A 57,671-nucleotide genomic window follows, 5' to 3' on the forward strand; every position below is an offset into this window, starting at 1 on the left:
GCTTTGGGTATCTCCACGATGGCTTTCAACTTGAACGGTTTCAACTTCAACCAATCGATTATCGACTCTCAAGGTCGTGTCATCAATACTTGGGCTGATGTCATCAACCGCGCTAACTTGGGTATGGAAGTAATGCACGAGCGCAACGCTCACAACTTCCCGCTTGATTTGGCTGCTGGTGAAACCACTCCCGTAGCTTTGGTTGCTCCTTCTATCAATGGCTAAGTTTTAGCTGTTGATTGATGACAAAAAGCGCTCCTAGTAATAGGGGCGCTTTTTGTTTGGGAAAAAATATTTTTAGAGACTTTATTGTGATATCTAGTCCGGTAGCATGGGGAGCATCCCAATTTGGGTTTTAGAGGAGTGTTGGCTGTGAGAGTACGAAGCGAGATATATAAACTTTTCTGTGCGGGACGCTCGCAGGATCTAAGCATACTTGCACATAAGCTAAGGCATATATCAGCAGCGGATAAGCAGCAACAGTTCAAATGATTCGCTGCCGGAGATTCCTAGGAATGGAAGGATTTTGGTTTTTTATTTAATAGTTAATTTGGCTTCGCTAGTGCGATCGCCCATTCCCCCAGTAATAGTAACAGTTCCAGGTCGCAGCGCTTGAAATGTGCCCGCTGATTGCGTTTGAGCGAGCAACGGCTCCGCATTCGGAGATTTGCTGGATGCACCAGGTATCGGTTGCTGATAGTAGGGAGTCGAAAATCGAAAATAAGTCACTGGCGGAAGCAATCTCCCCTTTGAATCGGAGAGAATTATTTTAAAGGTAATACGATCGCCCACGCGCACGGTTGCAACTTCTGGTAGAATCCGAAGTGTCCAATCAGGCGGGTAAACAATACCGGACATAGAGAGTGTTTCTCCACCTTTCTTGGCAAACACGGCAAACTTTCCCGGCGCAATACCCGTCACAGTTCCATCTGGGGAAACTTTGACCACTTCTTCATAATCGGACGACCACACCCACTGTTTCTCGGACTGCGTAGAATCTCCTGGAATACACCCTGAAGCGGCGTCGGTACTCCCGATTTTTAGCTTAGTCGTTTGACCCACAATTAAAGGCTCTACTTCCCAAGAATTGTAGTTAAGGCAAGGGGGATTATATATACCTAGAAATTCTCTCAACTCCCATACCGTAATACCTATGAATCCGAATAACAGGATGATCGCAGTTACGCAGCCGAACCCGATAAATTCCTTCTGTTTGTTATTCATATTTAATATTGATTTTTTTTCTATCTATAACTTTATGAACCAGTGCGCCCAGCGCTCTAGCTTTGTAGGCCACCGAGAAAAGTGGCACAGAGATAAATAAAATACTATTATTTTTTCACACTGGGAATACTGCGCTAAAGTATCTCGGAATAAATTTGTGATTTTATAGCAGATAAAATAGCATTCATTTACTCACTTTTATTAAAAAAAATCCGTTAATTTGTGTTAAAGCTGCCTTAAATCAGCGATTGACATATCAAAATTTTATGCAATAGGTATTGTAAAGTTGAATCGCTAAGTATAACATTACGGTCAGCCAAGGGTAATATAATAGATGCAAAAAAACATCAAATAATATAGGTAAGTTATCCTAAAAAAATAACGGACATGATACTTAAAACTCAGAGATTGGTTTTGAAACAGATTTTGGAGAGCGACCTCAACACGCTCCACCGAATTTTCACTGATTCCTATGTCAGGAGATATCTGTGTGACGGCGAAATCTGGTCGCTGCAACAAGTAGAAGAAATGCTTGCCGAGAATCAAAAGCTTTTTTCAGAAAAGAAATTCGGTCTTTGGTCGATCGAGACAAACACCGAGCAAGAAGTCATTGGATTTGTGGGTTTGTGGTATTTTTTTGAAGAAGAACAGCCACAGTTAGTTTACGCATTGCTGCCAACAGCCACTAAAAAAGGCTACGCTAGTGAAGCTGCAACCAAAATATTGGAGTATGGTTTTCATGAACTTGGCTTTGAGTATGTTGTCGCAAGCTGCGATCGCCCAAACATCGAGTCGCAAAAAGTCGCAGAAAGACTGGGAATGAAACAAGTAGAAGAAAGAATTATAAATGGAAATCCGATATTATTCTTTAGAATCGATAAGTAGTAATTAGCAGTAAGGGCGCAATGCACAAATGGCTTTCGGTGGTGGGGATTGGCGAAGACGGACTTTCGGGATTAAGTGCGATCGCCTCTACCCTCCTCTCTCGATCTCAAATCATTGTTGGTGGCGCCCGTCACCTAGCAATGCTACCAACCGACGACACCCGCGAAAAATTGGTTTGGGCGTCGCCTTTGCAGACAACAGTTGACGAGATCCTCCGCCGCCGGGGACAGTCTCTGTGCGTGCTCGCAAGTGGCGATCCGATGTGTCACGGTATCGGCGTCACGCTGTCGCGCCAGATTCCCATTTCGGAAATGACTGTGATTCCGGCGGTATCGGCTTTTAGTCTTGCTTGCGCCCGTTTGGGTTGGCCGCTGGCCCAAGTTGAGACTTTCAGTTTGACAAATCGCCCGATCGCATCGATCGCCCTTGCTTTGTCCCCCGGCGCGCGCCTGCTGGTGTTGAGCGCTGACAGGCACACCCCTGGTCTTGTGGCGCTAATGTTAACACAGCGGGGGTTTGGCAGCAGTTTGATGACCGTGTTCGAGCGGATGGGGTCGGAATCGGAACGGCGGATCGAAGGGGTAGCAGCAGCCTGGAATGAATCGGATTTGGCGGATTTGAATACGATCGCGATCGCAGTTGCAGCCGATCGACAAACTCTGATCCTCCCTCGTACCTCGGGTTTGCCGGATGCTGCTTATCGCCACGACGGACAACTTACCAAGCGGGAGGTTAGAGCCGTTACTCTGTCAACGTTAGCACCGATTCCCGGAGAGTTGCTTTGGGATGTGGGGGCGGGCTGCGGCTCGATCGCGATCGAATGGATGCGGAGTCATCCTCGGTGCAGGGCGATCGCGATCGAATGCCATCCGAATCGATTGCAATACATCGCTGAAAATGCCTCGACTTTCGGCGTTCCCGAACTCGAAATCGTGGCGGGAGAAGCGCCGGAAGCCCTGACAAATTTGCCTCAACCGAATGCTATTTTCATCGGCGGCGGTGTCACCGCAGAAGCTGTGCTGGAAACTTGCTGGAATGCTTTAGGTGAAGGCGGCCGATTAGTTGTTAATGCGGTGACTGTTGAGAGCGAGTTTAAAGTTTTGCAATGGCAAGATCGTTATGGCGGGGAACTAATTAGAATTGGGATTCAGCGAGTAGGGGCGATCGGTTCTTTTCAGGGTTGGAAACCGCTTGCACCGGTGACTCAGTGGGCGGTAGTTAAAAGATAAAAAGGTAATAAAACCGAGATTCAACATCAAGAATATTATCCCGCAATTGCGATAAAATTGTATGTCACCTTAGCCCAAACAGTAGCAGAAAATCCTGGTTGGATGTTGGAGTTAGTGATGACTAACCCGGAGGATGCAGTCTATTTTCCCAAAGCTGAGGGTTCTCTTCAAGAGCCTGAAATAGAAGCGCGCTTGCAAGTAGCAAAGCAACTTGTAGCACAACAACATCTAGAGTCAGCTATGCTATATTCCTGGTCTTTAGTTGAGGCGACTTTGAAAATTTCTCGGAAAAATAATATCTAAGTTTGACAAGATTAGATCCACTTTTTTTAGTAAAACAACTGGCAACTGAGGGGGTAATTTCCCAATCAGAGTATCAGTTACTAATGAATGCACTTCCATTGCGTAACACAAGTGCTCATGGCTTCAAAACTACACAAATTACGCAAAACTCTGTATGCGAACTGATTGAGATTGCAGAGCAACTATTGAAATCTCTGCATACTCGCGAAGGAGCAAGCTAACATTTTAAAAAGCATAAGAGTTACGCACTGAACAGGAAAAAGTCAGGTTTGAGATTGCTCTCCCGTTGCGAAATGACAGAAAATCGTAGTGGTGCGTAAGTCCTGTCCTGTAAAAAAAATAGGTTGGGTTTAACACAAGTAAACCCAACCTACCAATTCAATTAAAATTCAGAATTTAGCCTTGATTCACCACAGTCGGTTTTAAACTTTCCTGTGACTTCGATCGATCTAAACCATTTTGCACTTCCACAGATTCCTTAATCGGTTTCCGGGCTTCAATTAAAGTCAAAGCTTTGTTGACACTTTCAGGTAAAATCACTACCAAACTGCCGGCCGGCGCCTCATCTAAAGCCTTGTTAACAGCCGTTGTTTCGTCGAGAATCAACTCGTATTCAACTTGAGATTTGTTGGCGGTTCCTGCAGAAATCGCCTCTGCAATTCCCTGGCAAATTAAGTTGGCCACAACACCGGGTTCTCGCCCGCGCCTGTCAATATCTTCCTTGACAATAATGCGATCGAACATCTCGGCCGAAAGTTTGCCCAGCGTGACAAAATCTTCATCTCGCCGGTCTCCAGGGGCGCCGACTACCCCGATCCGCTGTCCCGGCCAATTCAGCACGAAACTGCCCAAAGCTTTGTAGCTGTGCGGGTTGTGGGCGTAGTCGAGCAAAGCGTGATAGTTGCCCAATTTAAACAAATTCATCCGTCCGGGAGTTTGACCCACCGATGCTTGGAAGCTTGACAAAGCCGATCGAATATCTTCTATTTTGAATCCTTGGGCAAAAGCCGCCAAACAAGCTGCTAAAGCATTAGCAATCATAAACGGCGCCCGCCCGCCCATCGTCAGCGGCACGTTCACAGCCTGCTCAATTCTCAGCGTCCAATCGCCTTTCAAAATCGACAAATACCCATTTTCGTAAATCGCTGCCAGCCCGCCCGCAGCGGTATGTTTGGCAACCAGTTCGTTGTCCGGGTTCATCGAAAAATATGCAATTTGAGCCTTGACGCGCTGCGCCATTTGTGCTACCAAGGGGTCATCGGCATTCAAAACTGCATAGCCTTTGGGCATTACCGACTCGACGAGAACGCTCTTGAGTTTGGCAAGTTGTTCCACGGTGTCGATGTCGCCAATTCCCAAGTGATCTGCCGCGACGTTCAAGACGACCCCGACATCGCACTGATCGAAGCCGAGGCCCGATCGCAAAATTCCGCCTCTAGCCGTTTCCAGCACCGCTACTTCCACCGTTGGGTCAGACAAAATCAATTGAGCACTCTGCGGCCCGGTATTGTCTCCGCTTTCTACCAAATAATCGCCGATGTAAGTGCCGTCGGTAGTCGTGTAGCCGGTAATCTGACCGGTCTGCTTGACAATGTGGGCAAGCAGGCGAGTGGTTGTAGTTTTGCCGTTGGTTCCCGTTACCGCTAAAATCGGCACCCGGCTTGGTTGAGGCGAGGGGAAAAGCATATCGAAGACGGCGCCGGCGACGTTGCGGGGTAAACCCTGACTCGGGGCGACGTGCATTCGGAAACCCGGTGCTGCGTTGACTTCGACAATGACGCCGTTGACATCGCGCAGGGGTTGGGAGATGTCGGGAGTTACTACGTCAATGCCGGCAATGTCCAAACCGATAATTTTGGCGACTCTGGAAAACAGCCAGACGTTTTCCGGGTGGATTTCGTCGGTGCGATCGACTGCAATTCCACCGGTACTCAAGTTTGCTGTCGCACGCAAAAATACTCTTTCGCCTGCGGGCACTACGGAGTCCATCGCGTATCCTTGTTTTTGCAGCAAATCCAGGGACAATTTGTCGATCGTGATCCGGGTGAGCACGTTGTCGTGTCCATCTCCTCGCTGCGGATCGCGGTTTACTTCTTCAATAAGCTGTTCTACTGTAGACCTGCCGTTACCTACGACGTTAGCGGGGACTCGTTCTGCAACTGCTATGACTTGCCCGTTGACTACCAATACTCTGTGGTCACGGCCCACGTAATAGCGCTCGACTATCACACTTTTTGTTTTTGATGCCGCGCTGGCTAAGTCGTAGGCTTCTTCTGCTGCTTCCCAGGAATTGATGTCGATCGTAATGCCGCGGCCGTGGTTGCCGTCTAGGGGTTTGAGGACGATCGGATAACCGCCGACATCTTCGATCGCCCCGCGCAGTTCATCCAAATAATGAATCACCGTTCCTCTGGGAACCGGCACACCGGCGCTGGCGAGGATATTTTTGGTACCTTCCTTGTCACAGGCAAGTTCTACTCCCAAAACTCCCGTGCGGTTGCTCAGAGTGGCCTGAATCCGCTTTTGGTGAACCCCGTAGCCGAGTTGAATCATAAACCGGGCGCTCAAAGGTATCCAAGGAATGCCGCGCGCTTCTGCTTCCTTGATCAGTGTTTCCGTGCTCGGCCCCAGGGCCGCCGAAGCAGCAAACTCTCTCAGGTCTCTCAAATCTTGGACTAATTCTGCTGCTGGATAAGTGCCTGTCTCGGCAATGCTTTGGCACATCCGCACGCCTGCCCGGGCTGCATAGCGACCGGCTTGTTCGTGTTGATACTCGATTACTACTTGGTAAATGCCTGGGGTCGCAGTCTCGCGGGTGCGACCGAACCCGACCGGCATTCCTGCCATTTCCTGAAGTTCTAGGGCGACGTGTTCGATTACGTGTCCCATCATTGTGCCTTCTCTGACCCGTTGCAGGAATCCTCCCTGATGGCCTGGAGAACAGTGATGGTCGTTCAAACTCGGAAGTGCGGCGATCAACCCTTCGTAGAATCCAGGAATTTCCGCTGTGGTTTTATCTGCCCACTCCTCTAAATCCAGACGCATCAGGACGAGTTTTTGGCGTCGGATGCTCCAGTAGTTGGGGCCGCGTAACGTCTGGATTTTAAGTATTTTCATGGCAGTTAGAAGGGTATGGGGCGCGAAATCTTATAGATAATTGGAGCATTTATTCAATTTCGATCTAGATTGCTCGATCGACTGTTCGCAGCGAACAGTTTGGGAGTGAATTTCCAGTTATGGGCTACCCAATAGAAAATTCATGCCCTTGCGATCGGCTAAAAACAAGTACAGGTACATGGCTAGCAAAAACTCAAAGCCCGAAGTTAGAATTTTCTGTGATTCTGCCTCCTGGGGTCAGCCCGTGGCTGCTTCGGAATCTATTCTATTGTTGTATCCATGATTCGGCCGGAATGCCGCCTAATTTCTGCCGAATCAATGACAAGAGATGTTCTGTGTTAGTTGGCTGTGCGGCATTCGGGAGGCCAGCCAGACTCGGAACAGGCTCCCGATGGCATTGGTTTGCCTAGGGGCATATTGTAGCAATCTCCGTGACACAGAACGTGCAAGCGCATATTGAACAGACTTAAGGGTTCTGTCGCTCCTACCATAGACTCATTGGTATAAAAATTTTCCCTAGAATCAACAATAGTCACAGTGCCTTTACCGAGAATTTTCATAGTATCGTCTCCCTCAAACAAGGCGCAGGTGTCTTCGTCAATACCAATAGCGAGGCGATCGGGATGGCAAGCCACAGCCGACAGCAAGCGAGCCATGCGGTTGCGGTTGTGAAAATGCTGGTCTACGATGATCTCAGGAATAATGTTAAGTCCGTTTGCCATGTCTACTAAAGATCGGTTTGGTGACGCGCCACTCCCACCGCCTGCAATCATGTGATATCCCATCACCGCAGCACCCGCGCTGGTGCCAGCGAGGGTAATCTTGCCTTCGAGAGTTTCTTTGCGAATTTTCTCCATCAGCGGGGTGTCCGCCAGCAGTCCACAGAGCCGCAGTTGGTCGCCGCCTGTAATGAATACGCCCGTACAGTCTTCTAAGTAATCTTTCCAAACGGGGTTTTCCCCTTGTTCGCGTTCGCGGATGTCCACTACTTTGACTGCGTTAACGCCCATTTCGTCAAATATTGTGCGGTAGCGGTTGCTAATTCCTTCGGGATCTCTCGAAGCGCAGGGAACGATCGCCAGCCGAGCGTTTGCACCCCCAGCACGGCAAAAAAAAGTGTTCAGAATCTCTCGCCCGTGAACTTTGTCTTCGGCTCCCCCGATGACCATAATCGAGGTTTTTGTGCGCTGGGGAATATTGTGTTCAAGGGCTTGAGATGTCAACTGCTGCATGGTGTGTCTTCCTCTGTTGGATGTGAAATTCAATTTTGCCGTTGCTGTGGGTACAATAGGGCTTTTTAAGAATAAATTTTTGTTTGTGCCAGTGAGGTGCGATCGCCGATCGCACTATCCCGCAGTTGTTTGGGGGCGAGTTTACTTGCAGTCGCTGTCATGAAAAACAGATTATTTTTGTACAAAACCTGCCCGCCGACACAGGAAGAGAATTTAACTTGCCAAAATTTTCAGAAATTATAAGAAATTATAAAGAATAAAGCAATTACTGAAAACTGAACTCCCTCTAAAGGTCAAACTAGAGGTGATGTATCAATGAAATTCCAATAATCGTGCGATTTGACGTTGTTACCCTATTTCCAGAATTTTTCCGGGCTCCCCTAGAGTCGGGACTGATGGGCAAAGCCTTAGCTAAAAAGATTGCTGAGGTGAATTTTGTCAATCCCCGCGATTTTACCACAGACAAACACCAGCGAGTCGATGACGAGCCTTACGGGGGCGGAGTAGGGATGCTGATGAAACCGGAACCGATTTTTGCTGCGGTGGAGTCGCTGCCGATTTTGCCGCGGCGAGAGGTGATTTTGCTGACTCCCCAGGGGGAACCGATGCAGCAGGCGATGTTTCGGGAGTTGGCGGCCGATCGCGATCAGTTGGTGTTGATTTGTGGCCATTATGAAGGTGTGGACGATCGAGTCCTGCATTTGGTAACTCGCGAGGTGTCTTTGGGGGATTTTGTGCTCACGGGGGGCGAAATTCCGGCTTTGGCTTTGATTAATGGGGTTTTGCGATTGCTGCGGGGAACTGTGGGCAAAGAAGATTCCCTAAAGTTTGAGAGTTTTGAGGACGGACTTTTGGATTATCCGCAGTACACTCGACCGGCGGATTTTCGGGGATTGAAGGTGCCCGACGTGTTGCTGTCTGGTAATCACGCAGAAATTGCTCGCTGGCGCAAGCAACAGCAAATTGAAAGAACTCGATCGCGCCGGCTGGATTTGTACGATCGGTGGTTGCAGCAGAGGGGAGAATAAGATTTGAGGATGTAGCCGTTATTAGTTGGAGCTTCAGGGATGATTAGCAATTTAAAGCTAATAGAACTCCCCAGGCAGCACTAAGTTACAGTTTTGGTTATTGAAGCTTTCAAGCCTTCAGCAGCTAAAAGATGTCTTAGTCGCTCGATCTCAGCTTTAGTTCCGACAAAAACAGAACCAGGCATCTTCTTTTTTAAGTTCATCGCTTCAGCTAATGACAATTCCATAGCCTGACGCAGGATTTTTGTTACAACTGTTGCAGGTTGTTCTTCTTCCAATACAATCAAGTTCCAATTCCCTTCTTTTGCTAAAATTTCTTTTTTCATTTCGTTAGGTATAGCATGAGTATTATCTAACGCGATTGCCTGAGAGCAATAAGGACAGCTAGAAGATAGATGCCAGACAACTTTTTTGTCGAAGACAGACTGACCAACCGACATCTGTATGTCTTTGCTACAATTACCGCAAAGTCCGTAAATCAAGACCATTCTTTTTCAGCTATCTCCCCGCAAATATGAAATAATTGTTTTTTGCTATACTTCCCAAACCTCAATTTTACATGAACATCCGCATCGGCAACGGCTACGACATTCACTGCTTAGTTCCTGAACGCCCCCTCATCCTTGGCGGCGTCCACATTCCCCACGAATTAGGCTTATTAGGACACAGCGACGCAGACGTACTTACCCACGCTATCATGGACGCTATGCTCGGAGCTCTCAGCTTAGGAGATATCGGTCTTTATTTCCCGCCAACTGACCCGAAATGGAAAGGTGCTGATAGTTTAGTATTGCTCGCACAAGTCAATCAGTTAATATTAGATAAAGGCTGGGAAATCGGTAATATAGATTCGGTGGTCGTAGCCGAACGTCCAAAGCTGAAACCGCATATTGAGCAAATGCGCGATCGGCTTTCTGCTGTCCTACAATTAAAACCCGACCAAATCGGCATCAAAGCTACCACCAACGAAAAGTTAGGACCCGTGGGGAGAGAAGAAGGAATTGCAGCCTATGCTGTAGTTTTAGTCTCCAAAAAATGAAAAACTGGTTTGATAGTAGAAGTTGAATTTACTTAAACTTATACGCTAGGAAGGCTGAAACCATGCAAACTGAAACCTTGGAAGTAGAATTACCCATAGAGGCGGATATTATCGCGTTGGATAAGGACGATCGCATAGTCGTGCTAATCGAGGTCAAAATTAATCAAGCTAAAGAAAAGGCCGCCAAACAGAGGATTACCGATCGCGCGCTCGAACAAATAAAACATTTCCTCTCAAAGCTCTCCGAAAAAAAGGTGGTAATTCCTTATGCTATGATTGTCACTCTCGAAAATATAATCGTTTTTAAATGGGACGGAACTGTTTTGTCTGAAGCTGTTTTATCGTTAAAAACGGCTGAAATCCTTCACTATTATGACTCAAAATTAGGCGATCAGCGGATATTTGAGCCATACCTAACTAGGCTGATTGAAGCATGGTTGCGTGACTTAGCTTATAATTGGAAGTCTGAGATTCCGCCAGCAGCGGAACAGATAGCAGCAATCGGTTTGCTGCCGTTGCTAGCAGGTGGAACAACAAAGTTAAGGGTAAAATTTGGTGGCGATTTTATATATAGAAACTAACTTTTTGATGAGTATTGCTACAGGTCGCGATCCAGATGCCAATAACTTGTTACTGAGTGTACCAACATCAGTCCGCATTGCCATACCTGCTATTTGCTGCATGGAAGCTCTCTCGGCTTTAGAAGACGATATCAAGCGCCGCAACCGTTTTGCAGATGAACAGAAAAAACAAATTAGCCAGCTAAAGCGCGATCTTACTTCGCCTTATGCTAAGTCTCTTTTATTCCATGTAGAAGAGTCTTTGAATGAAAATGAAGGATTGCTCAATAATATTAAAGTACGTCTTTTTGAGGCTCTTGAATTATTGGCTGACAATGTGGAGATGATGGAACTAAAAGCAGATACACTGCGAGAAAGCTTGAATACAGTTTTTATTGAAGAAGACCCGACAGACAATTTGATTCTTCACTGCATCTTGAATCACGCACACTTACACGCTCATGAAGTCAAGGTATTTTTGAGCAATAATACAAAAGAATTTAGTGTACCGGAAGTTCAAGATGTTTTGCGAGAAGCCGGGATTACAAAGTATTTCGCTGTCACTAAAAACTTTCTAGGTTGGCTACAATCTCAGTCATAGTTGCACGCAGGTGGTAAACTAAAAAATTATGAAAATTTCTATGATCCTATATTCAAGACTGCGCTGGCTGGCGATTTTACTGGTGGCGATTGCCACTATAACTCTGTCTGCGTGCACTCCAGCCCGATCGAACTTAGCAAACAGACTCATCGTTCCCACCCCCAGCGGCCCAGCTACCTTTAACTACCCCCTAAATCAATCTGCATACAGCGTTTTTGGCTATATGTACGAGGGACTGATCAACGAAAACGGCTTGACCTCTGAGTTAGAACCCGGTTTAGCTGAGTCGTGGGAAGTTTCTAAAGATGGCAAAAAGATTGTCTTCACCCTGCGAGAGGGGTTGAAATGGTCGGACGGCGAACCGATGACTACTGATGACATTATCTTTAGCTATGAAAAGATTTATTTCAATGACAAAATTCCTAGCGGTTTGAAAGATATTCTGAGGGTTGGCATCAGCGGCAAATTTCCAAAAGTCAAAAAACTAGACAGTCGCCGCGTAGAATTTTCCGTTGCAGAACCATTTGCTCCTTTTATTAGATATGCTGGGGGCATCCCAATTTTACCAGCTCATATTTTACAGGAATCTATCGATAATACAGATGGAGACGGCAAGCCTCAATTCTTGACTACTTGGGGCACGGATACTGACCCTAAAAAAATTGTGGGGAATGGTCAATATCGAATGCTGAGCTACACTCCCAATCAGCGCGTTGTGTTGGAACGAAATCCGTATTATTGGAGGAAAGATGCTGAGGGAAATGTCCAGCCTTACATCCAGCAAATTGTTTGGCAAATTATCGAAAATACTGATAATCAACTGCTGAATTTTCGGTCGGGCGATTTGGATACTCTGAACGTGGAGCCGGAAGTGTTTCCGCTGCTGAAACGGGAGGAAAAACGCGGCAAATATACGGTCTTCAACGGCGGCCCGGATACTGGCAGCGTCTTTGTGTGTTTCAATCTGAATAAGGGGCGCAATGCTCAAAATCAGCCGTTTGTAGACCCAATTAAGTCTCGGTGGTTCGCGACTAAGGAATTTCGGCAGGCGATCGCCTACGGCATCAATCGCGAGGCGATGACTAACAATATCTATCGCGGACTTGGCGCGCCGCTGCATTCCCCAATTCCGGCGCAAAGCCCGTTCTACCTGTCCCCAGAACAGGGATTGAAAACTTACAGTTACGATCGACAAAAAGCCAAAGAGTTACTGTTAAGTGCTGGTTTCAAGTATAATAGTAACGACGAATTGTTGGATGCTGAAGGCAACAAGGTACGATTTACTTTGTTGATGGCGGCCGGTAAAAAAGTTCGGGAACAAATGGGAACGCAAATTAAGCAAGATTTAGGCAAACTGGGGATGCAAATTGATACGCAGTTTCTCAGTTTTAACACTTATGTGGAAAAACTGCGATTGACGCGGAATTGGGATACTTACCTCGGTGGTTTTACGGGAGGTACTGAACCGCACAGCGGCTACAATATTTGGTCAGTCAATGGCACTTTGCACAGTTTCAACCAGGGCCCGCAATCCGGAGAACCCCCGATTAAAGGTTGGGAAGTGTACGACTGGGAGCAGAAAATCGATGACCTTTATGTGAAAGCTTCCCAGGAGCTTGATGAGGCGAAGCGCAAGGAGCTTTATGCTGAAACGCAGCGGATCATAGCGGAACAACTGCCTTTCATTTATATGGTGAATCCGCTGACTTTTGAGGCGGTGCGCGATCGCGTTTCGGGAATTCGCTACAGTGCCCTCGGTGGTGCTTTCTGGAATTTGTACGATCTGAAAATTGCCGAATAGTCAGCAGTCAGCAGTCAGCAATCATTAGTCAGTCATTAATTAATGGAACCTGAAATTTTACAGAAGTTACTCGAATCTGTGGCTGCCGGCGATGTGAGCCCGATCGCAGCTTTGGATAAATTAAAGCATTTTGACTTTGAACAAGTCGGCGATTTTGCCAAAATTGACCACCACCGCACTTTAAGAACGGGTTTTCCTGAAGTAATTTGGGGCCCAGGGAAAACGCCCGACCAAATTATTGAGATTATCGAGGCGATGCGCGGGCGAAATTCTGCGGTGATGGCCACGCGAATCGAACCGGAAGTTTTCGAGCAATTGCAACAAAAAATACCCGATTTGTGCTACTACCAAAAGGCCCGAATTTGTGCAATTTCTCCTAATTCCCCAACTCCACAGCATCCGGGTACTGTGACTATTATCAGTGCGGGAACGGCGGATTTGCCTGTAGCGGAAGAGGCGGCAATTACTGCGGAACTTTGCGGTTTTCAGGTGCGACGTTTGTGGGATGTCGGAGTTGCCGGCATTCACCGCTTGCTGAGTAACCGGCACGTCATTGCCGATGCTGATGTGTTGATTGCGGTGGCGGGCATGGAAGGTGCTTTGGCGAGTGTGGTTGCGGGTTTAGCAGATTGTCCGGTGATTGCTGTGCCGACGAGTGTGGGTTATGGCGCGAGTTTTGGCGGGATTGCTCCTCTTTTAACTATGCTCAATTCTTGTGCGGCTGGTGTGGGTGTGGTGAATATTGATAATGGATTTGGGGCGGCGATTTTGGCTTGTCAAATTCTCAGAAGTGCTGGCCGAGTGGGAAGAAGAGGAGAGGGGGTGAATGGGAGAGAGGGGGAATAGTTAGAAACCCCCTCGATTAGATCAAACTAAGGCTAACTGTCACAGGACGATCAATTTTTAGGGTGCATCTTGCACCATTCTCAAGAACAGGCAAGATGCGTGTTCCACAAAGAGTGAGTTTTCTGGTGGGGTGGGCATCCTGCCCGCCAGTAAAAAACCTAATTGAAAATGGTGCCACATCTCAGGTGCGTCAGACTTCGTTATTGAAGGATTATTGAAGATTACCGGTAGTAGAGCACCTTACCATATATGCCAGTTGCGTCCAGGACTGCCAGACTCGGCGGTTGAAACCGCGTCTACACTTGCTTCTCGTCCCAGCAGAGGAGGACTAAAGAATACAGGAGGTATTATTGCCGGATTTGATATTACTTGCTGCCCAGCCAAATCGGATAAGCAGAAGAATCCTCAGCTTTCAACTTTTGGGCCTGATAACTCTTGCTAGTCCAACTAGCAACTGTTTGCAGGCTTTCTGTTAAACAACTTTCGCTGCCAAACGCTTCAAATCCCAAAGTCCACCACGCGCTGCCGTTAATGTTCAACTGAGTAAGTTCCACGCTGCAACCTTGGGGAATTGGGGCTTCGACAGGCACAGATATCAGGACACCAGGGGCCGAAACTTGATAAAGACGTTGCGCTCGCTTTTTCTTGACTCCCACCCACTTTCCTGTCGCCACAATATCCGCTGGTATCGGCGCCATGGTGTCCGCACAAACCCACTTCAGCCACTTTTCGGCTTTGCCTTCCCAGCGATTGGCGAACTGCATCGTCCCTAACTCTGCCTGACGCCACTTTACCTCCAAGGTTTTCCCACGCAGCTTCACTCCCAAGTAATCGCAGTTAGGTACTAGCAAATATATGTCTTCCCGCTCTTCAGGAGGCGAAAGATACGCGCCGAGACTCTCGCTTCCAAACCATTGATTGAGCGATTTTGGCAGTGCACCGCTATAAAACCACCGCATTTCCAGACTGGCCCGCATAAATTTTTCCTCCGTTCCACAATTTTCGTCAAACCCAGACTGGATTTGCCATACACCATCGACTTTTGTGCCTCTCCACTCTATCCTCCCCCCTCCGGGGCCCAGAGTCTACCCACAGTCATACCATTGTTAGATTTTAGATTTTAGATTTTAGACTTGGGAAAGACTGACTATATAAGGGTTTAGAGCTTGCCTACAGTTGCATTTTTTTTAAAACTGGTGTCAGAGCGAGGTCTTTTAAAAAAATTTCTCACAATCCTTTACATATCTTCACAAGTCTGTTACATTTATTTACAGTACACTAAAAACCATTTAGGAAAAAAAAGATGACTAACCGAGGCTTAATGCTGGACGACCAAGGCAAAATGAACAATTTTGCGATCGAGCCGACAGTATACATCGATGACGAACCCCGCACGGGCTTTACCCCCTACGCAGAACGCTTAAACGGCCGCCTTGCCATGATTGGCTTTGTTTCTCTCTTGGCTTTAGAAGTTTCGACCAAGCACGGGCTGATTAGCTGGCTGACTCACCTGTAATGATTTTGTTAACAATTAAACTATATGGCTATGGATCGCTGGCGTTACACAAACAGCGATCCATAGCTTAACTATTTTTAGGGGCAAGGTTTGGTGAGACAATTAAAATTAAATATTTTTGTTTTACCCAACCCGTAAAAAGAATGCTCAAACGAATTGCGGCAATACTTCTGGTGGTTCTAAGCCTCACATTAACCGGTTGTGTGTCTAAAGTCACCGGACTCAAAAGCTACGTTGATACTGGCGACGGCTATCAATTTCTCTATCCTAACGGCTGGCTGCCGATCGCGGTTTCTAACGGGCCCGATGTGGTGTTCCGCGATTTGATTCAGCAAACCGAGAACGTCAGCGTGGTAATCAGTCCAGTCGCCAAGGACAAAACTCTGGCGGATTTGGGAACGCCGACGGATGTGGGATACAAGCTCAGCAAAAGTGCGATCGCCCCGAGTGATTCTAGCCGCGAAGCTGAATTAGTCAATGCAGAAGCTCGTGAATCGCGATCAAAAAACTATTACATTTTAGAATACGCCGTTAAGTTGCCAAACCAAGAACGCCACAACTTAGCGAGTGTAGCCGTCAGCCGCGGCAAACTTTTTACCCTTAACGTTTCCACTACCGAAGAACGCTGGCCCAAGGTAAAAGAAGCTTTTGAGAAAGTTGTTAAATCTTTCTCTGTTTATTAGGGAATTGGGAATTGGGCATGGGGCATGGGGCATTGTTGACTGTTGACTGTTGACTGTTCGCTGGAAACCTCACCACAGTTGACTGACAACTGACAACTGTCAACTGTCAACTGTCAACTGTCAACTGAACTTCTTAACTTATGAAAATTCCAACTTTTGTATTAGCTTCAGCTTCTCCAGCGCGCCGCCGTCTGCTAGAAAATGCCGGCATTCAAGCTGTAATTTGCCCCAGCGACTTTGATGAAGGGCAAATACAAATGAAAGATGCCACTAATTTAGTGCAGGTTTTAGCAGAGGGAAAAGCTGAGGCTGTAGCTAAGTTTTTACTGGCTAATTCTCACCCGCAAATCTCCAATCCCAAATCGTGTTTGGTGTTGGGATGTGATTCAATTTTGCTCATAGATGGCGAAATTCACGGCAAACCCAAGGATGCGGAAGAAGCAATCTCGCGCTGGCAGAAAATGCGCGGTAAGGTGGGCGAACTCTATACGGGTCATGCTTTAATTGATACTAGATTCGATGACTTTGATCGGGCCCGGTCGCGATCGGTCATTCGCTGCCAAGTTACAAAAGTTCATTTTGCGGAAGTTACCTCGCGCCAAATAGCGGCTTACGTCGCTACCGGAGAGCCCCTCGCCTGTGCAGGCTGTTTTGCACTGGAAGGTAAAGGCGGCTTTTTTGTGGAACAAATCGAAGGATGTCACACAAATGTGATCGGTTTGAGCTTACCTCTGCTGCGGCAAATGCTCACCGAAATGGGATATGATGTGGCGGATTTCTGGCAATCTTAAAATTTGGTGGACAGGGGACAATTTACATAGCCCATAATCTCAGAAATCGGGAGGCACAGCAACAGTGAAATGCGTTCCCAGGCATAGCCTAGGAAGAGTATGAATTTTGCCTTTCCCCTTGTGGAATGGCCGTTTCGCCCGTCCGTGCTATGCAAATTAGCCTTGCCCACCAGTTGGTAATTATCCTAGAGCGATCGCCCCCTCCGATACAGATATAAACTGAAGTTGATCCGGCGAAACATCCTTCACCAAACCCAATATATTGCCGGTGCTAGCTTCTCTAATCACCGTCGCCTTAGTATTCAACAGTCTAAACTCCAGAGTTTGAGGGGTTCCCGGAGGATAAGGCCCGCTACTGTCGTAGGCTCTGGCATCACCAATTGTTAAAAACCTTTCGCTCAAAGCAATATCATTTCCCTTCAATCCTCCTGCCAATCCAATTACATCACCTTCAGCCGGATTGTAATCGAGAATAAAATCTGCAGGCACTTCCTCTACATCAAAATTTCCACTAGGAGGCGGTTGAAGCGAACCAATTTCCCCCGAAGTTGCTCCCACTTCTGTGCGGAGGACAAACAAATCTACGCCTTCACTTCCCCAAAGTCTATCAATTCCAGCATCACCGATTAGAGTATCATTTCCACTCTCTCCTATTAAAGCATCATTTCCTTTACCGCCGCGAATAAAGTCATTGGCTGTGCCTCCATAAACGTAGTCATCACCTTGATCTCCGCTGACAAAATCGCTGCCACATTCTCCATAAACAATGTCAAAATCTTGGCCACCGCGAATAGTATCGCTGCCGCAACCTCCGATTAAAGTATCTGTGCCGCTGTTACCGTTCATCAGTTCCGCACCACCGGAACCTCTGACAAAATCGTTGCCAGCTAATGCCCGCAAACCTCCGGGAGTATTCCGCAGAATTCCATTTGCTAATTGAAATGCGTCGTCATTGGAAGTTAAGTCAACAAAGTTGGGATCGCTGCCTGGATTTGGCAATTGCCCTGTGAGTAATTTGATGTTTGGGGGATCAGTAATAATTGGGTCTGAATTTTCAGCTAATGCTCTAATTTCTCCGAAAGTTGTTTCTAACATCCTAATTTTGTCCTTTTTTGATTGACTTTGTTGATATTCTGATTTTAACAAAGGTTGCAATTAAGAAATATGCGGGAACCAGGGGTTAAAACAATCCAATTATTGTCAAAGTTGCCGGAGGTCTTTATTCAACAAGCCTAGGTTATTGACACCAATCTGCGCGTCCAAATCCGCAAATATTTTGAACTGTATACCAATAATTCTGGGGATCGCGTACTCTATTACCCGTCAGCAGTCAGCGTGGGAAAACCCAGAGACTGCTAATTGTCATGAAACCTTGAGTTAAGTTCGGAATAATTAATATGCTAGACACTGCGATCGAATCTATTCAAGCCAGAGAAATCCTCGACTCCCGCGGCCGCCCCACCATTGAAGCTGAAGTTTACCTAGCCAACGGTGTTGTGGGGCTCGCCCAAGTCCCCAGCGGCGCCTCTACAGGCTCTTTTGAAGCCCACGAACTCCGCGATGGCGACAACAAACGTTACGGCGGCAAAGGAGTCCTAAAAGCCGTCGATAACGTGGAACACAAAATTGCCCCCGCTTTGGCTAATCTAGATGCGATCGACCAAGCGCTGGTAGACAAAACCATGATTGACTTGGACGGTTCCCCCAACAAATCCCACCTCGGCGCAAATGCCATTCTCGGAGTCTCCTTAGCCACAGCAAAGGCGGCCGCCGAGACTTTAGGACTCCCCCTTTACCGCTACTTGGGCGGGCCCTTGGCGAACGTTTTGCCAGTACCACTGATGAACGTGATCAACGGGGGATCTCACGCTAACAATAATGTGGACATTCAAGAATTTATGATTGTCCCTGTGGGCGCGCCTTCTTTTAAAGAAGCTTTACGCTGGGGTGCAGAGGTATTTGAATCCTTGAGTAAAGTCTTAAAAGCTGAGGGTTTGCTGACTGGTGTGGGTGATGAAGGCGGTTTCGCCCCTAATCTTAAATCCAATCAAGCAGCTTTGGATTTATTGATTGCAGCTATTGAAAAAGCTGGCTATAAACCGGGTGAACAAGTTGCTTTGGCTTTGGATGTTGCTGCTAGCGAATTTTACAAAGATGGGCAGTACACTTACGACGGTGTGGCTCATTCGCCGGCAGAATTAATCGATTATTTGGATGGTTTGGTGAGTCAATATCCCATTGTTTCCATTGAAGATGGTTTGCATGAAGACGATTGGGACAGTTGGGTAGCGCTGACCCAGAAAATGGGCAGCAAAGTTCAATTGGTTGGTGACGATTTGTTTGTTACTAATCGCACGCGGTTGCAAAAAGGAATTGATTTGAAAGCTAGCAATTCGATTTTGATTAAGCTGAATCAAATTGGTTCTTTGACAGAAACTTTGGATACGATTGACCTGGGCAAACGGAACAGCTATCGAGCGGTCATCAGCCACCGTTCCGGTGAAACTGAAGATACCACAATTGCAGATTTAGCGGTAGCGACTCGCGCCGGTCAAATTAAGACTGGTTCTTTGTGTCGCAGCGAACGGGTGGCTAAATACAACCGTTTGTTACGGATTGAGGACCAATTGGGCGATCGGGCAATTTATGCTGGGTCGATCGGTTACGGGCCAAAATAACACTTGGTAATCGGTAATTGGGAATGGGTAATTGGTAATCGGTAATTGGGAATGGGTAATTGGTAATCGGTAATCGGTTAGTTTTTAATTTTCATCACCAATGCCCAATGCCCAATGCCCAATTACCAATTAAGGATAGAAAGCCAATTGTGGCAAACCTAAAGTTTCTTCCCAACCCATCATCAAGTTCATGCACTGGATGCCTTGACCGGCTTGTCCCTTAATTAAATTGTCGATCGCCGACAGCACAATCACTCTGTCAGTACGCGGATCGACTTCGATGCCGATATAACAAAGGTTTGTCCCGCAAGCCCATTTTGTTTGCGGGTAAACTCCCGCCGGTAACACTTTTACCCAAGGACAATTGCGGTAAAAAGCGCTGAAAATCGTGATTAAATCTTCCCGCACCAAACCCGGATCGCGCAAAGTTGCGTACACAGTCGCCAGAATTCCCCGCACCATCGGAATGAGGTGGGGAGTAAACTGAACTTTAATATCGTGTCCCGCTAAATCGCTGCAAATTTGCTCGATTTCTGGCGTGTGGCGGTGGCGGCCAACGCCGTAAGCGCCCAGAGAACCCTCTGCTTCAGCCAACAAGAGATTAACTTCGGCTTTGCGGCCCCCTCCCGAAGCACCGGATTTGGCGTCGATAATTGCTGTTTCTGGCACAATGAGGCCTTGTTTGAGCAAAGGTGCCAAAGCTAACAAACTAGCAGTGACGTAGCAGCCGGCACAGCCTACTAACTGAGCATCTTTAATTCGATCGCGATACAATTCTGGCAAACCGTAAACAGCCGTTGCAGCCAGTTCAGCGTCTGATCGATCTCCGCCGTACCAAGCTTTGTAAGTTTCCAGATTTTCAAATCTGTAGTCAGCCGACAAATCCAAGACTTTGCAGCCTTTTTCTATCAGCGTCGGTGCCATTTTGCAAGCTAAACCGTTCGGCAGGGACAGAAACACAACTTCACATTTTGCCGCTATTTTGTCTAGGTCGATCGCCTCCACTGTCAAGTCAATGCAGTTAGTCAAATGCGGATAAAGGCTGGAAAAAGGTTTTCCCGCACTGCTATCCCCGCCCAAATAGACTACTTCAGCCGCTGGGTGATCCGCCAGCAGTCGCACAAGTTGCACGCCGCCGTACCCTGAAGCGCCGATAATTCCTACAGGCACACGTCCAACATCTCCCATTTTCCTTTATCCCCTCAGCCTTTGAAGTCAAAAACGCTTGAACTTTTGCTGCATTGTAGTACCAAACGCCAACTTTGGTGGCAAAGAATTGTGTTGTTTTGTTGTGGAGGTGCATTTTTATTAATTTTCGGCTGTTTGATCGATCGCCAAAACCCTAAAATTAACAAACTGATGTGCGATCGTGCTATAAAAAACTTACTTTAACCCATCCCCAAACCGGAGATTAACATTTTTCCCTCGAAGCTCGAACCTCGAAGCTCAACATCCATCCGTTAAATCTGTTAAATCTTGTACACGGCTTCGTTGCCGAACTTCCTATGGGCATAGTTGTAGAAAACGTATCAAAACAGTTTGGCAGTTTCCAAGCACTCGATCGAGTCAGCTTAGAAATTGAATCTGGTTCCCTAGTCGCATTGCTTGGCCCGTCTGGTTCCGGCAAGTCTACACTGCTGCGACTGATTGCGGGTTTAGAAATGCCCGACTCCGGCAAAATCTGGCTGACAGGCCAAGATGCGACCAATACTAGCGTCCAAGACCGCAAAATTGGGTTCGTGTTTCAGCACTACGCGCTATTCAAGCACATGACAGTGCGAAAAAACATCGCTTTCGGGATGCAAATTCAGAAAACACCACCCGCGAAAGTCAAATCCCGGGTAGAAGAATTGTTGAATTTAGTGCAATTGGCAGGATTGGGCGATAGATACCCGTCGCAACTTTCAGGAGGCCAGCGGCAGCGGGTCGCCCTCGCCAGAGCCCTGGCTGTGGAACCGAAAGTGTTACTGCTAGACGAACCTTTTGGAGCTCTCGATGCCAAAGTTCGCAAAGACTTGCGTGCTTGGTTGCGGCGACTGCACGACGAAGTACACGTTACCACAGTCTTTGTGACGCATGATCAAGAAGAAGCGATGGAAGTTGCCGATCAAATTACAGTAATGAATAAAGGTAAAATCGAACAAGTCGGCACACCCGCAGAAATTTACGACCATCCCGCTAGTGCTTTCGTAATGAGTTTTATCGGTCCAGTCAATGTATTGCCCAGCAGTTCAAGAATGTTTCAAGACAACGGCTTTGACTCAGCCAACCCAGAGATTTTCTTGCGCCCTCACGACGTAGTAATTGAAACTACAGAAAATAGCGCAACAGTGCCTGCAAGAATCAGTCGCTTGATTCATTTGGGATGGGAAATTCAGGTAGAATTAACCTTAGATGACGGTCAAGTAGTAAACGCTAATTTGACTAGAGAAAGATTCGATAGCTTGAACTTGCAGCCCCAGCAAAGAGTGTTCGTAAAGCCGAAAGATGCCAAGTCCTTTCCACTTTTTTATTCCATCTAAAAGCAATTCTGAAAACTTAAGCTAAATTTAGATTGGATACTGCCTTTCCAAAAATGTGGCGCGGTGCGGTGTCTCTACAAAAAAAATTCTAGGGACACGGCACCGCGCCGTGTCCCTAATCTTTTATACTGACAACTGTCCGCTGACTACTGCGCGCTGAGTTAGTCTTTAATTTTGTTGACAGCTTTTTTGACTTGTTGCTCAAAGGATGTAGCTTGTGTATTGGAAGGATTTTTCATTTTTTCAATGTCAGCGTCTCCCTGAACTTCGTTGGGTCCTTTGCTGGCTTTTTCTTGAGTTTCTTCCAAGGACATCGGTTTTTTCAGGACAACTTCTTGAGATTCTTTTTCAATTCCTAAAAGTTGGTCTTCACCTTTGGTGGGGCTGCTAGTAACTGCAAAAGCGGGGAAAGCATTAGAAACAAACATCAAGGCACAAAAACAAACAGCTATTAAAGTGCGGACTAAACGCTTGGCAGGGAAGTTAAAGCTGATAAAAGACATACAAAATTTCTCCGTTTTTAGAATTTTTGATCGCTAAGATTGTTAACAGGCTGAAGCTCACTCATATTCTGCACAATCTTTAACTCAAGTTTGAGAAAAGCAACCGTTGCTTTCTTTCAAATTAAGCTAATATATAATATTTAGCTGAAAAAGCTGGTATTTGAAATCCTTCTCAGGGAATATTTCTAGATGACTGGCGTCGGTCGCCCCAAGACCTTTATGTAGAAGGCACTTGTGTAGAATCAAAAAAATTCTCTATAAGTGCCTTCGGAGGCGCCTCACATAGCGGTATCAATCTCAGTAACTGGTTTTATCGTGGGGTGGGGGCGGGTTTATTTAGCCTGTTTGCAATGTGAGAGGGGGCTTGAGTGAACCCGCAGAGCGGTTTGTTGAAAATATTGCAAGATACAAGATATGAGATCCGCCCGACTATCCACTGACTAATGACTAATAACCAATGGCTGCTGCTGTCGCACGGGAACGTGAAATTTTGCTAGATAAGTTTTAATTTCTCCTACACTGAGTTGCCCGTAATGCAGCAGGGAAGCCAGCAGGGCTGCTTCTGCTTTGCCCTCAGTCACAGCTTCGTAGATGTGGTGACAGTTGCCGGCGCCGCCGGAAGCAATGACGGGAATTTCGACAATTTCGGCAATGCTTCGAGTTAATTCCAAATCGTAACCGGCTTGAGTGCCGTCCGAGTCCATGCTTGTCACCAGAATTTCGCCGGCGCCGCGCTGTTCGGCTTCCTTTGCCCAGGCGATCGCATCTTTGCCGGTATTTTCTCGCCCTCCGCGCACGTAAACGTCCCAACCAGGATTATCTGCATCTTGCCGTTTGCGGGCGTCGATCGCCACTACAATGCACTGATTACCAAATCGATCGCTGGCTTTGTCAATTAAACTCGGATCGCGCACCGCCGCCGAATTAATACTCACCTTGTCTGCGCCCGCCCTCAATAAACTTTTAATGGTGTCTAAGGATTGGATACCGCCGCCCACCGTCAAAGGGATAAATACTCGATCGGCCGTTCGGTACACCACATCGATCATAATATTCCGGTCTTCGTGAGTCGCTGTAATGTCCAGAAACACCAACTCGTCAGCACCCGCATCATTGTAAACCTGAGCCATTTCTACCGGATCGCCAGCATCCTGAAGATTGACAAAATTGACACCTTTGACCACGCGACCGGCTTTCACATCCAGACAAGGTAAAATTCTTTTCGACAACATACAATTCTCTTCCAATTTAACTTACTCGGCGGGAAGTCCCCCGCTATAACTGTACTCATCTTAGCGGTGGGATGAAAGCCAAGGTAGTTTTTTCCCGTCCTGTTTGTGTTCTGGACTCCTAGCTGGAAAACGAGTTAAACAGGCAAGAATTAACCAATCTCTCAGCTATCACAAGACGGTAACAATCAATAAAATTCGTTTTAAAAATTTGATAAATCCTCATAACTTTCGCAACGATTGCCACGACCAAGCAGTCAAAAGCGAGATCTATGGCATTTAGCAGCTTACTCTAGCATAGAGGATTTTTACTCTTAGTGGTTCCCTACGCTCCCCACCAAAAGTTAATTTCAGAACAACAGACCTTAATCAGTCCGATTCGGGGCCTGCTAAAAAATTCTTCAAATTATTCAAAACGTTTCTGCGGGAATGGACTTTGACACGCCACAGCTTATTAGACATCTCCGAAAAATAAAATAAAGAGTAGGGAGATATGGTAAAATAGCTTTTTTTTCGGGGCTGAGTATGAGTTCGCTACTAGAATACATCACTAAAAACCCACTCTTAGGCTAAACGGCTAATAGGAGTTGACTACGAACAACTGCAACAGCTAATAACCCAAGCAGCCGCTTTAGAGGAAAAAAAGCAGGCTGTGCATGAAGACACCAAAATTAGGATAATTAACAAAGGCGGTGGCAGAAAGCCAAAGCTTTCCGTGAGGGAGCAAATCTTGCTAACTTTAGTCTACCTCCATCATCTGCCAACGTTTCAAATGTTGGGTGTGCAATTCTGGGTGAGTGAATCGACAGCGCACAGTCAGTTTCATTACTGGTCAGAACTCTTACAAAAATTGTTACCAGCGAGTTTATTATAACAAGTAAAAAAAAACGAAAGAGACTGGGAATGGGTCAAGGAAATGCTGGAAGAATGGGAGTTAGTGGTAGATAGCTCAGAACAAGTCAGGGAAAGACCTAAAGACTATCATGAGCAGAAAAAGTGCTACTCAGGAAAGAAGAAAAATCCTAGGCAGAAAAATCAGTTGATTGTCCTACCAAATAGAAGAGAGATAGTCGATGTTATAGTGGGGAAACCGGAACCCAATAGCGATATTAATCTCTTTAGAGAGCGACGGTCAGAATTGGCGGTTGGGCAAAGGTGTCTCGGGGACAAAGGTTATGTAGGAGAGGAGCAGATTGAGACTCCCCACAAAAAACCGAAGAAGCAGGAATTAACCGCTGACATGAAAGAAGAAAATAAAAAATTATCAAAGCAACAAATTGTTGTTGAACATATGATTAGATTACTCAAAGTATTCCGAGTATCCGCTGAGAGGTTTCGGCTAAGCTCCTCCCGATATGAGCAGGTAATTCTGACAATTTGCGGGTTACTCAGGTTGCGAGTGGGAGCCTTAATACTGCCACAATTAAAACCCGAAGACAGTGGGGTCTAAATTGCAGTGCTACCCTATCTAGATTTTGGTTTTAAATTAACTGAAACTAGCTCAAACCCTGATTAACCCGTGTTAGAAAGCAGAGATTTTTGAGAAGAGTTATAATTAGCAAAGGATTTGCCAGATAAGCTTTGCGAGTTTTGGGAGATGTCTATTGCTGTTTTGCCAAATTTCTTAAAAATCGCTGAGGGTCATAAGAATGGGGGGAGGTAAAATAGGCACTTTTCTAAAAATTGTTTTTTACAGAGCAATTATGATCACTGGTTCATTGGTGACAGGTTAAGACTTAATTGCATTTGTCAATCAGTAATATTACTCAAAAAAAAATTAGGAATGGAAAATTCACGATTTGAGAGGGAGTAAGTATAAATATCATGGGAGGCATGATTCCTCGATCGCCCAAATCTCAGTTTTCTGCCCAAAATCCGAGTAAATGTTGAGCATAATTGCTGATTGACAAATGCTTTCTTAGCTTAACTTGTTACCAATGATGCACAATAAAAGATATCAGCTCAGAGACGGTTCCCTTAAACTATTGCCTGCTAAGTTTTACAGCTTGCTTGTTACCCCGCTAGCTCAGTTTGGTTTCAGAAAGTGCTATTTACCAGATGCGATCGCCCTGTCACCCATAATTGCATGAGTTGAGTTCACTAAACCTATGCAGAGCATTCATCAACTTCTTTGAAGGACGGGCATCTTTCCCGAAGTTCTAGTCAACGCCTGAGAACTAATCAATTCAGTACCCCCAAAAAATACAAATTGTTGGTGATAAATTCCTCAATTTCCCTGGTAAGGTGGGGATTATTTTTGCTAGTATAAACCACAAAATTTCTAACAAAATATAAACAGTAATCAGCATCAATATTCTCGCAAACATCAAGGTTAAAATCATCGTCTTCAAGCCTGTGGAGTGCCATGAATTACGAAAAAATGGCAAAGGCTAGAGAGAATTTTCAGGGCAAAATCTCTATAAAAGTGGTGCAGGAAAACCAAGTCATCGTTGTTGAAAATATGGCAGTCAATAAGTTGGTAAAAACTCACTTCCCAGCTAAAGTAATTAGCGATTGCGGATGGTCAAAATTGACCCTACTGCTGAAATACAAGGCTGAAAGAGACGGTAAAACTTACTTAGACATTGGTCGGTGTTTTGCACCATCAAGTAAGAGTTTCCACGTAGGTCTGAATCAGGTGGCTCGCCTTCTGTTGGAAGTGCGTAGCTGGACTTGTTGCAATTGCCCAACAAAGCACGATAGAGATGTGAACTCTGCTATCATTATTGGCGATGAAGGGCTTGGATTATTAGCGTTAGGAACTAGCACTACTGTCCATGGACGCAATGTAAGTTCGACGTTTGGAAGGAAATGTTCGATATGAGCGGCTGTTCCGGTTGAAATTGGAAGCTTACACCATAGGGAGTAGTGGACAGAACTCTGGATCTGCATACCAGCCCACGCCCCCTACCCCCCGCCTAGCTCTACTGTGTACAGACAAGTTGATCGCTGACCCATATTGTAGAAACCCTGTTTCCTGGATTCTTGATTTCTCGTTTTGCCGAATCAATAACTTAAAATTCATGAAAATAAGCTTCCTTTCTGAGATTCATGCGAAACTTGGGTTTCAGGAATGGTGTTGAAAGATTTCGGACTTGTGTGTACACGCTAGCCCCCTAGCCAGAGAACCATTTTCCCACTTTTTTCTGGCCCATCAAAATAAATAAAAGTTGTCTCCCCTTCGGGGCACGCAGTATGATCAGGTACAATCTTGGTAGACAGTCTGTTTTTACTGCCTGCTTTGGTAGATCGAATCATAAATACCTTCGCTAGCTCGATCGAATTTATGGTTCACAAATCCTGCAGAGGCTAGGTGCATCGACGATGGACTAAAAAATCTAAAATCTGAAGTCTCAAATCTCAATTCGGTTAATTTTGTGTCGTTTCTAGGACTGTTGTGACGAGTGCAACCCAATCCACATATGGTACTTCGCACAGAAGGCGGCAATCGCTACTTGCCGCTCTCCGGCAGCAATTGCTGGACAGTAGGGCGGAGCGATGACAATAATTTTGTACTGACAGATCGCTGGATTTCCCGTAATCACGCGATGTTACAGCAAATGGAGACAGGAGAGTTCTACCTGATCGACTTGGGCAGCCGCAATGGTTCCTTTGTCAACGGGCGGCGGGTCAGTATTCCTGTCACTCTCAGAAATGGCGATCGGATTATTTTCGGTCAAACCGAATTGGACTTCTACAACCCAACCGCCGGCCATCGGCACGATCCACCAATACACGAGACAGACTCTGAAGATTTTACGGCGACTTTGACGGTGCGTAGCCTGATTAGCGTCATGGTAATGGACATCCGAGACTTTACAGTTTTGACTAGGCAGCTAGACGAAACCCTCCTCTCGGAAGTCATCGGCAATTGGTTCCGCAAAGCAGGACAGATCATTCGCGAACACGGCAGTTGGGTGGACAAATACATCGGTGATGCCATCATGGCCGTCTGGTTCCACAAAACCAGCGGTGTCAGCAGCGAGGAAATGATGCGGATTTGCCAAGCTTTGAGCGAACTGCACAAGGCAACAGACGAACTCAGCAGCCGTTACCCCCTGCCTTTTCCTTTGCGAGTCGGGGCAGGCATCAATACTGGTTATGCAATGGTGGGAAATTCTGGCAGCAGCGACCGATCGGACTATACCGCCTTGGGAGATACTGTAAACGCAGCATTTCGCCTGGAATCTTGCACCAAGCAACTGGGCAAGGATATCGCTGTGGGAGAAACTACCTACAAATACCTGACGCAATTGGGGGCCCAGGGCGCTTTCGAGCAGCACACCGTTGCTTTAAAGGGTTACGACACTCCCACCGTGACTTACGGCGGTACTTATGCTGATTTGAATGCTTTTCTCAAAACGAAAGGAAAAAGTTCTTGATAGCGAGAAAATTGGGTGCGGGGCAAAAATTAACCCCTTAAAATAGCAGTCCGAGTTTTTCATTTGCAGGGCCTTCTATAAACTTGTCTGCGATGCTCAAAAGTCGGCTAATATCATATATTGTCCGCTTTGTCAATAGTCAAATGTAAATTTTATAACAGCCCTCTACCTATTGCGGATTTATCTGAAAAACTGCATAAGCAAAATGGTAGTCTCTACATAAATGCTGTGTATGAAATTGGGAGACAAAACTTCATGAAACGATTGGGTCGTCTATTGGCAGTATTGGGCTTAGTGCTGGGCTGCTTTGCATGGGCTGGAGACCAAAGCGCGATCGCGGCGTCATTAAGCCGTATCGTCTTGCCATCATCCTCGCTCCTAGCTGTTGAAGCTCCGGCTAGAACCAATCGCGCCGATGAGAAGCTTGCCACAGAATACGGCAAAAAACTTGATTTGAACAACAGCGCGGTCCGGGACTTTCGGGAATTTCGAGGGTTGTATCCCACTTTAGCTCGACTAATTATTAAGAATGCTCCTTACGAAAATGTTGAGGACGTACTCAATATTTCAGACTTGACGGATGCTCAGAAAAAAGTGCTGCAAGCTAACATGGACAAATTCACCGTAACTGATGTTGAATCAGTTTTTATTGAAGGAGACAACCGGTTGAATAATGGTCTCTACGACTAGGTAGCAGCGGGTCTCATTTGAAGGCAGAAGTCATTGGGCAGAAGGCATTCGGCAGAAAGAAAAGATTTTTTTTCTATAGGCTGATGACTTCTGCCTTTAATTTCTGAACACATACTTTCAACCATCATTCAGCAAAAGCCGACCAAAATTCGCTAGATTGAAATAAGCGGGTTCCCAAGATTCCTCTGTAGACTCAATTCTTTAATCTAAAATCTAAAATATAAGCTCGCTCGACTGACATTAGTTCAAGTCCCCAGATTCATCTGTAGACTCAATTCTAAAATCTCAAATCTCAAATCTCAAATCTCAAATCGACTGGCGGCAGACTTATGACTGACAAATTTGACGTATTGGTAATAGGTGCTGGCGCGGCGGGTTTGTACACAGCACTTTGCCTGCCAGAGCATTTGCACGTGGGCTTGATCAATAAAAATACCCTGCCTGTTTCTGCCAGCGATTGGGCTCAAGGAGGGATTGCCGCGGCGATCGCCCCTGAAGATTCCGCAGCGCTGCACGTTCAGGATACACTGGCTGCCGGAGCCGGTCTTTGCGATTTGGAGGCGGTGAAATTTTTAGTCGAGGAAGCTAGTGCTTGCATTGACTCCCTGGTGAAAATGGGCGTTGCATTCGATCGCACCGGCCCAGATTTAGCCCTCACCCTAGAAGCAGCCCACTCCCGCCGCCGAGTTCTCCACGCCGCCGACACTACGGGCAAAGCCGTGATCAGTACGCTGACAGCAAAAGTATTGAGCCGCAAAAACATTCAACTCGTATCTCCTGCCTTTGCTTTGAGTCTGTGGCTAGATGCAACCGGGCGCTGCCAGGGGATTAGCTCGATTTGTGGCTCACAAGTCAAGTGGCTGCAGGCCCAAGCCGTGGTGCTGGCGACAGGCGGCGGCGGACAGGTTTTTGCTCAAACGACCAATCCGTCGGTAAGTACCGGGGACGGGGTGGCAATTGCGTGGCGCGCCGGGGCGCTGCTGCGAGATTTAGAATTTGTGCAGTTTCACCCGACGGCGCTGAGCACAGCGGGCGCGCCTCGGTTTCTCATTAGCGAAGCGGTGCGGGGAGAAGGAGCTCATTTGGTTGACAGTAAGGGATATCGCTTTGCTTTTGATTCTCACCCCAGCGGGGAACTCGCCCCTAGGGATGTTGTCAGCCGCGCAATTTTCCGCCACTTGCAAAAGACGGGAGAACCTCATGTTTGGCTGGATTTGCGCCCGATTGCGGTCGAGCGACTGCGCTACAGGTTTCCCAATATTATTCAAGTGTGCGCTGATTGGGGAATTGATATTTTTTCCGAACCTGTCCCGGTGACGCCCGCAGCCCATTACTGGATGGGAGGGATTGTCGCTGATAAGTTTAACCAAACTTCGATTCCGGGTTTGTACGCGGTGGGAGAAACTGCGAGCACGGGGGTACACGGCGCTAATCGGTTGGCGAGCAATTCGCTGCTGGAATGTCTGGTTTTTGGGGCGCAGATGGGACTTTTGCAGCTAGAAGCTGGAACGCCGGAGGCATTCGCCGATCAGTTCGAGGCGGGGGAAATCTTGGAAAAATCGATTTCTGAAAAGGACATTGAGGCGATCGAAAAGTTGCGGGTCGAATTGCCGAATTTGGTGTGGCAGAGTGCGGGAATTTGCCGGGGACAACGCGATTTGGAAAGTGCGATCGTCCAACTTGAGATTTGGCGGCAAGAATTTGCTTCGTTGCCTTTGAGTCAAACGCTTGATAATTTACGGCCCGGACAAATTATTAATTTTTCCCCTGCTGAGGCGGAGAATAGCTCGATTTTGCGAAATTGGGGAGAAGTGGGGAATTTATTGGATATCGGCTATTTAATTGTCAAAAGTGCTGCGTTTCGCACCGAAAGTCGCGGCGGTCATTACCGAGTGGACTATCCCCTCACCGATCCGGATTGGTGCAGCCATACTTTAATTAACCAATCGAATTGGTACAAATCTCCGCGAATAGAAGATTGAAAATTTATTGAAAATTTGGGGTCAGCGCGTCCCCGTACCGTCACTGTTGGGGTTGCCGTTCGGGTCTGGCTCGTATTGTTTTGGGTAATTTGGAAACCTAGAGGTTTGTGCAACTGTTACAACTCTCGGCGTCGATGGCGTCGGGATCTCGCCCGCGCTACGGGCTTTTGTGAAATTGCTAGTTGAGTTGCTGGCAAGTCGAGCCGCATTTGCGGTGCCGACTATATTCACTTGCAGGCAGGCAGCCAGGGTTGCCGTTGTTGTGAGCTGAATCAAAGTACGCATAGTATTCACAGCCTTATTCAAATCACCGCAATAGATCTACGTCTGTACCACCTATTATATCTATCAATTTCCGTATTTCCACTGATATCTTTACCTTTACTTTAATTAACTTTCATAAGTTTATATAATTTTTTTTACATTAAAGCTTTTTGGCGATTTAAATTTGGTTTCAGGTTGTGATTTATTTTAATATTTTGTAACATTTAGATAAGACGGCAAGTTGCTCTCATAAGTTTTATACTTGGCTAAATCTATCTAATGGCAGATGACAGATATAAGAATTTTAATTTGTGTGATTTTAGATTTTATATTTCACTACTTTGGACATTTTTGTGAACGGTTTCAAAAAGCTTAGAAGCCTTACAGTTTAAGGAGCGAGCTATTTTTTTTAGTGAGCTGCATAGGGGACCCCTGAAATAATATCTCTCTTACGGCCCAAGTAGGGTTTGAAGTATAAAAATTCCTCAAATTATGTCTGAAAAAATTGATATTTTAGATGAAAAAATAGAATAATTACAAATGACTTATCAAGATTGGGGGGGCGACTTTACATACAGTTGCATTATGTTTCTAACTGGTCTTAATTAATAAAAGTGATATTGATTTTTCCCCCGTTCCTTAGCACGATACATCGCAACATCGGCATTCTTAACTAAAATCTCTGGCTCTTGACCGTCCATGGGATATAAACTAATGCCAATACTTGTAGTTACAGAAACTGTATGTTCTTCTAAAATAAAAGGCTGCATGATGGCGTCGCAAATTTTTTCCGCTACTTTCGCAGCTTCCTCACGGCCGGGAATTGCGGGCAAAATGACTGTGAACTCGTCGCCGCCCAACCGCGAGATTGTATCGCTGCCACGCAAGCATTTTTTGAGCCGACTGGCAACTGTTTTTAAGAGTAAATCACCCACATTGTGTCCGAGAGTGTCGTTGATTGACTTAAATCCATCTAAATCTAAAAAGAGTAAAGCTACCAATTCCTGAGTGCTGGAGGCTATTTCTAGAGACCGATGCAAGCATTCGTAGAACCTTTGGCGGTTGGGCAAACCGGTAAGGGCATCGTGATAAGCTTGGTGGCTGAGTTCAGCATTTTTTTGTTCTAGGGCATTTGCCCGGAGTTGGCGCTCGGTAATATCTCTGATTGCTCCGACTAAAAATAGGTTGCCTGCAGCATCTTTATGCAAGGATCTTTTAGTCGCAATCAGATGCGTAATTCCGTGAGCGTCAGTAAAATATTCTTCATTTTCTCGCGGCTGGTGAGTTTGAAATACTAATTCGTTTTGCTGCCAAAATATCTCGGCTTCGGCTTGGGGAAATAACTCGTAATCGGTTCGGCAAGTTAAAATTTCTAAAGGATAGCCAATAAACCGACAATAGGCCTGATTCAAAACTACCCAGCGGTGATTTCGATCTTTGACAAAAATGGGGTCGGGAATTGTATCGATTAGCGATTGTAAAAATTCTTTAGACCGTTTTAATTCTTCTTGTAAGTGAGCCAGATAACCCACAACTGCGACACCAGAACCCACAAGACTGAGGATTGGAGGAATTAACGGTAGCCACCAACCTGCTAAAAATGCTAAGTATAAACTGGCACTTAGACCTAGACACATACTTGATAAACAATAAGCCGATCGACCAAGCGATCGCAAATTCCAACTCACATTTGCTCCCGCCCAAGACCACAGTAAAATCCACAGCAACTCCGCAGCTTCTGGCCAGACATTGATACCCCCGCGCCCGTCGATGGCTGCACTCAAAATTTGGCTCAAGAAATGAGCCTGAAGCTCGACTCCCGGTATTGGCTGGGGAGGACCAAACCAACCGGAACTGTAAGAATTTTGGTAAAAGTCTCTGAGGCTGGGGGCACTTGAGCCGATCAAGACAACGCGCGATCGTACAAAATCAGCAGGTACTGTGCCAGAAAGCACATCGCTCATCGATGCAGTGCGAAAACTGCCTCGCGGGCCGCGCAGGTTGGTCAAAATTTGATAGCCGCGGCTGTCCGCTCGAACGTAAGCACCGTCATTCGGTTGAAAAGGCGGAAAAACCCCCTTGCCTAACTGCAAGTATTTAGGATTGACTCTTGCTCGTTGAGGGGAAATTCCTTCGCTTTTGAGGTAAAGCAAAGCCAGTCTGAGTGCGAAACTTTGATGAGTTTTGCCGTCTCCGGGCCAAGCGTAGAGCAAAGTTCGCCGGACTTTTGAGTCAGCGTCGATGACAACGTTGTTGAAACCAATTCGATCGAGCTGGTCAAGTACCGGAGGCGGGCGAACTCCGATCCTGGTTTCGTCTGGCATCAACTCAATGCCGATTAAGTTGGGAATAGTTTTAAAAGTTTTGACCAATTCGGCGTTACCCGGTTGAGTTGGCAAATCTCGGTAAACGTCGAGGCCGATCGCCCGCGGCTTGCCCGCGTGCAATTTTTGCAGCAATTGGGCCAAGACAGCATCCGAAATTGGGTAGCCGTATTTTTGCAAGTCAGCTTCCTTAATTTCTACAATGACGATGCGCGAGTCAATTGGTTCGGCCGGCCGCCAGCGTACAAAGTGGTCGAAAGCAGCCCATTCCCACACCTGAAAAAATCCGAACCAGCGCATTACAATCACCGTACTAGCAACGGCACTCGCAGTAATCAATACTCGGCGTTCTCGATCGACCCATTTTTTGATAGTTTTTAGCATATTTTGGGGATTTGGGCCTCGCCCTTTGAGCATCTAAACTACTACTACCTATAGGTTTTACATCTCCAGGGCGATCGGCTCAGTCGATTTTAGATTTTAGATTATCCAATTTTTTGGTTTTTCGGTGCGGGCGAGTCGATTTTAGATTTTAGATTTTAGATTTTAGATTTTAGATTTTAGATTTTAGATTATCCAATTTTTTGGTTTTTCGGTGCGATCGGGCTGCAAGAGGAGAAACCGGGTTTCGCAACCAAAATATGTCATTCCAACAATCATTCTGGAAGCAGAAACCCGGTTTCTTGCTTTTATGTAAAAGTTTTAGTAGTTATTCACCCATCTAAATACTAGAAACCCACAACTTCTTCTAAACTTTTTTCGTTATCACTAATTTTTACTATTTTTTTATTGATTATAGATGCAAAATTTTAGATTGATTTCGCAGCACGAGCCAAGGATAAACTAAGTTAAAAACCAGGATATTTCCAGCCCATCAATCTAAAATCTGTCATCTATAATCTCCAACTTTCCTGTCAGTTTTGAAAGTTGCGCGGGCCGGTGTAACCCGATAAATCAGCGAGTTTATCCAAAGATTGCGTCCCCGAATAAAACTGACCATTAATTTCCCAAGTCGGGAAACCTTTCACATTCGCAGCAGCAGCTTGGCAAATTTCAGCACGGGAATTTTGCCCCCGGGGATCGCATTCAACATAATCAATTATTTTGGCTGCTTCTTTGCCGAACAGTATTTTTTGGTCGTGACAGTGGGGACACCAGTAAGCGCCGTACTCTTTAGCGCCAATTTGTCGGAGGTGGCGAGCCAAAGCAATTTGTGCCGGACCGGAGGTTGTAGTGACGGCAGGAGGTACAATTCCGGGGGTAGAGACAGTAGGAGCAGGTGAGTTGACACTGTTATAAAGTCCCAAGGCGCCGATCGAACTCACCATTGCCACCAAAATGCCTGTAAACACCAACTGTCCGATATCTTCCCACTCGCGCCCGACTAGCACCAGCACAAACAGCGACAGCGAAAATAAGGCAGAAGTGATGCAGTAAATGCACAGTTCCTGAATTTCAAAAGCCATCAAATACATCAAATAGCTGCTGAAAATTACCATCGCAGCGGTGATGATAAATAGCGCTTGCCAAGTGTTTTTTTCTAGTTGAGAGTGCAGTCCTTTCTTGGTGTCGGGATTTACAGCTTTGGGAGCTAATGCCAGGATTGCTATGCTTAGGTAAGCCAGACAGCCTAACAAACTTAAAGGCACTGTGCCAAAGACTGTAGCGTAGGGACTGTTGAGAACTTTGTCGCAGCCACTGGTGGGACAAATGACCGAGCCAGTCGTGAATTTAGCGATCGTGAGATAGGCCGTTTCTATGACGCCTATGGCTGCGATCGCTGCCATCACAGTCCTAGACCAGCGATGAATCCAAGGGGTTGAACGTCGGCGAATCATTTTTTGATTTGGTAATTAATAATTGGGAATTTGAAACAAAAAGGAATTTTGGCAACTAGCAATGTCAGGGTTCTCAGGAATTTAACGGATGGATGTTGAGGGAAAAAGTCAGAAGTCAGAGAAAAGAAATAGCTATCCGTATATCTGTGACTTCCGTGTCGTGAATCAAGGAAATTGGGAATTGGTGATTTTTTCACGGTTAGCTCTTCGTTTTCAGCGATTACCGATTACCCATTACCTCTTCCTATTTTACGTTTTACTTGTGACTTTGCCCGGTTCCGGTGTTGGCCCTCTTGAGCCATTAGCATCTCTATTTTCCTGTTCGCGCTCTTTCTGTGACAAGCTGCGGCGGGCGGCTTCTACAAACTGACTGACGCGGATCGGATCTATAGGCTGCTCGATGCGACCGTTTCGTTTCAGGGAACTCGATACGATTACGCCGTCAGCGGCCTGCATGAGGGTGGAAATGTTTTCCCACGAGGCGCCGCTGCCGATGAAAACTGGAATTCCCGCCGCTGCTGCACTCGCGAGTTCTAAGTCTTCGAGATTGGGAGGACTACCAGTTGTCCAGCCGGAAAGGATTACGGCGTCGGCTAAAGCTCGCCCGATCGTCTCTTGGACGGCTGTGGTCAAGTTGGGGCTGCCGAGGGGTCGCCCGTGCTTGACTAACACGTCTGCTAATATTTTGACATCGCTGCCCAATTCCCGGCGGTAGCGCAGTAGCTGGTGAGCTTGGCCTTCAATTAAGCCTTGGTCTGTAGCCATGATGCCGTTGAGGACGTTGACGCGGATGAATTGAGCTCCTGTGCAGGAGGCGATGGCGATCGCGCTTTGGGCGTCGTTTCGCAGCACGTTAACGCCGATCGGCAGCGTCACGAGATTAGTTAGCCTCTCGACTACCAGAGTCATGGCACTTACCACAGCCGGATCTACGCTGTCTTTGGCAAAAGGAGCGTCGAAAAAGTTCTCGACAATGATACCGTTTGCGCCACCAGAAGCCAGCGCTGTAGCCTCTTGCTCGGCTCTTCCGATAATAGCTTTGAGGTTTCCGCCCCAGCGGGGAGAAGTTGGCAAAGGCTGTAAATGTACGACACCGATTATGGGATTCGGCGTTTTGAATATTTGTTTTAAGTCCACGGATTTTCCTGAAACCACCAAGTTCACTGACGGCTGACGGCGGATTTTGACGGTATATTCTAGAATTCTATATCCACGGGGGCGATCCGGTTGACTTAATCGGGTTGCCAAGTTGCTCAAAGCCCGACGGCATAACATTTTAGATTTTAGATTTTAGATTTTAGATTTTACAAGGACGACGTACTTACTTCCCTCCAAGAGGGATACTTGCTTCAAGACAGGAGTCCTCGAAAGCAAAAAAAGTTTAGATTTTAGGGAGATTTCCCAGATTCATCTATGGAGTCAATGCTTTAATCTTTAATCTAAAATCGACTGACTACAATCGGGGTTGAGAGCTTGACTGCAGTTGCATTCTTTTTTATACCTTGGTGTCGGCAGGGGTTGATCCTTCTCTATCGAGGTTAAGTGGTGAAAGTTGTTCTCATAATTTTGGCTGTCACCGCAGGATTGGGGGCGGCAATCGAAGTGGTCCTGCGGGTGCTGCTGGGTTTTGGCAATCCCTTGATTTATATTGCGGATGCCGAGTGCGGTTATTTGTTGGCGCCCAACCAAAAGGTGCGTCGCTTGGGCAACCGGATTGAGATTAACGAGTATTCGATGCGTAGCGGAGCGATCGCCCCGATCGCCTCTCCAGAAACTCTGCGCGTCTTGCTGTTGGGAGATTCTGTCGCCAACGGCGGTTGGTGGACACATCAGACAGATACGATCTCGGAAATTATGGCTCGGAATTTGAGACTGCTAGTACAGAATCTGGCGAAAAATACACAATTAGGTTCACAAGTCAACTATTCAAATTTTGAAGTTCTCAACGCCTCAGCCAATTCTTGGGGGCCGAGGAATCAACTTGCTTACGCCAAGCGGTTCGGTGTTTTTGGGGCAAAGGCTTTGGTTTTGCTGCTCAATACGGACGATTTGTTTGCATCGGCTCCCTGCGATCTGGTTGTAGGACGCGATCGATCTTACCCGGATCGCAAACCCCGATCGGCGACGCTAGAGTTATTGAGCCGCTACCTGCTACCTGCAGTGCCGACTCGCCAATTGGCAGCACCCGGAGCCACAAGCGGCGATGTAGTAGGCTCCAACTTAGAGGCTATTCGGGAAATCCAGAAAATAGCTGTATCCGCCAACATCGAGTTTTTGCTAGCCGTCACGCCCAAGCGGGGCGAACTCGGCGGCCCGGGCCCTCGCGACTGGGAAGTCAATGCTAGAGCGCGTCTCGCCGAACTCGTAGAAACAGAGAAAATTACTTACATAGATTTTCTTCCCATTTTCAATTGTGCGGCCGAGTTTCCAACTTTGTATCGAGACAGCATTCACCTGAGTCCTCAAGGAAATCAGCTAGTTAGCAAAACCATCAGTCGTCAAATAGTCGGTCTTTTTTGGCATAAATCGTGACTTCACCTAAAGACGGATACTTGCCCACTACTTCTTCTGTTGTCGAGAACAAAAAAGTTGAAACCTTACTTCAAGCCCCCAGATTCATCTGCAGAGTCAATCTAAGATCTAAAATCGCTCGACCCGCAACTCGACGCTCGCACTCGCCGAACTTCTCACGCCGAATAGTCCAATCTCAAATCGACTGACATCGAATCCGGTTGCATGGGAACAGTTACCCTCTTCAACGAACAACAAACCCAAACTGTAAAAGCACCCGGAAACGACACGATTTGTCTCGATTTAGCTAACTTGCAAAGTAGACTCTAGCTCTTTCGGATACCAAGCTTGACCGTCGAGAGCCATTTGCTCGATCGAACTCGCAAGCCGCAGAGCTTTGAGAGCTTGTTCTCCTCCCACAGAAGGCTGATTTCCACCCCGCACGCAATTAATAAAATGCTCCAATTCTGCGTGGAGCGGTTCAATATTGCTGGTGTAAACTTTCTCGATCAACCCATCTTGACGGTAAAGCACCTGACCGTAATCCGTCACGTAATTGGCGGTTGTTTGTCGGTGAATCAAGATTTCGTTGTTGAGAAAATCTGCCTCTGTCAGAGAATTCTTGCAGTGAGCCACGATTGAACGGAGTTTGCGGTGCGTCACCTTACTGGCAGTCAGGGTGGCGACAATGCCGTTAGCAAAGTTCAACGTCGCTGTCACGTAGTCTAAATAACCTGAATCTGAGGCCCTGCTGCCGCTGGCGGTCAGCTTCACAACTTGGGAATCTGCCAATTCCAAAAGCAAGTCGATGTCGTGGATCATTAAATCCAAAACTACCGATACGTCGTTAGCCCGCTGGGAATAGGGACTCATCCGGTGAGCTTCCAATGCCAGTAACTCTTCTGTTTTCAGCACTTTGCCGAGTTCCTGAAAAGCTGGATTGAAGCGCTCGATGTGACCCACTTGTAAAATCCGGTGGGCCTCAGCAGCAGCGTTGACCAAAGATTCGGCTTCGGCAATGCTAGCCGCGATCGGCTTTTCAATTAAAACGTGAACACCCGCTTGGAGACAAGACATCCCCACAGGGTGATGCAGGCGAGTTGGAACGGCGACGCAAACTGCATCTACGTGGGCGAGCAAATCTCGGTAGTCTTCAAAGAAGCGAACCCGGTATTTGCTTGCTACATCTATTCCCCGCTCTACATTTATGTCTGCAACACCCACGAGTTCGATATCTTTTAGCAAGCTCAGAACTCGCGTGTGATGCTGGCCCATATTGCCAACCCCAATCACCCCAATGCGGAGGGGTTCGGGTTGACTTCGCTGGGCGAAAACGTTTGCGTATCCCAATGACATCCTATCTAGCACTCCTGGATTCTCCTCCACCACCACAGGAATCAAGCCCCTTGGCTTCCCTCAGCTACTCACAGCCATCCAGATAGTACCACAGTCAAACTATTTGTGAAGAATTTCTAAGTTAAGTTGCGATTATCGCATCAGGCAATTAAGCCCAAGCTACTCATACACAAGGGTAGAATACTCGGGTAAAATGCCTGGAAAGTGCGTATTGACAAATTTAGTTAAGTATGAATCTAACTCGGGAGCGATCGTCCGCAGTCAGCAGTCACTTCTGAGAAAATATTCTTGTGGCAAAATTTTGCTCCCGATTCGGAGAAAGAGCTCTGGCTTTCAAAATCGCCGCTACCAAAAACGCATAGGATAAAACTCCCACCAAGGCCAGCAAAAGTACGCTGGCTGCTCCTGACGCATTCCACAAAGCGTGAAGTGCGGAAGCACTGAAATAGCCTACGCCCAAAATTTGCCAGCGCTTCCTAGGTTTGAGGGCGCTCAAACCTATAAAATATCCCAAATAGCCGCTGTAAGCCATGTGGCCGGCGGCGGAACCCAAAATGCGGGGAATTAGCAACTGCAATCCTACTAATTGTCCCGCCTCCGCCCCTGCTTGCAGGGTGACATTTTGGATGACATTGGGAACGTACTGCCCCAGAGTTTCTAACAGTGTAAAGCCGACTGCCGAGGCACTTCCTAACAAAATTCCGTCTAAAGGTTCCCAAACGCCGATTCGATCGCGCCACGGATTTTTCAGCCAGTTTCCCAGCAACATCGCTCCCAAAACGGGCAGGGCTTTCAGCAATTCTTCCATTAGACCCGCCCCGAAAAACATTCTGTTCAAAAAAGGCAAAAAACTGATTGTTTCGCCTTCGGTTGGCAGGCGGCCGGGCAAAATTTCTCTAAATACGAATATAAATCCAATCAATAAGGGGCTGATCACAATCAGGACTGTAGCTAACGCCGAACCAAGCAATACCCACCAAGGCTTGTGTTTGCCACACAGTTGATAGATAAAGTAGTAAGCCGCGCCGGCGAGGTAAGCTGACAGCAGCAAGTTGAATGCGGCAGAATTTCCAACGGCGACAAACATCGACACGACAACAATAACTGTGGCAATACCTGGATATAAGTAAGCTTTTTGGCTTAATTGTTTGCCCGTCGAGGCGATCGGGAATAATTGAGTTAAAGTGAGAGCATCTTTTTCGCTACCAGCAAAATTGCCCGTGTGTGGTGCAGGGAATCCGGGTTGATTTTGGTAAGGGGTTACGGGAGATTCAAATATGTATTCAGGGCCGTCAAGGCCGAGACTGATGCGATCGCCTGTTTCTAAAGTTTGGCAGCCAGAGAGCTTTTTACCGTTGATATAAGTTCCGTTAGCGCTGTTGAGGTCGCAAATTTCCCATCTCGTCAAAGTACCCTGAGTTAGGGGACGGATCATGGCGTGGCGACGGGAAACCATGCCGTGGGCGATCGACTCTAAAGCTATTTGACAATTGCGATCGCGCCCGATAACCAATTCCCCTTCTTCAAAAAGTTGGTACTTGGATACTGGGGTTCCCACAGCGTCTTTGGCTGGCACTTGTCGCAGAAATCCGATTTCATTAGTCATGAGTTATGAGTCATTAGTCATTAGTCATTAGTCATTGGTCATGAGCTCGCGAGCTGTTAGCTGATGTTATTTTTGAGCAGTCTTTATTCCACAGTTATTGGTTGTTAGCTGCTGACTAATTACTAATTACTAATTACTAATAACTGCTGACTAATGACTAATGACTAATAACTCTGCTTATAGATTTGCCCTGGCATCCTGAACGGCTGCATAGAAAAATATGCCAGTTAGCGGTACGCTCAGGGCGAGGATGATGCCCGTGACTAAATTGCCAAGTTGAGCTTCTCCCGATGACAGCTCAAAAATTGAGCCGACTGCCGCGATCGCAGTGATGCACGAAAGAGCTAAGAGTAAACCACTTTTCGGAGTTCCTGCCATCATACTGATTTTACTGCCTTGGGGGAAAATTTATGCTTGACTAATGCTTCATTCAGTGCCAGCTTGTTTTCTACTCTGTCTACAAACAGCACTCCGTTGAGGTGATCCATTTCGTGCTGAATTGCCCTCGACAGTAACTCTGTTGCTATCAGGGTTTGTGGGCGACCGTATTCGTCGCGGTAGGATACTTCAATGACTTCTGGGCGTTTGACTTCTAAATAAACTCCCGGAATGCTCAAACACCCTTCTTGCAAGATGCAGATATCGCCGCTGCTACTTTTGATGGTGGGGTTGATCAAAACGATTGGGGGTGTAGCGGGGTTTTCCGGGTCGCAGTCGAGGACGATTACTTGTTTGTGGACTCCGACTTGGGGGGCGGCCAAACCGATGCCATCTGCACTGTACATGGTTTGCAGCATTTCTCGGACTAGCTGCCGAATTTCTGCATCGACGCTTTTGACGCGCTTGGCTGGCTGTCGCAGGACGCGATCGCCTAATGTGTGTATTGTTAGGGGCGGTTTTTCTAACTTTTTCTTTTCAATCAAGACCTGAGCCGTCATAGAACCTCGCGGGATGTTTGGAAACCCCCAACGAAAGCTGTTGGGGAATGAAATTGGAACCAATACTATTGTTTTCAATATTAATCTAATTTTAACTCCTCGCTCCTGTTGTCCCCCGCTATAACTGTACCCAGTTTAGGGGCGGGATGAGAGGCAGGGAGAGTGTAGGTACGGAAATCTCCAAATCTTTATTTTTGTAGATCTTTTACTGGAATGTGTATAATACAGTAAGGAGGTCATGAGATGCTGCATACTGCCATCAAGGTTCGACTTTATCCAACATTAGAGCAACAAGCCCTACTGTCTCAGCACTTTGGCTGTGCCAGATGGTGGTGGAACTATGCTCTAAATAAGTCAATTGAGACTTATAAAGAAACGGGTAAAAGCCTTGGTCAGTCAGCACTCAATGCCTTTTTACCAAAACTCAAAAAAGCCGAAGAAACACTTTGGTTGTCTGAATGTTACAGCCAAGTTTTGCAATCAACAACGCTCAACCTCACAACCGCCTATAAAAACTTTTTTGCAGGTCGTGGTAGGTTCCCGCGGTACAAGTCAAAGCATGATAAACAATCGATTCAGTATCCTCAAAATGTCAAGGTACTTGATGGGTTTGTTCAGTTTCCGGGCAAGGTCGGCAAAGTTAAAGCCAAGTTGCACAGGAACATAGAAGGAACAATCAAAACCGTAACGGTTAGTTTAAATCCTTCTGGGAAATACTTTGCCTCAATATTGACGGAGAGTGAAGGCGACAACCCGACTGTTTCAACGGTCGGTAAAGTAATTGGAATTGACTTGGGATTGACTCATTTTGCTATTACGAGCAATGGCTGCAAAGTCTCTAAGTACGATCGCCCTAAGCATCTAACCAAACACGAGAAAAACCTCAAACGCAAGCAACAAAAGCTAGCTAAAAAACAGAAAGGGAGTAATTCAAGGAACCAAGCTAAAAAGACGGTAGCTAAAGTGTACGAACGGGTAACTAAATCCCGTCAGGATTTTCTACATAAGCTTTCGCGAAAGCTCGTCAATGAAAACCAAGTTGTCGTAGTAGAGAATCTTAATGTCAAAGGCATGGTACGCAATCACAATTTAGCTAAAGCCATATCTGATGTGGGATGGGGAATCTTTATCAATTTCCTAGCTTACAAGCTAGAGAAAAAAGGTGGCAAGTTGCTTGAGACTGACCGCTGGTTCCCTAGCTCCAAGCTCTGCTCTAATTGCTATTACCAGATTGATAAGTTACCGCTTGATGTTAGGGAGTGGACTTGTCCTAATTGCGGTACTCGTCATGACCGTGATGGTAACGCTGCAACAAACATTAGAGCGGAAGGCATCAGGATATTACAGACGGATGGAGCAGCCGTTTTTGCTAACGGAGGGGAAGTAAGACCAAAGATTGGACGCAAGTCTGTTCTGAGGCATTCCTCTGTGATGTTAGAAGCCCACACTATAATCGTTTCGATGTAGTGTAGGTAGTTCACGTAGCCATGACTGGAAACACACCAAACCAACGGCCGGTTATTTCTCTGAGGCTTTCGCCTGTTGTAGTGGCGGTAGAGCTTTTGGGTGCGATCGCGATTTTGCTGGCTGTTTTGCTCATCGTCAAGTTTTGGGCGGTTTTGCCCGATCGAATTCCGATTCATTTCGGCTTGGGGGGGCTGGCTGATGCTTGGGGCGATAAGGTGACGATTTGGCTCATGCCGGCGGTCGCTGCCATTATTTTTGCGGTTTTAACTGCGGTTTCGCGCTATCCGCATACTTTTAATTATCCGGTACGGATTACTTCTGAGAACGCTCGCCGACAATATCTGTTGGGGCGAGGCCTTTTGGCTTGGCTGAAGGCCCAGATTTGCTGGCTGTTGGCGTTTGTGGTGCGGCAGCAAATTCTTGTCGCTTTGGGCAATGCTCAAAGGTTTAGTGTGGAGTTAATGTTGGGGATAATTGTTTTGATATTTGGGACGGTTGGCGTGTATTTGCTCAAGGCTTATTCTGCTCGCTAGATGTAGGGCAAAAAACTTACATCATACCCAAAAATAAAGTTTTTTGTATGATATTTTTAACTGTAAGTAATATTATCCTATAAAAAAACAAATTAGTTGGTATTTAGGACTAAAGTCATGTAAATTTTATGAGTAGTTTAGTTCTCAGTACAAACTTTTTTGAGGGCGGGTAATTGAGGGGACATGATAGTAATCACACGCGAGAGGTTTGTGCTACGGTAAATGCCGATCAACTAACCCATCAGATATGTTTGCTGATTGTTCATCGGCAATACTCGCAATCGTCTATTTTTTAAATCAGGTTCTAAGCCTAGTTCTTCCATTGGAATCACGCCCAACAAAACAGCAGAAACGCCTTCGGGTAATTCTAAACAATCAAATCTGCCCTCTCTGCCCTCTACAATAATTTGAGCGCCTGCAAAAATTCGACCTTTTTTGATGCCCGCTGATGTTTCTACATCTCTTTTTCCTACTTGTCTTAAACCTAGTTGGCTAATAATAGGAGCTGGCAAGGAAAGCAGAGTGGCTCCGGTATCGACAACAACGTTATCGAGGGTAACAGAGCGAACTTCCTCAGCAGCAATGAATCCCCGTTCAGCCATAACTAGATCGATAAAATTTGTGACGGCGATTGTAGTGATTACTTGACCCATTTGTTTTTCTTGCAGATTGGGAAGTACCAGGGTCATAGTATGTTACCTCTTTTGAGTGTAATTAGTGGAGATTTATATTGTAATATTATCTAGAATCCTGCTTGGTTAGTTAAAATCGTTTTAGTGACCGGCTAAAATTAGAATTTGCCTCAACGCATGACACCAGAAAACAACTCTTCTCAACCCAATCGCCCTGAGTCTAACGTGACTGTAGAAAGTCAGAACGGTGCGAGCCCTACTGTGCCACCAGAATCAGGGACAATCGTCGCTACTGCTGAACCGGAAAAACCGGTGCCGCCGCCTCCAACTCGCAAGGTTTTTTTGCCGCCGCAGCCGGAACAAACGACTGCTGAGAAGTCGGGGTCGGTGGTGACGCTGGGGTTGATCGCAGCGATGATTTTTGGGCTGGCCAATGACAACATTTGGCTGGGCTTAATTGGCGCTGTCGGTGCGATCGGCCTATCGCTGCGGCTGATGTGGCCGAGTTGGGGCAAAATCTGGGCGCAGGTAATTCCGCCGACTTGGCGCACTCTGATCGTCGCCTGCTTCGGGCTTTTAGCTGGGATTGTTGGCTTGCTGATGCTCAGCGGTAGTAATACTGAACCGGGAAGCCGCAACATCCAAATCAACTGGGACGCCATCGGCGCTCTCGGCGAGTTGATCGGCGCTTTGGGCCAAATTTTGATCGCAATTTTGGGCGTTTACGTGGCTTGGCGGCAGTACGTGATCTCGAAAGATTTGACGATTCAGCAAAATCGAATTACGCAGCAGCAAACGATCGATGCTTATTTTCAAGGGGTTTCGGACTTAGCCCTTGACGAACAAGGGTTTTTGGAAGACTGGCCACAGGAAAGGGCGATCGCAGAAGGCCGGACCGCTGCGATTATGAGCAGTGTAGATGCTGAAGGTAAAGCTAAAATTCTGCGGTTTTTGTCGCAGTCTAGATTGGTTACTCCTCTGAAGCGCGATCGGCTTTTAGGCCGCCCCATCCTTGACGGCGACGGCGGCTACGCTGAAGATAGAGATCACGGTATCCGCGTTATCGATCTCAATGTCATGTTAGCGGGTGCTGACCTGGCTGGCACCGATTTGCGGTGGACGGATTTGAGCGAAGCCAACCTCGTCCGCGCCAATCTCAGCAAGTGCGATTTAGTGAAAGCCAACCTCTCGCGCGCTGTCTTGTACGACGCCAATCTCGCTCGCGCCGACATGAGAGCGGCCGCATTATTCTACGGCTCGGCACAAACTGCATCCCCCCGCAGCCGTACCGAATTTCCCAACTATCAAACGGGTGAACATACCGGCGCTGTGGTGGAACGTGTTGATTTCACCGGTGTCAAGCGGCTGTCGGAGGAGCAGCGCTATTACTGCTGCGCTTGGTGCGGCTCGAAGTCGAGAGAGACTATTCCCGGCGGCTGCGAAGGGATTCCCAATAAACTCGGACGTTAAAATTAGCAGTACGGCTGTACTTACGTATATATTTGGCGATCGCTCGGCAGCGGACTATACTTTAATTTTAAATCTACAGTCTTGGGCTGTTTTAGCCATGACAAATACTGATTTAGGGCTAGAAGTAATTCCGCGCCTGGAGCGCTCCAAAAGCCGGGAGGGGGTAATTTTTGTAATTGTTATGTGGTTTCTGAGCCGATCGATAATGGCGATCGGGATGCAGGTAATTGCTCATTTAGTCGGCAAAAACCCGCCCGTGTATGGGATTGGCTGCCTCTGAGTTTTGGAAGCGCCTTCCTTCCCAAAAGTGGCTGGGAACTGTTTTCGCAAGGGGACGGTAAATGGTACGTCGAAATCGCCAATTTAGGCTATAGCTATGCAGAGGACGAGCAGCAGCATTCTGTAGCTTTTTATCCGCTATTTCCTTTCCTGATGGGCGACTTCACGACTCTGGGAATGCAAGTGGAATTAGCAGGGATACTCCTTAATAGTTGGGAATCTTTGTGTGCATTGTTGGTGGTTGCAAGCTGTTAGTAAAGTTGCCCTGATTTGGGCGGTGGCTATTTGTTGTGGTATTGGAGAAAAAGGCTGAGCATTACAGTCGTCTATTTGGGCTTTTTCTCTTTAGCGTTACTGATTAACTCCAGTGTTATGCAATCGGTTCATCCCTAAGCTTAGGGCATTGTTTTGCTCTCGGTGGGAGTCGGTTTAGTGTTGATTAGTCAGCCTCGTTGGGAATAGGCTGTTATGACATTATTTGCTACATTCCTGCTGTACATGGCTGTTAAATTTACTGGGTGTAGGTAGCTTAAGATAGTTTTCCATATCTTTTGCCCAAACTTAATTTACTCTATTTCCCAAGCTGCCTGAAAAAAGTCTCTTTCGCATAACATAGCGTAGCGATAGGTTGCTTCTACCTCTGGCGCAGCCTCTGCGTAGCGATCGACCAAACTTTCCAACCGTTTTGCTAAAATCTCAAAATCCGAGCTGCTATAGGTGGAAATCCAGTCGCTAAAGGCGTGTTCCGGTATATTAGGTTTAGCTAGCTGCTGTCCCAAAAAAGCATACAACCGCAAGCAAGGAGTCATGGCGGCTGCTGTCAAACCTACACCACTTCCCCAGGCTGTCGCTAATAAAAAATCTGTGTAGCGGCGGGTAGCGATTCCCGGTTTGGCCTCTTGCAAGTTTACCCCCCATTTGGCTGCATATCCTTGATGCAAACGAAGTTCTTCTAAAACGCCGCTACCGAGATTGTGGAGGATTTCAAACCCCTCCCAGTCGGGTGCTTTTGCGGCAGCGATACTGTAAGCGCGAGCGAAGGCTCTCAGAAAAAATGCGTCTTGTGCAACGTAATATGCAAAACTATTTTGGGGGAGGCTGCCGTCAGCAATGCCTCTGACAAAGGGATGTTGCAGACAAGCTTCGCTTAAGTCTTGATTTGCTTGCCAAAGATAATTGGAATTTGTCATGCAATTTTGAATCGAGGGGTTATGATTGTAATTTTTATAGTCTGACTAAACATCTATGATAACAGATGTTTTCGCTTGGGGTGCGTCAGTCTTATGGTATCTTTTATTTTTCGTATTTAAGAAAATAGATAATTTTTGGTACGCGGCTATGTTGTGGGCTGCTGTTGTCGGGATCAAAGAGCGAAATTACGTGCCGAACCTCTCTCGTGAAGCAGCCAGCGCGTTTGGGGAAAAGGAAACTTTTGATTTAACGGTTGAAAAGCCTAGTTTTAAACAGAAATTGCTATGAACGATACACCTAAGTATTCCTTGGTAATACCTATCTATAACGAAGAAGAAAATCTCGCTGAATTGTATCGGCGAATTAGTGCCGTGATGGAGCGAATGGACGGCGCAGTAGAATTAATTTTAATCAATGATGGCAGCCGCGATCGCTCTCTCGAACTTTTGCGAGAATTGCACGAAAAAGACTCGCGAATTTGTTACCTCAGTTTTGCCCGCAATTTCGGTCATCAAATAGCTGTAACTGCTGGTTTAAACTTTTCTAGAGGTCAAGTTGTCGTCATCATGGACGGCGATTTGCAAGACCCGCCAGAGCTAATTATAGATATGGTACAACAGTGGCGGCAGGGCTATCAAGTTGTTTACGCTCAGCGCACTCAACGCCGTCAAGAAGGTTGGTTTAAGCGGTTGCCAGCTTATATGTATTATCGCATTTTGCGGCATCTTGCGGATGTTGATATTCCCATAGATACCGGAGATTTTTGTTTGATGGATAGGTGCGTGGTGGACGTGCTAAATGCGATGCCTGAACGCAACCGCTACATTCGGGGACTGCGCGCTTGGATTGGTTTTAAACAAACGGCCGTTAAGTTTGAACGCGATCCGCGTTTTGCTGGGGAGGTCAAGTATACATTCAGAAAATCTTTGAGTTTGGCGATGAATGGTTTAGTATCTTTTTCAAAAGTTCCCCTCCGACTTTCGATTTATATGGGGTTGTTTGCGGCATTTGTATCTGTATTAATGGCTTTTTTGATTTTGTATTGGCGGATTTTTTATCCAAGTTCTGCCTTAACGGGTTTGACAATTGTGATGATGGCGGTTTTCTTTTTGGGTGCGGTGCAGTTGGTTAGTATTGGGATTTTGGGCCAGTATATAGGGCGTATTTACGAGGAGGTGAAGGGCCGGCCGCTTTATACTTTGGCAGAAGTGGCTGGTTTTGGCGATCGGTGTCGATCGCCAAAATAATTTTAGCAAACAACCGTTAACTCATCGTGCCTAAATCATCTAATTTATGAGATAATTTAAGCTCTTAAAATCTTCTCAAGACTCATGTTTAAACTTTACGAGTATTCCTCATCGGGTAATTGCTATAAAGTTCGCTTGCTCTTAACTCAGCTCAATATTCCCTTCGATCGCACAGAAATTAATATTCTCGAAGGAAAAAGCCGCACACCAGAATTTTTGGTCAAAAATCCCAATGGCCGCATTCCGGTGTTAGAAATCGCACCGGGTAAATTTCTCTTTGAATCGAATGCGATTATGTTTTACTTGAGCGAAGAAACTGAGTTTTTCCCCACGGATAAATTTGAACGGGCTCAAGTTATGCAGTGGTTGTTTTTTGAACAGTACAGCCACGAACCTTTTATTGCTACTTCTCGTTTTTGGTATATGACAGGGAAAGCTGAAGAATATCAGGAAGCACTCCAACAAAAACAAGCACCGGGTTATGCTGCTTTGGGGGTGATGGAACAGCATTTAGCAGAAAATGAGTTTTTTGCGGGCGATCGCTATACTATTGCTGATATCGGTTTATTTGCTTATACTCACGTTGCTGACGAAGGCGGATTTGATTTAACCAGATTCCCGGCAATTCAAACTTGGATCGATCGCGTAAAAAGTCAACCTCGATATATAAAAATTACACAATGAAATTAAAATGAGGCTAATTACATCAAAGCTCGAAATCGTTCATCATCTCGGATACTGTCAAAATCTGGGTTGTGTTTTGCTTCGGTTCGGCTATGACGAGGTGCAATATCAATCGCTTTCTGTAGATTATCGATAGCCTGTCCAATCTCACCTTGTAGTGCGTAGCAGCAAGCTTTACCGTAATAGCCACTCTCATCCTTAGGATTTTGCTTAATCGCTTGTTCACACTCAGCAAGGGCTTCGGTGTATCTACCAGCCCTTGCCAAAATAATGCCACGATTAGCCCTGAACACAACTTCTGGAGGCTTTAAGTTAATTGCTTCATCAATGGCTGTAATAGCTTTCTCAAAATTCTTGAGAAGACTTAATGCTAGTGCTTGATTGTTCAGTGCTTGATCATTCTTAGAATCAATTTTAAAAGCTCGCTCGCAAGCAGCAAGGGCTTCCTCATATCGCTCTATATCAATGAGAGTAGTCCCTTGATATGTCCAAGCACTAACAGATTTAGGTTCAAGGTCTAGCGCTTTTTTGTAACTTGCCAGCGCTTCCTCATGTCGCCCTAGATTACTGAGAATATAGCCTCGAATTACCCAACCCTCAACATATTTAGGAGCGAGGTTTAGCGCTTTTTGATAACTTTCGAGCGCTTCCTCATATCGCTCTAGATTATGGAGTGTATTCCCTTGAATTACCCAAGTTTTAATAAATTTAGGTTCAAGGTCTAGCGCTTTTTTGTAACTTGCCAGCGCTTCTTCATGTCGCCCTAGCTTATAGAGTGAAACCCCTCGATTTGCCCAAGCATAAACATATTCAGGATCGAGGTATAGCGCTTTTTGCAAACTTTCCAGCGCTTCCTCGTCTCGATTTAGATTGCCTAGAGCAACACCCTGCTCAAGAAAAATGGATGCATTACTTTGGTCTAATTGCAGTGCTTTATGATAGCAATCCAGTGCATCCTTGTAAAGTTGTGCACTTCCGAGTAAGTCACCGAGACTTGAAAAAAGAGTATACATCAGTTTCGGATGGCAGTGAGTTAATTTTTCACACTGGCTTTTCGCTTGCAACAGTGAATCAGTTCTTTCTCTGGATATATTGCAACGTAAAGACTTATAGAGGAGTCCTGCATACTTGCCTAGACTATCCTTGAGAGTACCAACATATCCCAACAGGGATTGAATAGATACCTCAATTTCTTTGGAAAATTCCTCAATTGCTTGTGCCGCAGGAGGATTCTCACCTTCAAATTTAATCTTGTATTTTGTGGGCGGTGTATATATAAAATTCAACCCAAAGCTGAGAGCCATTTCTGAATCTTTAAAAAATTTGTCTGTCGCTTTGGGAAGCAGATTCTGGTTCTCTTCACTTATCTCTGCACAAATGAAAGCAAAGGGAGCCATAAATACATCTGGTACTTGCAGATAAACTGCGGTAAAGACCTGTTCAATGTATTTTTGGAGTCCTTCCTTTCCCTTGCCAAAAAGATTGTAATAGAGACACTCTGCCATCAGTTCTAGCCACCCCTCATCCTCATACTGATCGGGTAAAAACATTTCAGGAGTAACAAGTTCATCCGCTTGTTGCTCGAAATACTTGGCTAGTAAAGCATGAGTTTTGCGAAACAGATTTTGATCCTTCTGAAAATAGGACTGCCGAAAGACATCCCGCGCCACATCATCTAAGCGGTAGTGCCCTTTCGTAAACTCAACAAATTCTGAGTCTTTCAACCATTCAAAGTAACCCTCTGCATTCTCGGCATCTTGTTGTAAGCCTAATTCAACGCTTCCAAGCAAATATTGAATCATCGCCCGATCGAACCATCGACAACAAGCTACCACATACAAAACTTTCCGATCCTGGGAATCTATCCCCTGCAAAAGTAATTTAGCGATCGCTTGGTTTCCTTTGGAAAAATCAGGTTTTTTACCTTGCTCTAGTTGCTTCCGTACCCAATCTAGATAATACGGTAATCCCTGTGTTGCCTTGTAGATTTTGGCGTGTATACCGCCATTTTCAATGCCAATTTGCTTGAGATATTCCTCTGTATCCTTCCTGCTAAACTTCTTAAGTGGCACCTCAACGAGCAACTTCCGATCCTGGTTGAGCTTGCGCCAACCCTCATCTGCTTGCAGCGATCGCCGCCCTACAACCACGAGCCTTACTGGTGCAGAAGACAACGCAGTATCTTCGACCAAATACTGCCACAGCCATTGATTCAGGTAAGACTGTGCTTGTTCATAGGTATCCAAAATCAGCACCAGCGATCGTCCTCTGTTTTGGGCAATTTGCATCAGACTTTCAGCAAATGCCTGCGTCAGTTTGGAAACAGGCTGTAACATAAGAGCCTGTAGCTCAGGCTGGTCTTTGGTCGCAGGGTGATTCCGCACTCGCTGCTCGATCCATTCTTGCAAGCTGTCTGCATCCTCTCCGATCCCTGCTAATGCAGAAAAACCTACCCCTGAAACATTAAAAGATGTCGGCTTACTTGAGGTGGAGGTCAAACCTCTTGGGCCTAGCCAGATGAAGCGTTCAAACCAGCTTGTAATCTTCCTTGCTTCTTCGCTGCTAGTTGTTTCACCATCAATTGACTCATGACTCAACTTGTATAGAGTTGACTCAAACTGCTCATCCTTTTGTTTGAATGAATCAGCGATGGTTTCACATCCAAAACTCTCAACAGCCTGCTGATGTACCTTTCGCATCAATTTTAGGGGAGTTTCGATACCAGCCGTTTTCGCAAAACAAATCTCCAAAAAATCAACTTCGTGTGCATGGGCATCCTTTAACCGCCCCAGTAACGTTGTTTTACCAACTCCGCCAGTTCCGCAAATATTGAATAGCAAGGGTTGTCCATCATATTCGTTGAGTGCTAAGGCAAAGCGTTCTAACAGCCTTTTCGCCTCATCTCGTTCAATGTAATGTCTATCTGACACTCGCGATCGCATCGGAGATTGACGATTCATCTCGGACTGAGCTGACTGCTGAGTCTCTTTCTTTTCTAATTGTGCCGCTTCTAATCGTGCCTTCAGATTATCAACTTCTTGGCGTTTGTCCTTCAGTTCGATATTTAGATGTGACGGAATTGTCAGGCTGGTGTAGCCTGCTGCCTTTTTCTCTAAGTCTGCAAGCACCGTTTGGGCAATAGCCAGTGTTTCTTCTAAAGCAGCGCAATCATCCATTGACTTCCCCATCTCTCAATCTTGCTTGCAATTTTTCCACCTCTTGCTGTTTTTCCTCTAGTTGAATCTGCAGATGAACAGGTATTTCTAGCATCCCATAGCCAGCAGCCTGTTTTTCTAGAATAGCCAGCGATCGCTTCGCCATCGCCAAGGCTGGGATCACCACCTCTTGATTAGTCATCACCCTAGGCAACTCTCGAGTATGGGTTTGGCTGGGCAGTCCCTTGCCACCGCGCAACATTGCCACTGGAAAATCCTCCGTCGCTGCATCAAAAAACGGGATTTGTTCTGCGTCACATAGCTTACGCGCACTCTCGGGAACTTTTCTTCCCAAGTGAGTCATGACGTTGGAAATTCTGACGAGGCGATCGCCCGGTTGATTTGCCGCTCCCTTCAGCGCCTCAATCAGATGATACGTATAGAGACTGAGGATGCCATCTGGACGCACCCAAGAACTTTGATTTCCTCGTGATGAGGTGAACACCGCCCGGCCTTCCCCCTGCTTCAGGGCATCAATCACCCCTTTCGGCAACGCTGTAGGCAAAAAGTCTGCTGGCAGATCGTTCTTAGCGGTAGCCATCCCCTCCGCATGGCAACTATCAATGATTACCCAGAGACGTTTAGCCTCGATCTTGCGTAACTTCTCACTCAATGTTTCGGCTGAAAGGGCTGTTTCTGGAATGGCTTGCCGATCAAAATCATGTTGGAGTAAGTAGTAAGCATTACTGGCGAGGTCAAACGTACCATGCCCAGAATAGTAAATGACGATCGTGGCATCTGGGTCTGCCTCTGCACATCCTTTTAACCAGTCCAGACCATCCAAAATGGCACTGCGAGTCGCACCCTGGTTCTGTAACAACCGGACACGATCGGGGCTATTGGGATATGCACAAAAATTTGCGTCAGTCAGCACATCTTTGAGCGCTTGAGCATCCTTGACTGTTACAGGAAGCGAATAGCCTGGGTCAGCAGTATTACCAACACCAATCAACAGCGCGTAACCGTGGGTAAATCGCTCGGACATCTAAAAAAAACTCCAGCACAAAACAACAATCCCTCAACCCGAGTTAATAATATATAGTTACTAAACCCAGAATAAACTAAAAAACACAATCAAGCTACCTCAAAAATAAATTCTAGACTAAGCTATTACTTTCAGGGCTTACTCGTTATCGCTACCTTTCTCGGAGTTTCGCTCGATCGCCTCGCAGCATCTGCTACTTTCAAATCCTACAAGCTACGTGCATTATTTACGTATAGAGGCGTACAGTTTGACAAATATTTCAACACCATATCCGTGTCTTCAGCAAACAAGCCGCGCCGCGTTCCTACTTTGATACTGCGCCGTGTTTCTGCCTGCATTAATTGACATGATTCAGGAGTAAAAACCAGCGTTTCTTCTGCTCCGTAGATGGTAAAAATGTTTTCCGACTGCCAAAAAATCTCTCCCTTCCCATAAACAGGTTCAGCGATAAAGCCATTGGCAAAGCGCAACTTTGCGTTGCACAAACAAGCTTTGTAGAAATCCGGCTGAGTGTCCCAAAATATGGGGCATCTGCCGCCTCTTGAAGGAAAATCTATAGCACCGCAGCAAAAATCAGAATCAAGATAATCGGACTATTGAACTGATTAAGCAACAGTATCAATGCGCTCGATTTACAGCACTTTCCGATGGTATGAGGTACAATTAAGAATTACGGCTTTATGGGCGTAGTTGGATTTAGCTTGACACTACCGGCAACCAGAGCGACTGCGATCGATTTAAACCGGGTTTTTGTAGGTTTAGGACGCGGAGTTTGCTACTGTGACGTAAATCGAAGAATATCCAGCGCAAATGCTCTACCCATCCCGGCAAAACCTGGCTGGTATCACCTTGCCAATTTTGCCCGTGCAGATTCTCTGGGTGAATATGGTGAGTTCCGTCGCCCTTAGTGCCACTCTAGCTTTTGAGCCCTTATCGGCTGACACTATGCGCGGTTTGCTCCTCTTGCATAATGTGATAGCGATCGTCACTCTAATTGACGCGGCTGGCATTAATGCGTTTGAGTGCGAGTTTCCTAATGGTAGTGCTGGCATTAATGACTGTGGCACTGCGCTGTGGTTGACGGGAATGTTGATGAGCACGATCGGCTCTGATTACTTTCCGAAAACAGCCCAAGGGCGGGTGCTTTGTTTTTTGCTGGCGTTGTGTTTGATCGCGCTAGGCGGTTATTTTACAGCAACCCTGGCTACATTTTTTGTGAGCCAGGAGGCCGAGAGCGATCAAGCAGAAATAGCGGCTACACAATCTATTCAAGCTTTGGAAACAGAAATTACTGCACTGCCAACAGAGGTTCAATCCTGCTTCACGAAAAGGTTTAGACCTGTGAGTTGCTAACCTTAGAGTTGAGCATGAGGTCGATCGTTCTCGATGCGATAGTAGACAAACGATTATGTCTGTCCAATTATAGATAATATTCTAATCTAAACTCTGCCAAGCGAGAGAGGATATTTAAATTCTTTAATTTTACTATAAAATTACTTTAGAACGCTGGAAAAAATCAACCGAATAAAGTTATGATTAAAAATCAAAAATCCCCACTTTATCAAACCTAAGTCAAATGTTTAACTGTTCAATAGTGCGGACAGTTTTTCTAGGCACGATGGCGGATTTTTTCAATACTTTGAAGCCCAGCAGATAATTAAATCAATGTCATCTCCACTCCTGACTTGGATTTAATTTGACTTTTTTACGATACTTGCCCTCTAAAGCTTGTAGTATCGTTACCAAAAATGCCCGCAGTATTGAATGTTAACCTGGTTCTATTTATTACATTGACACGAGAAACTCATGGAAAACACATTGTTTGATCGCACATTCCGCGACAGCGAAGGCCAAATTGTTATAGCTCAGACGCCAAATCTACCACTGAGTGTCGGGATTGTAGCTAGTTTATTAACGCTCATTGTTACAACAGGTAAAATTAATTTAGGGTTGGAGCTAGTAGCCTTTGGCTCTTTGTTTACTTGGGCTTGGGAAGAATTATTTCAAGGAGTTAATTACTTTCGTAGAGCATTAGGTTTGATTGTGCTTGTCGGTCTGATCGTAGGGAAACTTCAATAATTAGGTAAGCATAAATCAAATCAATAAGGTATAGCAAAACCTTGAATCAGGCGGATGAGGAACGGTGGAGAGGTTGACCGGCTGTAATGGACAATCCAAAAATTAACACCAATAGGATGTGGGAACACCTGAACAATCCTCCACTCATTCGCTACCTGCTACTATGGACGCTTGGCTGGGCGATCGTGCAGGTGTTGGCATATTTTGAAACGGTTCTGATTGTTTCTATTTTTGCAGCCATCCTCGCCTTTGTGCTTAACTCTCCCGTCAAATTTGTATCTCGTTTCATCCCTCGTTGGGTAGCAGTTGTGCTGGTGTTTTTACTTGCCTTGTTGATTCTAGGTGGGTTAATGGCAACCTTAGGATTAGCTATCATTTCCCAAGCACAGCAGTTATTGGAACAGGCTCCTCAATTTTTAGAGTGGGCGATCGCACTGTTGGAAACACTCCAATCGTTTCTACAAAAGCGCATTACGGTCGATTTCAGCACCTTTGAGACACAACTGCGCGAACAACCCCTCGGCATCATGGGCATGGGTTTTTCCACACAGAAAAATGTGTTATTCAACTTGCTAGATGTGATTGTGATTGCGGTGATTTGCTTCTTTATGCTTCTAGACTGTAAACCACTATGGAATCTGATCGTGAGGGTCTTTTCATCCGGATTACGCGATGATTTTACCAGGGCAATTCAAAATAATTTTCTTGGTTTCTTTAGTGTCGGTTGCTGTTATCAATATTCTTTGGCATCTCTACCTTTGTGGTGTTTATTTTGCCTGATATTCCCTATGCACTGGTCATGGCAGCAGCCGCAGGCGCATTTTACATGATTCCCGGTATTGGCTGGCGCAACGATTGGGATTAGCCTCATCTGCCTGATTATTCTGCCTCAAGGAATTCTGCTCATCTTGAAAGTTTTAGTGGGTTGCGTTGTCTTACAGCAGGTTGAAGAAAACTTACTCAGACCCCGTAGTATGCGAGACTCCATTAATATAAATCCAGTCATTATGTTCTTTGCGCTATTATAGCAATCCTTGCAGGAGTCGTAAATTTTTTACCCCACCCCAACCCTCCCCGAACCCGCGGGGAGGGAGTAAGAATTCACAAATGATTTAGGATTGCTATAGTGGGGGCGGGAGTCGCTGGATTGGTCAGAGTTTTTCTGTCGATCCCGATCGCAGGCGTAATAATCAGCCTCCTGGATATTGATGGAATACCTGGGGAAAAGACAGAATAACCTTCTGGTTGATGTTGAAGCTAGTTGTGGTGAGGTTTCGATTACAACATTTTTTGTTGAATCTCTAGGAGAGAAATTATGAAAGGTTTAAAGGGAAAAAACGCACTCATTACTGGAGCGAGTTCAGGCATTGGGCAGGCGATCGCCATTCGTCTCGCTCAAGAAGGTTGCAACATTGCCGTTAACTATCGCAAAAGTTTAGAAGAGGCAGAAGATACTGAAGAAATAGCTCTGCAAAAAGCCTGTGGACAAGCATCGGAATGCGGGGTTGAAACGCTATTAGTTCAGGGAGATGTCTCCAAAGAAGACGACATCCTTCGTATGGTGAATACTGTCATTGATAAATTTGGTAGTCTGGATATCCTGATTAATAATGCTGGGATTCAAACAGAAAGCGCATCCCATGAAGTGCCAACCGATGAATTCGATCGCATAATTGCCGTCAATTTGCGAGGTGCATATCTCTGTGCGCGGGAAACCATTAAGCATCTGTTAGAGCAGCAGCGCTCTGGGGTGATTATCAATATTTCCAGTGTGCATGAAATCATCCCCCGCCCGATGTATATCAGCTATTCCATCAGCAAAGGCGGCATGGGAAATCTGACTAAAACCCTAGCGTTGGAATACGCAAACCGAGGCATCCGCGTCAATGCTATTGCGCCCGGTGCAACAATTACACCGATTAATGAAAGCTGGACTGACAATCCAGAACAAAAGGCGGTGGTCGAAAGCCATATCCCAATGGGACGGGCCGGCACATCGGAGGAAATGGCGGCATCTGTTGCCTTTCTCGCATCAGATGAAGCGGCTTACATTACGGGACAAACGCTCTATATTGATGGTGGATTGACCCTCTATGGTGACTTTCGCGAAGCTTGGTCTGCCTAAATTAACTTGGAGAAACTATTTGGAGTAAATAGGCGATCGCTGTCATTTTAGCTAAAAAAGGATTTTTTTGGGCGATCGCTTTTTTT

The 57,671-nt window shown here is 46.2% G+C and carries 55 protein-coding genes and 2 pseudogenes; 34 read left to right on the forward strand and 23 right to left on the reverse strand.

Annotated elements, in window-relative coordinates; all coding sequences use genetic code 11:
• Positions 1-225 (forward strand): annotated as a pseudogene (locus QUA42_RS19140) (photosystem II q(b) protein); the annotation flags it as partial.
• 309 nt (positions 226-534) lie between these two features.
• Here QUA42_RS19140 and QUA42_RS19145 read toward each other — a convergent pair.
• A complete protein-coding gene (locus tag QUA42_RS19145) occupies positions 535-1,224 on the reverse strand; it encodes an Ig-like domain-containing protein (RefSeq protein WP_333139160.1) in 690 nt (229 codons plus the stop codon).
• A gap of 387 nt (positions 1,225-1,611) precedes the next feature.
• Here QUA42_RS19145 and QUA42_RS19150 point away from each other — a divergent pair, with 387 nt between their 5' ends.
• From QUA42_RS19150 to QUA42_RS19160, 3 genes are read left to right on the forward strand one after another with little or no spacing between them, the layout of a single operon-like run.
• Positions 1,612-2,109 (forward strand): GNAT family N-acetyltransferase, encoded by a 498-nt coding sequence (locus QUA42_RS19150; RefSeq protein ID WP_333139162.1) that lies wholly within the window; start codon positions 1,612-1,614, stop codon positions 2,107-2,109.
• 20 nt (positions 2,110-2,129) lie between these two features.
• Positions 2,130-3,338, forward strand: coding sequence for a precorrin-6y C5,15-methyltransferase (decarboxylating) subunit CbiE (cbiE, locus tag QUA42_RS19155; RefSeq protein WP_333139164.1), 1,209 nt, complete (start codon positions 2,130-2,132; stop codon positions 3,336-3,338).
• A 57-nt stretch (positions 3,339-3,395) separates the two neighbouring features.
• Positions 3,396-3,641 carry a hypothetical protein gene (locus tag QUA42_RS19160; protein WP_333139166.1) on the forward strand — a complete coding sequence of 82 codons (246 nt, stop codon included), beginning with the start codon at positions 3,396-3,398 and terminating at the stop codon, positions 3,639-3,641.
• 396 nt (positions 3,642-4,037) lie between these two features.
• Here the strand turns inward: QUA42_RS19160 and cphA are convergent, their stop codons facing one another.
• Together cphA and QUA42_RS19170 are read right to left on the reverse strand one after the other, a co-directional pair.
• A complete protein-coding gene (cphA, locus tag QUA42_RS19165) occupies positions 4,038-6,758 on the reverse strand; it encodes a cyanophycin synthetase (protein ID WP_333139168.1) in 2,721 nt (906 codons plus the stop codon).
• Between the two features lie 338 nt (positions 6,759-7,096).
• On the reverse strand, positions 7,097-7,990 hold the full coding sequence (locus QUA42_RS19170) for a cyanophycinase (protein ID WP_333079448.1): 894 nt from the start codon (positions 7,988-7,990) through the stop codon (positions 7,097-7,099).
• Between the two features lie 332 nt (positions 7,991-8,322).
• Here QUA42_RS19170 and trmD point away from each other — a divergent pair, with 332 nt between their 5' ends.
• Positions 8,323-9,018 carry a tRNA (guanosine(37)-N1)-methyltransferase TrmD gene (trmD, locus tag QUA42_RS19175; protein ID WP_333139170.1) on the forward strand — a complete coding sequence of 232 codons (696 nt, stop codon included), beginning with the start codon at positions 8,323-8,325 and terminating at the stop codon, positions 9,016-9,018.
• 80 nt (positions 9,019-9,098) lie between these two features.
• On the opposite strand, the gene QUA42_RS19180 is transcribed toward trmD, so the two are convergent.
• A complete protein-coding gene (locus QUA42_RS19180) occupies positions 9,099-9,506 on the reverse strand; it encodes a hypothetical protein (protein ID WP_333139171.1) in 408 nt (135 codons plus the stop codon).
• Positions 9,507-9,577: 71 nt separating this feature from the next.
• On the opposite strand from QUA42_RS19180, the gene ispF reads away from it, so the two are divergent.
• The 5 genes from ispF (at position 9,578) to larB (ending at position 13,865) form a co-directional block, all read left to right on the forward strand.
• Positions 9,578-10,057 carry a 2-C-methyl-D-erythritol 2,4-cyclodiphosphate synthase gene (gene ispF, locus QUA42_RS19185; protein ID WP_190735479.1) on the forward strand — a complete coding sequence of 160 codons (480 nt, stop codon included), beginning with the start codon at positions 9,578-9,580 and terminating at the stop codon, positions 10,055-10,057.
• Between the two features lie 62 nt (positions 10,058-10,119).
• The gene (locus QUA42_RS19190; protein WP_333139174.1) at positions 10,120-10,638 is read left to right on the forward strand and encodes a hypothetical protein; all 519 of its coding nucleotides are present in this window, start codon (positions 10,120-10,122) and stop codon (positions 10,636-10,638) included.
• Positions 10,613-11,218 (forward strand): PIN domain-containing protein, encoded by a 606-nt coding sequence (locus tag QUA42_RS19195; protein ID WP_333139176.1) that lies wholly within the window; start codon positions 10,613-10,615, stop codon positions 11,216-11,218. The genes QUA42_RS19190 and QUA42_RS19195 overlap by 26 nt, the downstream gene beginning before the upstream one ends.
• A gap of 40 nt (positions 11,219-11,258) precedes the next feature.
• A complete protein-coding gene (locus QUA42_RS19200; protein ID WP_445301343.1) occupies positions 11,259-13,019 on the forward strand; it encodes an ABC transporter substrate-binding protein in 1,761 nt (586 codons plus the stop codon).
• 42 nt (positions 13,020-13,061) lie between these two features.
• Entirely contained in the window at positions 13,062-13,865 is an 804-nt protein-coding gene (gene larB / locus QUA42_RS19205; RefSeq protein WP_333139180.1) for a nickel pincer cofactor biosynthesis protein LarB, read from the forward strand.
• Positions 13,866-14,230: 365 nt separating this feature from the next.
• On the opposite strand, the gene QUA42_RS19210 is transcribed toward larB, so the two are convergent.
• Positions 14,231-14,842, reverse strand: a complete 612-nt coding sequence (locus QUA42_RS19210) for a hypothetical protein (protein WP_333041085.1) — start codon at positions 14,840-14,842, stop codon at positions 14,231-14,233.
• A 326-nt stretch (positions 14,843-15,168) separates the two neighbouring features.
• On the opposite strand from QUA42_RS19210, the gene QUA42_RS19215 reads away from it, so the two are divergent.
• From QUA42_RS19215 to QUA42_RS19225, 3 genes are all read left to right on the forward strand, one after another.
• Positions 15,169-15,381: a chlorophyll a/b-binding protein gene (locus tag QUA42_RS19215; protein WP_193973911.1), complete on the forward strand. Its 213-nt coding sequence runs from the start codon at positions 15,169-15,171 to the stop codon at positions 15,379-15,381.
• 143 nt (positions 15,382-15,524) lie between these two features.
• Positions 15,525-16,064 (forward strand): photosystem II reaction center PsbP, encoded by a 540-nt coding sequence (gene psbP, locus QUA42_RS19220; RefSeq protein ID WP_333139182.1) that lies wholly within the window; start codon positions 15,525-15,527, stop codon positions 16,062-16,064.
• 140 nt (positions 16,065-16,204) lie between these two features.
• On the forward strand, positions 16,205-16,855 hold the full coding sequence (locus tag QUA42_RS19225) for a nucleoside triphosphate pyrophosphatase (protein ID WP_333139184.1): 651 nt from the start codon (positions 16,205-16,207) through the stop codon (positions 16,853-16,855).
• A gap of 180 nt (positions 16,856-17,035) precedes the next feature.
• Here QUA42_RS19225 and QUA42_RS19230 read toward each other — a convergent pair whose 3' ends face one another.
• Positions 17,036-17,950: a calcium-binding protein gene (locus QUA42_RS19230; RefSeq protein ID WP_333139186.1), complete on the reverse strand. Its 915-nt coding sequence runs from the start codon at positions 17,948-17,950 to the stop codon at positions 17,036-17,038.
• Between the two features lie 302 nt (positions 17,951-18,252).
• On the opposite strand from QUA42_RS19230, the gene eno reads away from it, so the two are divergent.
• Positions 18,253-19,533: a phosphopyruvate hydratase gene (gene eno / locus QUA42_RS19235; protein WP_445301341.1), complete on the forward strand. Its 1,281-nt coding sequence runs from the start codon at positions 18,253-18,255 to the stop codon at positions 19,531-19,533.
• A 129-nt stretch (positions 19,534-19,662) separates the two neighbouring features.
• Here eno and argC read toward each other — a convergent pair whose 3' ends face one another.
• The gene (gene argC / locus QUA42_RS19240; RefSeq protein WP_333041095.1) at positions 19,663-20,721 is read right to left on the reverse strand and encodes an N-acetyl-gamma-glutamyl-phosphate reductase; all 1,059 of its coding nucleotides are present in this window, start codon (positions 20,719-20,721) and stop codon (positions 19,663-19,665) included.
• A gap of 317 nt (positions 20,722-21,038) precedes the next feature.
• Here argC and QUA42_RS19245 point away from each other — a divergent pair, with 317 nt between their 5' ends.
• Complete coding sequence (locus QUA42_RS19245; RefSeq protein WP_333060051.1) at positions 21,039-22,055, forward strand: sulfate/molybdate ABC transporter ATP-binding protein; 1,017 nt, start codon at positions 21,039-21,041, stop codon at positions 22,053-22,055.
• 161 nt (positions 22,056-22,216) lie between these two features.
• On the opposite strand, the gene QUA42_RS19250 is transcribed toward QUA42_RS19245, so the two are convergent.
• Together QUA42_RS19250 and hisF are read right to left on the reverse strand one after the other, a co-directional pair.
• On the reverse strand, positions 22,217-22,558 hold the full coding sequence (locus QUA42_RS19250; RefSeq protein ID WP_333139187.1) for a low temperature-induced protein: 342 nt from the start codon (positions 22,556-22,558) through the stop codon (positions 22,217-22,219).
• 440 nt (positions 22,559-22,998) lie between these two features.
• Positions 22,999-23,790 (reverse strand): imidazole glycerol phosphate synthase subunit HisF, encoded by a 792-nt coding sequence (hisF, locus tag QUA42_RS19255; RefSeq protein WP_333139189.1) that lies wholly within the window; start codon positions 23,788-23,790, stop codon positions 22,999-23,001.
• A gap of 712 nt (positions 23,791-24,502) precedes the next feature.
• Between hisF and QUA42_RS19260 the strand changes: the two genes are divergently transcribed.
• From QUA42_RS19260 to nadB, 7 genes are all read left to right on the forward strand, one after another.
• Complete coding sequence (locus QUA42_RS19260; RefSeq protein ID WP_333139250.1) at positions 24,503-24,661, forward strand: transposase family protein; 159 nt, start codon at positions 24,503-24,505, stop codon at positions 24,659-24,661.
• A 42-nt stretch (positions 24,662-24,703) separates the two neighbouring features.
• Positions 24,704-25,237 carry a transposase family protein gene (locus QUA42_RS19265; protein ID WP_333139191.1) on the forward strand — a complete coding sequence of 178 codons (534 nt, stop codon included), beginning with the start codon at positions 24,704-24,706 and terminating at the stop codon, positions 25,235-25,237.
• Positions 25,238-25,724: 487 nt separating this feature from the next.
• Positions 25,725-25,877: a hypothetical protein gene (locus QUA42_RS19270; protein WP_333139193.1), complete on the forward strand. Its 153-nt coding sequence runs from the start codon at positions 25,725-25,727 to the stop codon at positions 25,875-25,877.
• 275 nt (positions 25,878-26,152) lie between these two features.
• Positions 26,153-26,611: a zinc ribbon domain-containing protein gene (locus QUA42_RS19275; protein ID WP_333139195.1), complete on the forward strand. Its 459-nt coding sequence runs from the start codon at positions 26,153-26,155 to the stop codon at positions 26,609-26,611.
• Between the two features lie 598 nt (positions 26,612-27,209).
• A complete protein-coding gene (locus QUA42_RS19280; protein WP_333041108.1) occupies positions 27,210-28,169 on the forward strand; it encodes an adenylate/guanylate cyclase domain-containing protein in 960 nt (319 codons plus the stop codon).
• A 255-nt stretch (positions 28,170-28,424) separates the two neighbouring features.
• Positions 28,425-28,859 carry a photosystem II complex extrinsic protein PsbU gene (gene psbU, locus QUA42_RS19285; RefSeq protein WP_006635850.1) on the forward strand — a complete coding sequence of 145 codons (435 nt, stop codon included), beginning with the start codon at positions 28,425-28,427 and terminating at the stop codon, positions 28,857-28,859.
• Between the two features lie 329 nt (positions 28,860-29,188).
• The gene (nadB, locus tag QUA42_RS19290) at positions 29,189-30,841 is read left to right on the forward strand and encodes an L-aspartate oxidase (RefSeq protein ID WP_333139197.1); all 1,653 of its coding nucleotides are present in this window, start codon (positions 29,189-29,191) and stop codon (positions 30,839-30,841) included.
• A 21-nt stretch (positions 30,842-30,862) separates the two neighbouring features.
• On the opposite strand, the gene QUA42_RS19295 is transcribed toward nadB, so the two are convergent.
• The 4 genes from QUA42_RS19295 to btpA form a co-directional block, all read right to left on the reverse strand.
• Entirely contained in the window at positions 30,863-31,126 is a 264-nt protein-coding gene (locus QUA42_RS19295; protein ID WP_333139199.1) for a hypothetical protein, read from the reverse strand.
• A 584-nt stretch (positions 31,127-31,710) separates the two neighbouring features.
• A complete protein-coding gene (locus QUA42_RS19300) occupies positions 31,711-33,846 on the reverse strand; it encodes a CHASE2 domain-containing protein (RefSeq protein WP_445301342.1) in 2,136 nt (711 codons plus the stop codon).
• Between the two features lie 497 nt (positions 33,847-34,343).
• Complete coding sequence (locus tag QUA42_RS19305; RefSeq protein ID WP_333139203.1) at positions 34,344-35,267, reverse strand: vitamin K epoxide reductase family protein; 924 nt, start codon at positions 35,265-35,267, stop codon at positions 34,344-34,346.
• Between the two features lie 249 nt (positions 35,268-35,516).
• Positions 35,517-36,404, reverse strand: coding sequence for a photosystem I biogenesis protein BtpA (btpA, locus tag QUA42_RS19310; RefSeq protein ID WP_333041132.1), 888 nt, complete (start codon positions 36,402-36,404; stop codon positions 35,517-35,519).
• A 408-nt stretch (positions 36,405-36,812) separates the two neighbouring features.
• Between btpA and QUA42_RS19315 the strand changes: the two genes are divergently transcribed.
• Positions 36,813-37,799 carry an SGNH/GDSL hydrolase family protein gene (locus QUA42_RS19315; RefSeq protein WP_333139205.1) on the forward strand — a complete coding sequence of 329 codons (987 nt, stop codon included), beginning with the start codon at positions 36,813-36,815 and terminating at the stop codon, positions 37,797-37,799.
• A 282-nt stretch (positions 37,800-38,081) separates the two neighbouring features.
• Here QUA42_RS19315 and QUA42_RS19320 read toward each other — a convergent pair whose 3' ends face one another.
• The 4 genes from QUA42_RS19320 to def all read right to left on the reverse strand — a co-directional run bounded on the left by QUA42_RS19320 (position 38,082) and on the right by def (position 41,678).
• A complete protein-coding gene (locus tag QUA42_RS19320) occupies positions 38,082-39,134 on the reverse strand; it encodes a Gfo/Idh/MocA family protein (protein ID WP_015178266.1) in 1,053 nt (350 codons plus the stop codon).
• Between the two features lie 268 nt (positions 39,135-39,402).
• The gene (locus QUA42_RS19325; RefSeq protein WP_333139207.1) at positions 39,403-40,740 is read right to left on the reverse strand and encodes a PrsW family glutamic-type intramembrane protease; all 1,338 of its coding nucleotides are present in this window, start codon (positions 40,738-40,740) and stop codon (positions 39,403-39,405) included.
• Positions 40,741-40,917: 177 nt separating this feature from the next.
• On the reverse strand, positions 40,918-41,118 hold the full coding sequence (locus QUA42_RS19330) for a hypothetical protein (RefSeq protein WP_199292547.1): 201 nt from the start codon (positions 41,116-41,118) through the stop codon (positions 40,918-40,920).
• A complete protein-coding gene (gene def, locus QUA42_RS19335) occupies positions 41,118-41,678 on the reverse strand; it encodes a peptide deformylase (protein WP_190659061.1) in 561 nt (186 codons plus the stop codon). Before def ends, QUA42_RS19330 begins: the two co-directional genes overlap by 1 nt.
• A 243-nt stretch (positions 41,679-41,921) precedes the next feature.
• On the opposite strand from def, the gene QUA42_RS19340 reads away from it, so the two are divergent.
• Together QUA42_RS19340 and QUA42_RS19345 are read left to right on the forward strand one after the other, a co-directional pair.
• Complete coding sequence (locus QUA42_RS19340) at positions 41,922-43,145, forward strand: RNA-guided endonuclease TnpB family protein (RefSeq protein ID WP_333139209.1); 1,224 nt, start codon at positions 41,922-41,924, stop codon at positions 43,143-43,145.
• Positions 43,146-43,165: 20 nt separating this feature from the next.
• A complete protein-coding gene (locus QUA42_RS19345) occupies positions 43,166-43,678 on the forward strand; it encodes a DUF1648 domain-containing protein (RefSeq protein WP_333139211.1) in 513 nt (170 codons plus the stop codon).
• Between the two features lie 233 nt (positions 43,679-43,911).
• Here the strand turns inward: QUA42_RS19345 and QUA42_RS19350 are convergent, their stop codons facing one another.
• Positions 43,912-44,367 carry an aspartyl protease gene (locus QUA42_RS19350; RefSeq protein WP_333139213.1) on the reverse strand — a complete coding sequence of 152 codons (456 nt, stop codon included), beginning with the start codon at positions 44,365-44,367 and terminating at the stop codon, positions 43,912-43,914.
• 120 nt (positions 44,368-44,487) lie between these two features.
• Here QUA42_RS19350 and QUA42_RS19355 point away from each other — a divergent pair, with 120 nt between their 5' ends.
• Positions 44,488-45,780: a pentapeptide repeat-containing protein gene (locus QUA42_RS19355; protein WP_333139215.1), complete on the forward strand. Its 1,293-nt coding sequence runs from the start codon at positions 44,488-44,490 to the stop codon at positions 45,778-45,780.
• A gap of 183 nt (positions 45,781-45,963) precedes the next feature.
• Positions 45,964-46,314, forward strand: coding sequence for a hypothetical protein (locus tag QUA42_RS19360; RefSeq protein ID WP_333139217.1), 351 nt, complete (start codon positions 45,964-45,966; stop codon positions 46,312-46,314).
• A 311-nt stretch (positions 46,315-46,625) separates the two neighbouring features.
• On the opposite strand, the gene QUA42_RS19365 is transcribed toward QUA42_RS19360, so the two are convergent.
• Positions 46,626-47,249: a TenA family protein gene (locus QUA42_RS19365; RefSeq protein ID WP_333139219.1), complete on the reverse strand. Its 624-nt coding sequence runs from the start codon at positions 47,247-47,249 to the stop codon at positions 46,626-46,628.
• Positions 47,250-47,304: 55 nt separating this feature from the next.
• On the opposite strand from QUA42_RS19365, the gene QUA42_RS19370 reads away from it, so the two are divergent.
• The 3 genes from QUA42_RS19370 (at position 47,305) to QUA42_RS19380 (ending at position 49,181) form a co-directional block, all read left to right on the forward strand.
• The gene (locus QUA42_RS19370) at positions 47,305-47,538 is read left to right on the forward strand and encodes a hypothetical protein (protein ID WP_333139221.1); all 234 of its coding nucleotides are present in this window, start codon (positions 47,305-47,307) and stop codon (positions 47,536-47,538) included.
• The gene (locus tag QUA42_RS19375) at positions 47,535-48,497 is read left to right on the forward strand and encodes a glycosyltransferase family 2 protein (RefSeq protein ID WP_333139223.1); all 963 of its coding nucleotides are present in this window, start codon (positions 47,535-47,537) and stop codon (positions 48,495-48,497) included. Before QUA42_RS19370 ends, QUA42_RS19375 begins: the two co-directional genes overlap by 4 nt.
• Positions 48,498-48,581: 84 nt before the next feature.
• Positions 48,582-49,181, forward strand: a complete 600-nt coding sequence (locus QUA42_RS19380; RefSeq protein WP_333139225.1) for a glutathione S-transferase family protein — start codon at positions 48,582-48,584, stop codon at positions 49,179-49,181.
• Positions 49,182-49,198: 17 nt separating this feature from the next.
• On the opposite strand, the gene QUA42_RS19385 is transcribed toward QUA42_RS19380, so the two are convergent.
• The 4 genes from QUA42_RS19385 to QUA42_RS27845 form a co-directional block, all read right to left on the reverse strand.
• Positions 49,199-52,357: a tetratricopeptide repeat protein gene (locus QUA42_RS19385; RefSeq protein ID WP_333139227.1), complete on the reverse strand. Its 3,159-nt coding sequence runs from the start codon at positions 52,355-52,357 to the stop codon at positions 49,199-49,201.
• Positions 52,350-53,381, reverse strand: a complete 1,032-nt coding sequence (locus QUA42_RS19390) for a caspase family protein (RefSeq protein WP_333139229.1) — start codon at positions 53,379-53,381, stop codon at positions 52,350-52,352. Before QUA42_RS19390 ends, QUA42_RS19385 begins: the two co-directional genes overlap by 8 nt.
• 206 nt (positions 53,382-53,587) lie before the next feature.
• The gene (locus QUA42_RS19395; RefSeq protein ID WP_333139231.1) at positions 53,588-53,866 is read right to left on the reverse strand and encodes a hypothetical protein; all 279 of its coding nucleotides are present in this window, start codon (positions 53,864-53,866) and stop codon (positions 53,588-53,590) included.
• Positions 53,867-53,934: 68 nt separating this feature from the next.
• Complete coding sequence (locus QUA42_RS27845) at positions 53,935-54,003, reverse strand: cation-transporting P-type ATPase (protein WP_445251500.1); 69 nt, start codon at positions 54,001-54,003, stop codon at positions 53,935-53,937.
• Positions 54,004-54,191: 188 nt separating this feature from the next.
• On the opposite strand from QUA42_RS27845, the gene QUA42_RS19400 reads away from it, so the two are divergent.
• The 4 genes and pseudogenes from QUA42_RS19400 (at position 54,192) to QUA42_RS19415 (ending at position 57,585) form a co-directional block, all read left to right on the forward strand.
• A complete protein-coding gene (locus QUA42_RS19400; protein WP_333139234.1) occupies positions 54,192-54,734 on the forward strand; it encodes an ion channel in 543 nt (180 codons plus the stop codon).
• 453 nt (positions 54,735-55,187) lie between these two features.
• Complete coding sequence (locus tag QUA42_RS19405) at positions 55,188-55,460, forward strand: hypothetical protein (protein ID WP_333060069.1); 273 nt, start codon at positions 55,188-55,190, stop codon at positions 55,458-55,460.
• Positions 55,461-55,576: 116 nt separating this feature from the next.
• Positions 55,577-56,488: pseudogene (locus QUA42_RS19410) on the forward strand (AI-2E family transporter).
• Between the two features lie 287 nt (positions 56,489-56,775).
• Positions 56,776-57,585: a glucose 1-dehydrogenase gene (locus QUA42_RS19415; RefSeq protein WP_333139236.1), complete on the forward strand. Its 810-nt coding sequence runs from the start codon at positions 56,776-56,778 to the stop codon at positions 57,583-57,585.
• Positions 57,586-57,671 lie beyond the last annotated feature (86 nt).

The sequence above is a fragment of the Microcoleus sp. Pol11C2 genome (assembly GCF_036701505.1).
In the GTDB taxonomy this organism is placed as follows: domain Bacteria; phylum Cyanobacteriota; class Cyanobacteriia; order Cyanobacteriales; family Microcoleaceae; genus Microcoleus.

Coding starts and splice junctions, on each gene's coding strand:
- QUA42_RS19145 (WP_333139160.1), bottom strand. CDS start 1,224: ATGAATAACAAACAGAAGGAATTTATCGGGTTCGGCTGCGTAACTGCG.
- QUA42_RS19150 (WP_333139162.1), top strand. CDS start 1,612: ATGATACTTAAAACTCAGAGATTGGTTTTGAAACAGATTTTGGAGAGC.
- cbiE (WP_333139164.1), top strand. CDS start 2,130: ATGCACAAATGGCTTTCGGTGGTGGGGATTGGCGAAGACGGACTTTCG.
- cphA (WP_333139168.1), bottom strand. CDS start 6,758: ATGAAAATACTTAAAATCCAGACGTTACGCGGCCCCAACTACTGGAGC.
- QUA42_RS19170 (WP_333079448.1), bottom strand. CDS start 7,990: ATGCAGCAGTTGACATCTCAAGCCCTTGAACACAATATTCCCCAGCGC.
- QUA42_RS19180 (WP_333139171.1), bottom strand. CDS start 9,506: ATGGTCTTGATTTACGGACTTTGCGGTAATTGTAGCAAAGACATACAG.
- ispF (WP_190735479.1), top strand. CDS start 9,578: ATGAACATCCGCATCGGCAACGGCTACGACATTCACTGCTTAGTTCCT.
- QUA42_RS19190 (WP_333139174.1), top strand. CDS start 10,120: ATGCAAACTGAAACCTTGGAAGTAGAATTACCCATAGAGGCGGATATT.
- QUA42_RS19200 (WP_445301343.1), top strand. CDS start 11,259: ATGATCCTATATTCAAGACTGCGCTGGCTGGCGATTTTACTGGTGGCG.
- larB (WP_333139180.1), top strand. CDS start 13,062: ATGGAACCTGAAATTTTACAGAAGTTACTCGAATCTGTGGCTGCCGGC.
- QUA42_RS19210 (WP_333041085.1), bottom strand. CDS start 14,842: ATGCGGGCCAGTCTGGAAATGCGGTGGTTTTATAGCGGTGCACTGCCA.
- QUA42_RS19215 (WP_193973911.1), top strand. CDS start 15,169: ATGACTAACCGAGGCTTAATGCTGGACGACCAAGGCAAAATGAACAAT.
- psbP (WP_333139182.1), top strand. CDS start 15,525: ATGCTCAAACGAATTGCGGCAATACTTCTGGTGGTTCTAAGCCTCACA.
- QUA42_RS19225 (WP_333139184.1), top strand. CDS start 16,205: ATGAAAATTCCAACTTTTGTATTAGCTTCAGCTTCTCCAGCGCGCCGC.
- QUA42_RS19230 (WP_333139186.1), bottom strand. CDS start 17,950: ATGTTAGAAACAACTTTCGGAGAAATTAGAGCATTAGCTGAAAATTCA.
- eno (WP_445301341.1), top strand. CDS start 18,253: ATGCTAGACACTGCGATCGAATCTATTCAAGCCAGAGAAATCCTCGAC.
- argC (WP_333041095.1), bottom strand. CDS start 20,721: ATGGGAGATGTTGGACGTGTGCCTGTAGGAATTATCGGCGCTTCAGGG.
- QUA42_RS19245 (WP_333060051.1), top strand. CDS start 21,039: ATGGGCATAGTTGTAGAAAACGTATCAAAACAGTTTGGCAGTTTCCAA.
- QUA42_RS19250 (WP_333139187.1), bottom strand. CDS start 22,558: ATGTCTTTTATCAGCTTTAACTTCCCTGCCAAGCGTTTAGTCCGCACT.
- hisF (WP_333139189.1), bottom strand. CDS start 23,790: ATGTTGTCGAAAAGAATTTTACCTTGTCTGGATGTGAAAGCCGGTCGC.
- QUA42_RS19265 (WP_333139191.1), top strand. CDS start 24,704: ATGCTGGAAGAATGGGAGTTAGTGGTAGATAGCTCAGAACAAGTCAGG.
- QUA42_RS19270 (WP_333139193.1), top strand. CDS start 25,725: ATGATGCACAATAAAAGATATCAGCTCAGAGACGGTTCCCTTAAACTA.
- QUA42_RS19275 (WP_333139195.1), top strand. CDS start 26,153: ATGAATTACGAAAAAATGGCAAAGGCTAGAGAGAATTTTCAGGGCAAA.
- QUA42_RS19280 (WP_333041108.1), top strand. CDS start 27,210: ATGGTACTTCGCACAGAAGGCGGCAATCGCTACTTGCCGCTCTCCGGC.
- psbU (WP_006635850.1), top strand. CDS start 28,425: ATGAAACGATTGGGTCGTCTATTGGCAGTATTGGGCTTAGTGCTGGGC.
- nadB (WP_333139197.1), top strand. CDS start 29,189: ATGACTGACAAATTTGACGTATTGGTAATAGGTGCTGGCGCGGCGGGT.
- QUA42_RS19295 (WP_333139199.1), bottom strand. CDS start 31,126: ATGCGTACTTTGATTCAGCTCACAACAACGGCAACCCTGGCTGCCTGC.
- QUA42_RS19300 (WP_445301342.1), bottom strand. CDS start 33,846: ATGCTCAAAGGGCGAGGCCCAAATCCCCAAAATATGCTAAAAACTATC.
- QUA42_RS19305 (WP_333139203.1), bottom strand. CDS start 35,267: ATGATTCGCCGACGTTCAACCCCTTGGATTCATCGCTGGTCTAGGACT.
- QUA42_RS19320 (WP_015178266.1), bottom strand. CDS start 39,134: ATGTCATTGGGATACGCAAACGTTTTCGCCCAGCGAAGTCAACCCGAA.
- QUA42_RS19325 (WP_333139207.1), bottom strand. CDS start 40,740: ATGACTAATGAAATCGGATTTCTGCGACAAGTGCCAGCCAAAGACGCT.
- QUA42_RS19330 (WP_199292547.1), bottom strand. CDS start 41,118: ATGGCAGGAACTCCGAAAAGTGGTTTACTCTTAGCTCTTTCGTGCATC.
- def (WP_190659061.1), bottom strand. CDS start 41,678: ATGACGGCTCAGGTCTTGATTGAAAAGAAAAAGTTAGAAAAACCGCCC.
- QUA42_RS19340 (WP_333139209.1), top strand. CDS start 41,922: ATGCTGCATACTGCCATCAAGGTTCGACTTTATCCAACATTAGAGCAA.
- QUA42_RS19345 (WP_333139211.1), top strand. CDS start 43,166: ATGACTGGAAACACACCAAACCAACGGCCGGTTATTTCTCTGAGGCTT.
- QUA42_RS19350 (WP_333139213.1), bottom strand. CDS start 44,367: ATGACCCTGGTACTTCCCAATCTGCAAGAAAAACAAATGGGTCAAGTA.
- QUA42_RS19355 (WP_333139215.1), top strand. CDS start 44,488: ATGACACCAGAAAACAACTCTTCTCAACCCAATCGCCCTGAGTCTAAC.
- QUA42_RS19365 (WP_333139219.1), bottom strand. CDS start 47,249: ATGACAAATTCCAATTATCTTTGGCAAGCAAATCAAGACTTAAGCGAA.
- QUA42_RS19370 (WP_333139221.1), top strand. CDS start 47,305: ATGATAACAGATGTTTTCGCTTGGGGTGCGTCAGTCTTATGGTATCTT.
- QUA42_RS19375 (WP_333139223.1), top strand. CDS start 47,535: ATGAACGATACACCTAAGTATTCCTTGGTAATACCTATCTATAACGAA.
- QUA42_RS19380 (WP_333139225.1), top strand. CDS start 48,582: ATGTTTAAACTTTACGAGTATTCCTCATCGGGTAATTGCTATAAAGTT.
- QUA42_RS19385 (WP_333139227.1), bottom strand. CDS start 52,357: ATGGATGATTGCGCTGCTTTAGAAGAAACACTGGCTATTGCCCAAACG.
- QUA42_RS19390 (WP_333139229.1), bottom strand. CDS start 53,381: ATGTCCGAGCGATTTACCCACGGTTACGCGCTGTTGATTGGTGTTGGT.
- QUA42_RS19400 (WP_333139234.1), top strand. CDS start 54,192: ATGCTCTACCCATCCCGGCAAAACCTGGCTGGTATCACCTTGCCAATT.
- QUA42_RS19405 (WP_333060069.1), top strand. CDS start 55,188: ATGGAAAACACATTGTTTGATCGCACATTCCGCGACAGCGAAGGCCAA.
- QUA42_RS19415 (WP_333139236.1), top strand. CDS start 56,776: ATGAAAGGTTTAAAGGGAAAAAACGCACTCATTACTGGAGCGAGTTCA.